General features: G+C 52.2%; 45 protein-coding genes, 2 pseudogenes and 1 other annotated feature. Of the genes and pseudogenes, 3 read left to right on the top strand and 44 right to left on the bottom strand.

Annotation, left to right across the window (positions count from 1 at the left end; translation table 11 throughout):
• The 24 genes and pseudogenes from cbiB to pap all read right to left on the bottom strand — a co-directional run.
• Window positions 1–943: adenosylcobinamide-phosphate synthase CbiB (cbiB, locus tag HMPREF9473_RS15380; protein WP_006781071.1), on the bottom strand; the 943-nt coding region annotated here is incomplete at its 3' end.
• Between the two features lie 28 nt (window positions 944–971).
• Window positions 972–1,370 carry a bifunctional adenosylcobinamide kinase/adenosylcobinamide-phosphate guanylyltransferase gene (locus tag HMPREF9473_RS15385; RefSeq protein ID WP_006781072.1) on the bottom strand — a complete coding sequence of 133 codons (399 nt, stop codon included), beginning with the start codon at window positions 1,368–1,370 and terminating at the stop codon, window positions 972–974.
• A 213-nt stretch (window positions 1,371–1,583) separates the two neighbouring features.
• On the bottom strand, window positions 1,584–2,342 hold the full coding sequence (locus HMPREF9473_RS15390) for an adenosylcobinamide-GDP ribazoletransferase (RefSeq protein WP_006781074.1): 759 nt from the start codon (window positions 2,340–2,342) through the stop codon (window positions 1,584–1,586).
• Window positions 2,339–2,869, bottom strand: a complete 531-nt coding sequence (locus tag HMPREF9473_RS15395) for a bifunctional adenosylcobinamide kinase/adenosylcobinamide-phosphate guanylyltransferase (RefSeq protein ID WP_034858519.1) — start codon at window positions 2,867–2,869, stop codon at window positions 2,339–2,341. The genes HMPREF9473_RS15390 and HMPREF9473_RS15395 overlap by 4 nt, the downstream gene beginning before the upstream one ends.
• 143 nt (window positions 2,870–3,012) lie before the next feature.
• Window positions 3,013–4,199, bottom strand: a pseudogene (locus tag HMPREF9473_RS28760) (nicotinate-nucleotide--dimethylbenzimidazole phosphoribosyltransferase).
• Window positions 4,196–5,815 (bottom strand): cobyrinate/hydrogenobyrinate a,c-diamide synthase, encoded by a 1,620-nt coding sequence (locus HMPREF9473_RS15410; RefSeq protein ID WP_006781080.1) that lies wholly within the window; start codon window positions 5,813–5,815, stop codon window positions 4,196–4,198. Before HMPREF9473_RS15410 ends, HMPREF9473_RS28760 begins: the two are co-directional and overlap by 4 nt.
• A gap of 47 nt (window positions 5,816–5,862) precedes the next feature.
• Complete coding sequence (cbiT, locus tag HMPREF9473_RS15415) at window positions 5,863–6,447, bottom strand: precorrin-6Y C5,15-methyltransferase (decarboxylating) subunit CbiT (protein ID WP_006781081.1); 585 nt, start codon at window positions 6,445–6,447, stop codon at window positions 5,863–5,865.
• The gene (locus tag HMPREF9473_RS15420; protein WP_006781082.1) at window positions 6,444–7,055 is read right to left on the bottom strand and encodes a DUF6434 domain-containing protein; all 612 of its coding nucleotides are present in this window, start codon (window positions 7,053–7,055) and stop codon (window positions 6,444–6,446) included. The genes cbiT and HMPREF9473_RS15420 overlap by 4 nt, the downstream gene beginning before the upstream one ends.
• A complete protein-coding gene (gene cobK / locus HMPREF9473_RS15425) occupies window positions 7,048–8,496 on the bottom strand; it encodes a precorrin-6A reductase (protein WP_006781083.1) in 1,449 nt (482 codons plus the stop codon). The genes HMPREF9473_RS15420 and cobK overlap by 8 nt, the downstream gene beginning before the upstream one ends.
• Entirely contained in the window at window positions 8,489–9,229 is a 741-nt protein-coding gene (gene cobJ / locus HMPREF9473_RS15430) for a precorrin-3B C(17)-methyltransferase (RefSeq protein WP_006781084.1), read from the bottom strand. Before cobJ ends, cobK begins: the two co-directional genes overlap by 8 nt.
• An 11-nt stretch (window positions 9,230–9,240) precedes the next feature.
• A complete protein-coding gene (locus HMPREF9473_RS15435) occupies window positions 9,241–10,464 on the bottom strand; it encodes a cobalt-precorrin 5A hydrolase (RefSeq protein ID WP_006781085.1) in 1,224 nt (407 codons plus the stop codon).
• The gene (gene cobM / locus HMPREF9473_RS15440) at window positions 10,461–11,237 is read right to left on the bottom strand and encodes a precorrin-4 C(11)-methyltransferase (RefSeq protein ID WP_006781086.1); all 777 of its coding nucleotides are present in this window, start codon (window positions 11,235–11,237) and stop codon (window positions 10,461–10,463) included. Before cobM ends, HMPREF9473_RS15435 begins: the two co-directional genes overlap by 4 nt.
• A 115-nt stretch (window positions 11,238–11,352) precedes the next feature.
• Window positions 11,353–12,048, bottom strand: coding sequence for a precorrin-2 C(20)-methyltransferase (gene cobI, locus HMPREF9473_RS15445; protein ID WP_006781087.1), 696 nt, complete (start codon window positions 12,046–12,048; stop codon window positions 11,353–11,355).
• 1 nt (window position 12,049) lies between these two features.
• Window positions 12,050–13,330: a cobalt-precorrin-5B (C(1))-methyltransferase CbiD gene (gene cbiD, locus HMPREF9473_RS15450; protein ID WP_006781088.1), complete on the bottom strand. Its 1,281-nt coding sequence runs from the start codon at window positions 13,328–13,330 to the stop codon at window positions 12,050–12,052.
• 99 nt (window positions 13,331–13,429) lie between these two features.
• Window positions 13,430–13,648 (bottom strand): small, acid-soluble spore protein, alpha/beta type, encoded by a 219-nt coding sequence (locus tag HMPREF9473_RS15455; protein WP_006781089.1) that lies wholly within the window; start codon window positions 13,646–13,648, stop codon window positions 13,430–13,432.
• Between the two features lie 186 nt (window positions 13,649–13,834).
• Window positions 13,835–14,023 (bottom strand): PspC domain-containing protein, encoded by a 189-nt coding sequence (locus HMPREF9473_RS15460; protein ID WP_080568867.1) that lies wholly within the window; start codon window positions 14,021–14,023, stop codon window positions 13,835–13,837.
• A 75-nt stretch (window positions 14,024–14,098) separates the two neighbouring features.
• On the bottom strand, window positions 14,099–15,142 hold the full coding sequence (locus HMPREF9473_RS15465; protein WP_006781091.1) for a DUF4097 family beta strand repeat-containing protein: 1,044 nt from the start codon (window positions 15,140–15,142) through the stop codon (window positions 14,099–14,101).
• Window positions 15,139–15,894 carry an HAAS signaling domain-containing protein gene (locus tag HMPREF9473_RS15470; RefSeq protein ID WP_006781092.1) on the bottom strand — a complete coding sequence of 252 codons (756 nt, stop codon included), beginning with the start codon at window positions 15,892–15,894 and terminating at the stop codon, window positions 15,139–15,141. The genes HMPREF9473_RS15465 and HMPREF9473_RS15470 overlap by 4 nt, the downstream gene beginning before the upstream one ends.
• Window positions 15,891–16,211 (bottom strand): PadR family transcriptional regulator, encoded by a 321-nt coding sequence (locus tag HMPREF9473_RS15475; RefSeq protein ID WP_034859389.1) that lies wholly within the window; start codon window positions 16,209–16,211, stop codon window positions 15,891–15,893. Before HMPREF9473_RS15475 ends, HMPREF9473_RS15470 begins: the two co-directional genes overlap by 4 nt.
• A gap of 405 nt (window positions 16,212–16,616) precedes the next feature.
• The gene (gene rpsA, locus HMPREF9473_RS15480) at window positions 16,617–17,726 is read right to left on the bottom strand and encodes a 30S ribosomal protein S1 (protein WP_006781094.1); all 1,110 of its coding nucleotides are present in this window, start codon (window positions 17,724–17,726) and stop codon (window positions 16,617–16,619) included.
• Complete coding sequence (ispH, locus tag HMPREF9473_RS15485; RefSeq protein ID WP_006781095.1) at window positions 17,707–18,558, bottom strand: 4-hydroxy-3-methylbut-2-enyl diphosphate reductase; 852 nt, start codon at window positions 18,556–18,558, stop codon at window positions 17,707–17,709. Before ispH ends, rpsA begins: the two co-directional genes overlap by 20 nt.
• Window positions 18,559–19,311: a (d)CMP kinase gene (cmk, locus tag HMPREF9473_RS15490; RefSeq protein WP_006781096.1), complete on the bottom strand. Its 753-nt coding sequence runs from the start codon at window positions 19,309–19,311 to the stop codon at window positions 18,559–18,561. It lies immediately after the preceding gene.
• A gap of 71 nt (window positions 19,312–19,382) precedes the next feature.
• Window positions 19,383–20,621, bottom strand: coding sequence for an NAD(P)/FAD-dependent oxidoreductase (locus HMPREF9473_RS15495; RefSeq protein WP_006781097.1), 1,239 nt, complete (start codon window positions 20,619–20,621; stop codon window positions 19,383–19,385).
• A gap of 92 nt (window positions 20,622–20,713) precedes the next feature.
• A complete protein-coding gene (pap, locus tag HMPREF9473_RS15500) occupies window positions 20,714–22,216 on the bottom strand; it encodes a polyphosphate:AMP phosphotransferase (RefSeq protein ID WP_034859393.1) in 1,503 nt (500 codons plus the stop codon).
• Window positions 22,217–22,451: 235 nt separating this feature from the next.
• Here pap and HMPREF9473_RS15505 point away from each other — a divergent pair, with 235 nt between their 5' ends.
• A complete protein-coding gene (locus tag HMPREF9473_RS15505) occupies window positions 22,452–22,628 on the top strand; it encodes a hypothetical protein (RefSeq protein WP_242830811.1) in 177 nt (58 codons plus the stop codon).
• 61 nt (window positions 22,629–22,689) lie between these two features.
• On the opposite strand, the gene HMPREF9473_RS15510 is transcribed toward HMPREF9473_RS15505, so the two are convergent.
• The 5 genes from HMPREF9473_RS15510 to HMPREF9473_RS15530 form a co-directional block, all read right to left on the bottom strand.
• Window positions 22,690–24,009 (bottom strand): aspartate kinase, encoded by a 1,320-nt coding sequence (locus tag HMPREF9473_RS15510; RefSeq protein WP_006781100.1) that lies wholly within the window; start codon window positions 24,007–24,009, stop codon window positions 22,690–22,692.
• 235 nt (window positions 24,010–24,244) lie between these two features.
• Window positions 24,245–24,829: a hypothetical protein gene (locus HMPREF9473_RS15515; protein ID WP_006781101.1), complete on the bottom strand. Its 585-nt coding sequence runs from the start codon at window positions 24,827–24,829 to the stop codon at window positions 24,245–24,247.
• Between the two features lie 135 nt (window positions 24,830–24,964).
• Window positions 24,965–26,323 carry a glycosyl hydrolase family 18 protein gene (locus HMPREF9473_RS15520; RefSeq protein WP_006781102.1) on the bottom strand — a complete coding sequence of 453 codons (1,359 nt, stop codon included), beginning with the start codon at window positions 26,321–26,323 and terminating at the stop codon, window positions 24,965–24,967.
• Window positions 26,324–26,454: 131 nt separating this feature from the next.
• A complete protein-coding gene (locus tag HMPREF9473_RS15525) occupies window positions 26,455–27,117 on the bottom strand; it encodes an SdpI family protein (RefSeq protein WP_006781103.1) in 663 nt (220 codons plus the stop codon).
• Window positions 27,098–27,568, bottom strand: a complete 471-nt coding sequence (locus HMPREF9473_RS15530; RefSeq protein ID WP_006781104.1) for a DUF523 domain-containing protein — start codon at window positions 27,566–27,568, stop codon at window positions 27,098–27,100. The genes HMPREF9473_RS15525 and HMPREF9473_RS15530 overlap by 20 nt, the downstream gene beginning before the upstream one ends.
• 74 nt (window positions 27,569–27,642) lie before the next feature.
• Here HMPREF9473_RS15530 and HMPREF9473_RS15535 point away from each other — a divergent pair, with 74 nt between their 5' ends.
• Complete coding sequence (locus tag HMPREF9473_RS15535; protein WP_006781105.1) at window positions 27,643–28,140, top strand: hypothetical protein; 498 nt, start codon at window positions 27,643–27,645, stop codon at window positions 28,138–28,140.
• A gap of 218 nt (window positions 28,141–28,358) precedes the next feature.
• Here the strand turns inward: HMPREF9473_RS15535 and thrS are convergent, their stop codons facing one another.
• The 10 genes and pseudogenes from thrS to HMPREF9473_RS15585 all read right to left on the bottom strand — a co-directional run bounded on the left by thrS (window position 28,359) and on the right by HMPREF9473_RS15585 (window position 38,181).
• Window positions 28,359–30,311, bottom strand: coding sequence for a threonine--tRNA ligase (thrS, locus tag HMPREF9473_RS15540; protein WP_006781106.1), 1,953 nt, complete (start codon window positions 30,309–30,311; stop codon window positions 28,359–28,361).
• Between the two features lie 64 nt (window positions 30,312–30,375).
• Window positions 30,376–30,593 (bottom strand) — a binding site (T-box leader).
• 37 nt (window positions 30,594–30,630) lie between these two features.
• Entirely contained in the window at window positions 30,631–30,915 is a 285-nt protein-coding gene (locus tag HMPREF9473_RS15545) for a helix-turn-helix domain-containing protein (protein WP_006781107.1), read from the bottom strand.
• Window positions 30,908–31,261 (bottom strand): type II toxin-antitoxin system RelE/ParE family toxin, encoded by a 354-nt coding sequence (locus HMPREF9473_RS15550; RefSeq protein ID WP_006781108.1) that lies wholly within the window; start codon window positions 31,259–31,261, stop codon window positions 30,908–30,910. Before HMPREF9473_RS15550 ends, HMPREF9473_RS15545 begins: the two co-directional genes overlap by 8 nt.
• Before the next feature lie 285 nt (window positions 31,262–31,546).
• Window positions 31,547–32,458: an AEC family transporter gene (locus tag HMPREF9473_RS15555; RefSeq protein ID WP_034859397.1), complete on the bottom strand. Its 912-nt coding sequence runs from the start codon at window positions 32,456–32,458 to the stop codon at window positions 31,547–31,549.
• Window positions 32,459–32,566: 108 nt separating this feature from the next.
• Window positions 32,567–33,637, bottom strand: a complete 1,071-nt coding sequence (locus HMPREF9473_RS15560; protein WP_006781110.1) for a branched-chain amino acid aminotransferase — start codon at window positions 33,635–33,637, stop codon at window positions 32,567–32,569.
• A 122-nt stretch (window positions 33,638–33,759) separates the two neighbouring features.
• Entirely contained in the window at window positions 33,760–35,121 is a 1,362-nt protein-coding gene (locus HMPREF9473_RS15565; RefSeq protein WP_006781111.1) for an MATE family efflux transporter, read from the bottom strand.
• Window positions 35,118–36,502 (bottom strand): annotated as a pseudogene (locus HMPREF9473_RS15570) (MATE family efflux transporter). The gene HMPREF9473_RS15565 and the pseudogene HMPREF9473_RS15570 overlap by 4 nt, the downstream one beginning before the upstream one ends.
• A gap of 134 nt (window positions 36,503–36,636) precedes the next feature.
• Complete coding sequence (locus HMPREF9473_RS15575; RefSeq protein ID WP_006781114.1) at window positions 36,637–36,831, bottom strand: helix-turn-helix domain-containing protein; 195 nt, start codon at window positions 36,829–36,831, stop codon at window positions 36,637–36,639.
• Window positions 36,832–36,865: 34 nt separating this feature from the next.
• Window positions 36,866–37,534: a hypothetical protein gene (locus HMPREF9473_RS15580; RefSeq protein ID WP_006781115.1), complete on the bottom strand. Its 669-nt coding sequence runs from the start codon at window positions 37,532–37,534 to the stop codon at window positions 36,866–36,868.
• Window positions 37,535–37,605: 71 nt separating this feature from the next.
• A complete protein-coding gene (locus tag HMPREF9473_RS15585) occupies window positions 37,606–38,181 on the bottom strand; it encodes a hypothetical protein (protein WP_242830812.1) in 576 nt (191 codons plus the stop codon).
• A 52-nt stretch (window positions 38,182–38,233) separates the two neighbouring features.
• Here HMPREF9473_RS15585 and HMPREF9473_RS28220 point away from each other — a divergent pair, with 52 nt between their 5' ends.
• Window positions 38,234–38,410, top strand: coding sequence for a hypothetical protein (locus HMPREF9473_RS28220; protein ID WP_242830813.1), 177 nt, complete (start codon window positions 38,234–38,236; stop codon window positions 38,408–38,410).
• On the opposite strand, the gene HMPREF9473_RS26315 is transcribed toward HMPREF9473_RS28220, so the two are convergent.
• The 5 genes from HMPREF9473_RS26315 to lepB all read right to left on the bottom strand — a co-directional run.
• On the bottom strand, window positions 38,399–38,995 hold the full coding sequence (locus tag HMPREF9473_RS26315; RefSeq protein ID WP_006781117.1) for a hypothetical protein: 597 nt from the start codon (window positions 38,993–38,995) through the stop codon (window positions 38,399–38,401). The two genes, HMPREF9473_RS28220 and HMPREF9473_RS26315, sit on opposite strands and share 12 nt — an antisense overlap.
• 49 nt (window positions 38,996–39,044) lie before the next feature.
• Window positions 39,045–39,602: a hypothetical protein gene (locus HMPREF9473_RS26320; protein ID WP_006781118.1), complete on the bottom strand. Its 558-nt coding sequence runs from the start codon at window positions 39,600–39,602 to the stop codon at window positions 39,045–39,047.
• Window positions 39,599–40,306, bottom strand: coding sequence for a hypothetical protein (locus HMPREF9473_RS15600; protein ID WP_006781119.1), 708 nt, complete (start codon window positions 40,304–40,306; stop codon window positions 39,599–39,601). The genes HMPREF9473_RS26320 and HMPREF9473_RS15600 overlap by 4 nt, the downstream gene beginning before the upstream one ends.
• A gap of 16 nt (window positions 40,307–40,322) precedes the next feature.
• Window positions 40,323–48,059, bottom strand: a complete 7,737-nt coding sequence (locus tag HMPREF9473_RS15605; RefSeq protein WP_006781120.1) for a hypothetical protein — start codon at window positions 48,057–48,059, stop codon at window positions 40,323–40,325.
• Window position 48,060: 1 nt separating this feature from the next.
• Window positions 48,061–48,767, bottom strand: a 707-nt coding sequence (gene lepB, locus HMPREF9473_RS15610) for a signal peptidase I (RefSeq protein WP_006781121.1), incomplete at its 5' end; no start/stop codon positions are given.

Here is a 48,767-nt window from a genome sequence, read left to right on the forward strand (position 1 = left end):
GTACTGCAAACACCAGAACTGCCAGCACCGATGTCATGTAGAGCAAACGGTTGGCCCGCTGGATGTCATCTGCCTCGATGGGGCGGATATCGTCTCCGATGGTTGGTTTCTCGTATAAAGTGCCAAAGTACCAGGCATTTCCCGCCAGCTGTACCTGGAAGGCGCCGGCGCACACGGCCTCGGTCTGGGCCGAGTTAGGGCTTTTATGGTTACGCCGGTCACGGCGGTATATTCGAATGGCTCCCTTTCCGTCCATACCGGTGAGAAAACTGGCCGCTATCATCAGCAGCGCCGATAAGCGGGACGGAATCAGGTTCAACAAGTCGTCCAGCCTTGCGGCTGTCCGGCCAAAATGCAGATATTTCTCATTTTTATATCCCACCATGGAATCCATGGTGTTGACAGCCTTATAGAGATAAGCCCAAGGACCGCCTCCAAAGGCCATGTAAAAAAGTGGAGCTATCACGCCGTCGGAGGTATTCTCCACCACGGTTTCCACCGCCGCCTTGATAATTCCCGTTTCCGAAAGGACCTCGGTGTCTCTCCCCACAATCATGGAGACGGCCGTTCTGGCGCCCTCCACATCCTGACGTTTCAATGCTTTCCACACCTTCATACTCTCGTCCCGGAGTCCTCTGGCCGCCAGCATCTGATAACACATGATGCACTCCACCGCCAGCCCCAGGATTGGATGAATCCGGCCTGCTGCCCACAGGATGCCATAAGCGCACACTCCGGTTACCGATAAAACGCCAGCCACCAGGCCAATCCCCCCCAATCGTTCTCCCTGTGGAGTCTTAGGAAGTCTGTCCCGGATAGCAGTTTCCAGATGGCTGATCAGCCATCCCATCGCCCTGACCGGATGAGGAAGCCACCGTGGGTCTCCAAAGCATAAATCCAGAAGAAAGCCGATTATCATAGCTGTTATATGTTGTGTAATCATAGTTTGTCCGTCCTGTCTTCTTGTCTCTTTATTTGATTCTGGCGCCAATGCCGCAGATAACCCGATGCACCTGCTCCGCCTCTCCCGCCAGCCGCTGGCCGGCCCGCCCCACCATTTCCCGGTATTCTCTGTCCACCGGGTCCATGGGAACAATTCCGCCGCCCACCTCATCCATGATGATAATGGCATCCGGATTATTCATTATCATATGATCAATCAAGGCCTGCACCTGTTTCTCATCCGCCAGACGCCGGATGTAATGATGAAACCCCAGAATGACCGGGCACGTCTCCACCAGTTCCGGCGAGTCTGTTTTGCCATCTGCGAATCTCAATGGTGGTGCGTCCTCAGTCATGTTGACATATTCCGGCAGACCTTTCAAATATTCCGTTTTCCCTTGACAGAATCCTCCGATTATAAGTATCATATATTATCTCCTGCTATGGTATCGCTTTCCGCATCTGTTTCCAATCACATCTGCTCCAATTTCACTATCATTTCCTGCATTTATTTCTGTCCATATCTTCCCTGCTTTCATTATCGGTTCCCGCATCCATTTCATATCTAATTTCACATTTGTTTACCTGTTTTGATTCTATTATCGGTTCCTGTCTGTCTTCGTCTTATTTTATTCTTATCCTCATATCCGCAGCGACACCGCCAGCGCCGCTATCAAAACCAGCTCGCAAATCTGCAGAAAATATCCCGCCAAATCTCCGGTGATGCCGCCGAATTCTTTGATGGACATCCGGTAGTAATAAGCATAGACGGCCAGCGCCGCCAGCGCGCACAGGATACCGGCTGCCGTACCTGCAATCCACAGAATGAAACACAGGGATGCCGCCATGAAGAGAAACATGGTTACGGCTACCGTTTTCTTCTGGGCATCCTCTGAAAAAGCGGCCGCCAGACCGCTGTTCTTCGCTTTCGGAAACCATACCACCGACAGACCGCTCATGGCTCTGGTCAGCACGTATATGCCGCCCACAGCTGGCAGAAAAGCGGCAGGCAGTTCCACAAAAATCCCAAGGTACAACAGCACATAGACGATGGCTCCAAGAATCGCAAAGGAACCCACATGAGGGTCCTTCAAGATCTCCAGCTTCTTCTCCCTGTCCCCAAATGACGCCCTGGCATCCACCACATCCAGAAAACCATCCATATGGATTCCACCGTTCACCAGAATGGGAAGTGCCACACCTCCCACATAATAGAGCACCCAGAACTCCCATTTCCAGGCCAGAAGGGCGAAAGCGTAGAGGAGAATCCCCTGGGCCGCTCCCACCAGCGGGAAAAAGCACATGGCGTATTTCATCCGTTCTTTTGTCCACTCCACCTGTGGCACCGGTATTTTGGAATACATGGAAAATGCGATTGCCATACTCCCAAGCAGCTTCATGGTGTCTCTCCCCTCTTCTTCACGGTTACGGGTATCCCAAATACCACTTCCGTCACCTCATCCGCCAGCTTCGCCAGTTCCTGATTAATATGGCCCAGAATCTGCTGGTAGCGGCGGGTTTCCTCGTCGTATTCGGTTCCATCCTGGAACACTTCGTTGGTTACTATGATAAGAGTTTTTGCCTGCTTTTGCAAGTGCCGGATACCTGCCATGATGCGCATTTCCGCCTCAAGAGGACTTGCATCTTCCCGGTAATACTCCCCAGCCAGCAGATTGGACATGCATTCCAGCAGAATCACACTTTCTGGCTCCACCGTGACGTGAAATAAATCCTGGTAACATTCGATGGTCTCAAATCCCTTATCCACCCGCATCTGGCGGTGGCGGGCGATTCTGCGCCTGCACTCCTCATCCCATGGCCGCATGGTCGCTATATAATATCTCCTGGCGGCTCCCTGGTCCAGCACTGTCTGCTCCGCGTAAGCCGACTTCCCACTGCCGCTGCCGCCGGTTATCAGTATCATCATCGTTTGTCCTGCTTTCTCAAATCGTTCCTGCTTTCTTATATCGTTCCTGCTTTCTTATATCGTTCCTGCTTTCTTATATCGTTCCTGCCGCCTGTATTGCTAGGCTATGAGACCCATGTTACTGCTATGAACCCTCATTGCTGCTATAAGGGCTGGTAGTCCTCAATCTGTATCTCTTCGAAGGTACTCATCCGATGATAAATATCGACTGCCATGTCCAGCAGCGGTATACTGGCGACGGCCCCAGTTCCCTCACCAAGACACATGTGGGCCGTAATCGGCGGCTGTAAAGACAGATATTCCAAAATCAGATGACCGGCCGGCTCTGAGGAAACATGGGAGGCCAGCATGTAGTCCACGGCCATGGGGCAGATGGATGCGGCCGCCAGGGCTGCGGTTGAGGAAATGAATCCGTCAATGATGACCGGGATGCCGTAGACTGCACCGCCTAAGAAAACACCCGTCAGGCCGGCAATGTCAAAGCCGCCTACTTTGGACAGAATGTCGATGGCATCCGCCTTATAAAGGTGGTACGCACCGGCTGGCTGGCAATTTAAGCTTCGATTCAACGATTTCCATACGGAATCTTTTTCTCCTACTTTTTCTCCTTCTTTTTTTCCTTCTTCTTTCTCTTCCGCCCATTCCGGCCAGTATCGGCTGATGGACTCTTCAATTACCTGTATCTTTTTTTCAGCCCCTCATCGGAGAGTCCCGCCCCTTTTCCTGTCATAACTGCTGGGGGCTGGCCTGTCAGGGCAGAGGCGACGGCACTGCTGGTTGTGGTATTGCCGATTCCCATCTCTCCGGTGGCTATCAATTGATAGCCGTCGGATTTCAACTGTTTTACCATCTCGATTCCGGTTTCTATGGCTTTTAAGCATTCTTCCACCGTCATGGCCGGTTCCTTTCGGAAATTCCTAGTGCCATGGGCGATTTTTCGTCTTGTCAGTGGATATTTATTACCGCAGTTTTCCAGTTCCCCGGATACTCCGATATCCACGGGAAAGACATCCACTCCGGCCCGCTCTGCCATAATACAGACGCAGGAATCCCCCTTGGTGAAATTCTCTGTCACCACAGCGGTAACCTCCTGTCCCGTCTGGGAAATGCCTTCCTCCACCACACCATTGTCGGCGCACATGATGACCAACGCCTTTTTCTCTATGTTTATCTGACTTGTCCTCTGAATCCCGGCAATCTTAACCACCGCCGATTCCAACAGGCCCAGACTGTTTAACGGCTTAGCAATCTGATTCCATCTTGCCTGTGCCTGAGCGCATGCCACTTGATCCAGCCCTCTCACCTGTGTCAGTAACTCTTCTAATTTCATATGTTTACTCCATTCTGAATGCGAAAGCTTATGCTTTTTTCTGTTGCCTGTCCCGTCCTCTCTCCATAACTTCTGCATCCCTCCAGCCATGTTTTTAAAAAATCCGGATTGGATGGATAATACAAATGCGGGAACCCGGCAATCTGGAACTCTTTGCTGTGAACACAGCTCCAGGTTCGAGTGCTCAACGGTTTCTGCGCAATCCAATCCTCCCCACAATCCGTGCTGTCCCAGTAATGGAACTCGTGGCCTTTGATTTCATTTGACAGGCAGTGTTCTTCTGCCTTTGGCGTCAATGAAATGTAGCCGAAACGGGACAGACGTTTCGTCCGGTAACCATTTCCATCGATAACTCCCACCATCGGATAATTGCTTCCGTCCGGGGACTCCAACTCCCTGTGAAGATAGAGAAATCCACCGCACTCCGCCAGATATGGCATGCCTGCCTCAATTGCTGTTTTTATGCTTTCCCTCATCGAGGTATTGGAAGCCAGCTCTGCCGCATGCAGTTCCGGATAGCCGCCTCCAAGAATCATTCCGTCAATATCTGACGGCAGACTGGTGTCAGATATCGGACTGAACATCACCGTCTCCACTCCCATGGATTCCAGCAGGCGGAGATTTTCCTGGTAATAAAAGCAGAACGCGCTGTCTCTGGCAACTCCGATGCGGAGAAGCGGCTGACTGCTCCGGCATTCTCTCTTACGCTCCTCCGAGCGTTTCACCCGTTTTTTCAGCGTTCCTTCGCTCTCCTTTAATTGTCCTCCGCCTATCTCCTCTATGCCATCATCCGCCATCTCAATATCCGGCGCTGACTGGGCAATACTGCAGATTTTATCTATATTTACAGTGTTTTTCATCTGCTCTGCCAGCATATCCAGCTGACTGCGCAGCATATCCAGTTCCTCAGGCTTCACCAGTCCCAGATGGCGGCTTTCCAGTTTCATCTCCGGACATTCCGGAATATAGCCGACTACCGTCACACCCAGTTTTTCAATTTCCGGCTTTAACCGTTCTGCCATGACCGGTGATATCCGGTTTAACAAAACGCCTTTTATCCGGCCGCCTGAAATCTTTTCTGAGATTTCCCCTGAGATTTCTCCCAGTATTTCTTCCTGCCGCCCTTCTGAGAGCTCTCCCGTGTTCTCCCTTTCCTCCGCCTTCCCAGCCGCCGCGGCCAGGTCCTTCTCATACTGCAAAAATCCCTGAACCACCGCCGCCGCAGAAAGACTGCTCCCTTTGCAGTCCACAATCAAAATGACCGGCGTCTCCGTTATTCTGGCGATATCATAGCTGCTGGCCCAGGTACTGGTGCCGGCTACCCCGTCGAAATATCCCATAACGCCCTCAATAACTGCCATATCCTGCCGCCTGCTCCCCAAAACCAGCTGCCTGCGAATCTCATGTTCCCCAAGGAAAAAACTGTCCAGATTCCCTCCATCTACCCCAAGCACATACTTGTGGAACATGGGGTCGATATAATCCGGCCCGCATTTAAACGCCGCCGGGGAAACTCCACAATTCAACAATGCCTGCAAAAGTCCGCATGTTACGGTTGTCTTTCCGCCCCCGCTGGCCGGTGCGGCCAGCATGATTCTGGGAATGTGATAATTCATAATTCTTCCTTTCCAGCCAGATGCTATCCAAGTCATTTCTTTTCTATTTATCCCAAACTGTGACTTCCTCCAAACGAGACAATATAAACCGGATTCTGTCCCTGCATCAGATGGTAATTCCCCACTGTTCTGGCTTTCGCCACCTGCATGGACACAATCTCCGCCTCTATCTCCCGCTTCCCAAGCAATGTCATCGTCTGCGTCAGCGTTTCCAGCGCAATGATATTGATGACAATCCGGATATCCGGGTTCTTCTCCAGCAATACCTCCAACAGCCCCTCCATATTCCCCGAGGAGCCCCCGATAAACGCATGGGTGGGGCGTGGCAATCCGGATAATGCTTCCGGCGCGGTTCCCGTCACAACGCTGATTCCTTCTATTTTAATGATTCCTTCCGTTCCAAATTTTCTGATATTGGCCTCAATCAGTTCCACTGCCTCCAGTTTCTGCTCCACCGCATACACATGTCCGTCCGCCAGCTGGCTGGCAGCCTCGATGGAGACGGAACCGGTTCCGGCCCCAATATCATAGAAAACGGAATCCGGCTGCAGTTCCAATTTTGAGATGGATACCGCACGGACCTCCGCCTTCGTCATTGGCACCTCTCCACGGATAAACCACTCGTCCCTCATTTTCCCACCTCTGTGGCTTCCGTCAGCGCCGACAAATCCGATTTCTCATAACGGTTATGCCCCTGCTGGCTCTTCTTGTATTTCCAGCACCGTATCGCCTGTTCCAGCGACGTCCCTGGATTGTCCGCAAAGAAATCGCGAATGTAGGTATTATATTCAAACTGGGGTTCAATCGTTGTCTTCGTCCTTTTCTTCTCTTCCAGTATCCGGTCATACGCCTCGATTGCCTGGGCGTAAGTCTTTCCCGTATTGCTTTTCAGCCACTTCTGGAATGCCACATTGAACGAAAATCCTTTTCCTATTCGGGATTGAAAAAATGCACGGTGTTTCTCGGAGCAGACAAAATGTTCCTCAATCAGAGTCTCTTCCGTTATCTCCTGCACATCTACCTTCCCTCTGCTGCTCATTTGCCCCCTGCTGCCCGTTTGCGCCTTGGCAATCTCCCCCGTATCCAGAAAATGGGCGATTCTATCCGTCAATTCCATTTTTCCGCCAGATACAGGCAGGCCATTTTCACGGCAGAAATCCGTCAGTTCTTCCTTCAGATAATAAAAGCTTCGAAATGTCTCCCCAGCAAGCCCTTTCTCCAACCGCGGCCGTTCACTCATCTCTATCTTCCTCCTTCTGTTTTCGCAGCAAAACTGCCACAAGACTGCCAAAGGAGCAATCCTGCAGTTCTTCTGCTGTCCCCGTCACAATCTGCTCCTCCGGGTAGGATAACCGCTCTCCCACAGATATGGTTAGCTGTGGGTAACCATTTTCTACCAGTTTCCGGCAGAGCTTCTTCACCGAATCCTCCCCGCCCAATAGCAGAAATACTTTGTCGTGATGCTTCAGCAATTCCAGCACATCCGGTGTGCGCCCGTGGGCGCTCGTCAGATAGACGTCCTCCCAGGATGTCTGCAGCCTGGCACACAGGAAAGATACCGTGGAAATCCCGGGATACACCCGGATATCCCAGCGCTGTCCGGCCTCCGTCATGTTCAAATCCCTTAAAAATGTTTTTGCCCCGCTGTAAAGTCCGGTATCGCCGGAATACACCACAGAAATCATCCGGTATCCGTCATTGGATTCCAGCCATTTGATAACGTCTCTGCTCAAATAGATGGGTTCTTTTCTGATTCCCGGCGCTATCTCCTCCACGCTCTCAATCATCCGCTCCGCTCCCAGCACCACATCACTCTGCCGCAGAATCCGTACCGCCTCCTGCGTCATTTGGCCGGGACCGCCCATGCCGATTCCGATGATATTTAACTGCATTTTCCGCTCCCGCTGCGCTGCGATGCCCCGAAGGAAGTCTATCCCTTCTTCCACCGAAATCCCCTCCGGCTTTTTCGGCCGCCCAATCACAATGGGCGTCACACCGCATTCCAAAGCCGCCTCTATCTTTTCCATAAAACCGCCGGCGTTTCCCGCCTCTTTTGTCACCAGATAGCGGGATTCGGTATCTTGCAGCATGGCCACATTCACCGCTCTGGAAAATGGTCCCTGCATCCCGATGATATGCCTGCCGTGAAATCCGAGTTTCTCGCAGACAGCAATATTCTCACTGCTGGGAAGAACCCGGACGTAGAGGCGGCTGGCATAGTCCGGCAATGACGTGTAGCGTTCCAGTTCTTTACTGCCAGTGGTGACGAATGCATTTCCGTCTACCGTACTAAGGAATTCTACCGCATCTGCCACTGACTCCATCCACAGGATTTCCGGCTGGGCCTGGCCCACAGGTTTCGCAAATTCTGTCTCCGCTCTTGTTATTCTGATATATGTTACGCCGGTACTCTGGCAGGCGGCGCTGATATTCTCTGTCACAACGGCGGCGTAGGGGTGGGTGGCATCCAGAACTGCTTTTGGCATTTCTTTCCGGATGAACGAAACCATCTCCTCTTTCGTCATGGCTTTATGGCTGACCGTCAGCCAGGGGCTTTCCGGCAGCACCTGCTTTCCGTAATCCGACACGACGCAGACAGCGGCAGGAATTTCCTGTTCCGCACAGAATTCGGCCAGCAGCCGACCCTCTGTCGTTCCTCCAAATATGATCACATCAGACATGTTCGTATCCTCTCGGCGTAATCATTTTCCCGCGCTCCGCTCTGGTGGAGGAATTGCCAATATATACCGTGGTGAACATATCCACCTGCAAGTCTCTCAATTCTTCCAGTGTCATGACGCGGGATGACTCCCCGTCTCTTCCTATATTTCTCACAATCCCGCAGACCGTCTCCGGACGCTGGTATTTCAAGACTATATCGCAGGCCCGTCGCAGATAATCCGCCCGTTTCCTGCTGGACGGATTGTAAATGCAGATCACCATGTCCGCCTGAGCCGCACACTCCAGCCGCCGCTCAATAGTCTCCATAGGGGTCAGCAAATCGCTGAGACTGATGACTGCAAAATCATGGCAGATGGGGGCCCCAAGCACCGCCGCGCCGCCGCAGGCCGCCGTCACTCCCGGCACCATCTCTATCTCCACCTCCGGGTACTCCTTCGCTAATTCCAGAATCAATCCCGCCATGCCGTACACGCCGGAATCCCCGCTGCACACCATGGACACCATCCGCCCCTTATCGGCTTCCTGAAGGGCAATCCGGCAGCGTTCCACCTCTTTCATCATCGGTGTCGCCATCATTTCCTTGTCCGGGAAATGCGGACGTATCAAATCTATGTATACCGTGTAGCCTACAATCAGCTGACTGCTCTCCAGCACCCGGACCGCTTTCATCGTCATCTGCTCATACTCACCCGGTCCAATTCCCACTACGTACAATTTTTTATTCTGATTCATGTTATTCTGCCTCATCTCATCCTGATTTTCATACTTCTCAATGCTACCGCTACCGTTACGCCGTCATGGGCCTGCTTCTTTACCAGAAGCGGGGCGGGAGAAGTATAAACCTTCCTTCCCGCGTTACAAAATGTCCCCGTTGCAGCAATCCCTACGTTCTCCTTTACTCCCGCAACGTTCACTTGCTCTGCAGCTTCCTCCGTACCTGCAATGCCATTTCGCTCTGCGCGTTCCTGCCTCATAGCATCCCACACCGCCGCCCGTTCACAGACACTTCCGGTCCCAGTCGTCTCTCTCACAAAATCAGATTCCAAAAACTCCCCAGGCACCTGTTCCAATTCTTCAGCATCGCAAGTGGCAAATGCCAAATCCCACTTCCCGCAAAACGCCAAAATTCCCGGCTCCTCTTTTTTCAAATCCACACTTGCCACACCGGCCACTGCATAGAAATCCAATTGGTATTCCTCAAACACCTGAATAACCACCTTCTCAACCGTCTCCGCCGCGATTCCCTTCCGGCACCCGATTCCAACACTCAACACCTTGGGAACCAGCCGCAGGACTCTGGTATCCTCCGCCAGAAACATGTTCATAAACGACGTATCTTCCACCCGTCGTTTCCAGGTAATCCACACCGCTCTCCGGCACACCTCCTTCTGGGTAAACCCATCCGGCAGCGCCCCCTCCACGGGAACATCGCTGAAAAATCCCACCGGCACACCATCCAGCACATCCGCCGAAATTTTCTTCGCCACTTCCCTGTCACTGATGAAAAGTCCCTGCTCCCTTGCAAACACATCCACCGCAAACCGTCCATTCACATCCGTCGCCGTCGTAATCACCGGCACAGCCCCCAGAATCTCCGCCGCCAGCCCCGCCAGCTCATTGGCGCCGCCCACATGGCCGGACAGCAGCGATATGGCAAACCTCCCCCGCTCGTCCACGACCACCACGGCCGGGTCCGTCATTTTATCCTTCAAAAACGGGGCAATGGCCCGGACCGCAATCCCCGCCGCCCCCACAAATATAATCCCATCCCGGCTCTCAAACTGCTTCCCCGTCCACGCACTTAAAGACTCCGTAAGCGGCGCCAGCCCCGCCTCCTCATGGCAGGGATTCAAAAACCGCTCCAGCACATACCCGCTGCACGTCTCCCCCAATTCCCGGAAACGCTTCACCAACCGCTCATTCACCCGATTCCCCGCCTGTGTAAAACTGATAATGGACAATTTCATCTCTCTGCTCCTTTATCCCCCGTCCCCTGACGGAATTCCGTGGTAAACACAGGGTCGTAGAGTTTGGAGCGCTCGTAGCCGCTCTGGCTGACGGCATTTCCGACGATGATGAGGGCTGTCTTTTTGATGTGCTCTTCTCTGGCACGGTTTGCCAGCGTGTCCACGGTGCAAACAAGCGTCTTCTCGTCGGGCCAGGTGGCTTTGTAGACGATGGCCGCCGGGGTGTCGGGGGAATAGCCGCCGGCTATCAGTTCTTCTGACAGGGCTTCTAACATTCCGGTGCTCAGGAAAATGACCATGGTGGCGCCGTGGGCCGCGAAGGAGCGGATGGATTCCCGCTCAGGCACTGGGGTGCGGCCGGCCATTCTGGTGATGATGACGCTCTGGGATATCTCCGGCAGGGTATATTCCATCTGGAGAGCCGCGGCAGCGCCGCAGAAGGAGCTGACGCCGGGACATACCTCATAGGGAATGTGAAGCTGCTCCAGAATATCCATCTGCTCCCGGATGGCGCCGTAGAGACAGGGGTCTCCGGTGTGAAGGCGCACGGTGGTGAGACCTGACGCCTCGGCTGACTTTATGACTTCCAGAACTTCCTCCAGCGTCATTGTGGCGCTGTTGTATATCTGACAGTGCCCGCCGGCATAGGATAACAGTTCCGGGTTGACCAGTGAGCCGGCGTATATCACGACATCCGCCTGCTCCAGCATGTTTTTACCTCTTACCGTAATCAAATCCACCGCGCCGGAACCGGCGCCCACAAAATATACCATGATTTCCTCCTGTCACTATGAATAAACCCCAGGTTCGGCTATACACCGCCCTGGTAATCTCGAGTCATCTTTCTCTTCCTAATATCTTTCCTTTCGCAGCACTCTTCGCATAATCCTATAAATCTCTCACAATCAACAGCGAAAAATATCCCGCATCCTCCGGTATCTCCTCCACGGTTCTGTACACCCGCTCCCCAGGCATTCCGCAGTTTTCTACCATCGTAACCTGATAATTTCCCTGCGCCAGCAGTTGCTTTACCTGGCTCAGCTTTCGGCCTGCCTTCATGAGTACTTTGACACCTGGCAGTTTTAACCCCTCCTCGATCTGATAGGAGGCGGGCAGAATATGTAACTCCTCGGAGTTTTTCACCAGAGGAATGTTCAGTCTGGCGGCTGCGGCACAGAAGGATGGAACGCCACTCACCATTTGTATCTCAATGCCGACATCTTCCAGCCTTCCTCCCAGATACACGCTAGTGGCGTAGACGGAAGAATCGCCCAATGTCAGCAATGCCACATCCTTTCCCTGCTCCAGCTGCTCCAGCAATCTGCCAGCCGCGGTCTCGTGGCTGCGGGCCAGCAGGTCTTTGTCTTTTGTCATCGGCATATCCAGGCAGAGAAGTTCTTTCTCCTCCAGCTCCGGCACCGCCTGCACTGCTATTTGGTATGCCACGCACTGCGCCCGGTCCACATGGGGGATTGCAGCCACCTGGCATTCTTTTATCATTCTCACCGCCTTCAAAGTCATCAGCTCCGGCTCGCCCGGGCCGACTCCGATGCAGTATAAAATTCCTTTTCTATGTTCTGTCATTTTAATCTTCTAACTCCTCTGTCCTCATTTGCCCTATCAGGGCTTCTGCGCCACTGCTCTTATACAGAACACCGTGGCTGGTGGAAAATGTCACTACCTCCACATCCACCTTCCCGCCGGCCCACTGTGTCAGGTACGACAAGATTCTGCACCCGGCGGCCTCCATCACCTCATCCCGGCAGCCAGCCGCCTGCAGATAATCCAGCGCTTCCTCTGTCGTGTTGCTGGCAAGAATCTGTGCTTCCAGGCATTTGTTTTCAGACTCTGCGTTACCGGCAGCCGCTCCCAAAGAGTCCTTCAAAGATTTCGTACCGGCTTCCACCGTCTCCATACCAGATACCACAATCTCCATACCGACCGTCACAGTCTTCACACCAGACACCACATCTCTCAAACAATCCGCCAAAATTTCCATCCGCCGGTCCCCATATTTGGAATGGGTATTCTCCACCCCACCGGCCACTTTAATCAATTTCCCAATATGCCCGACAAACAGCACCCGGCCGATTCCTTCCTCTGCTGTCATCCTCATGGCCTCCGCCACAAAATTGCTGCATTTCACCGCCTGATTCAACGGCAATTGCAGTTCCTCTCTCAAAAAACTCTCCCCGTAATTGCCTGGCGTCAGGATGATATTTCGCCCTCCTGCCACCGCCTTCATATGTAGTTCCAGCCGGATGGTATCCAGAAGCGCCTGCTCACTCATCGGCTCCACGATTCCGCTGGTTCCCAGCACGGAAATGCCGCCGGCAATGCCAAGCTTCGGGTTAAATGTGCTGGCGGCCAGCTCCACGCCCTGGGGAATCTTTATCCGTATCAGAAGCATTTTCCTGGATTCCATCTGCTCGCAGACCGCTTCCACCGCCTCAAATATCATGCTCCGGGGGACCGGGTTGATGGCGTGCTTCCCGACGGGGCAGGAAAGTCCCGGTTTGGTCACCAGGCCGATGCCCTCCCCGCCGGTGAGATAGAGATGGGGATACTCCTCCGACTGATACCAGACCGCCTCCGGACCGCCGGATATCCGCTCCACGCTTGCGTAAACCCAGGCTCCATTCGTCACGTCCGGGTCATCACCGGCATCCTTTTGTACCCGGAAGCAGGCAGAATCCCTCTCCCGCGACACGCATTCCACCGCCAGCGAAGCCAGGATTCCCTTTGGTGTCAGAATTTCGGCCTGCGGAAGCATTTCCTCTGTCAGCAGACAAACAGCGGCCGCCTTCGCCGCCGCTGCACCACACGTTCCTGTTGTAAATCCGCTTCTAAGTGGTTGTCTTGCCATGTATCTTCCTCTCCAACGCCCTGCCATCTCCCGGCGTCCATAATCTACCAGGAATTATACCCCATCCCAAGCATGGGCGTCAAGCGGTGAACTCCGGATTTACTCCGCCATCCCTTTCATTGCTTCCTGCTTCATCTCCCGTTTCTTCTTCGTCACCAGGCCGCCGATTCGGCCGCTCTCCTTCGCCGTCAGGCTTCTCCAGCCTCCGGCAATCACTTTATCACTCAGCCCCAGTTCCGTGGCAATCTCGTATTTCAACAACTCTTCCGGTTTTAAATTCTTTGGGTCAAATGGCTCCTCATGTTTCTTTTTCGTCATATCACATAGACTCCTTTCCTGATTTCTCTTAGAGTATGCCCGTTTGGGGCAGGCCTATACAACTGTGACGCAAAACAGCAAAAACGGAATCCCAGCACAAAAAGAAGCCCGGGAAGCAGACGATATGCCTGCCATTCCCGGACTTCCCCATATTTTATCCTTATTTTCAATCCTTATTTCCAATCCCTAACGATATTCTTCCCTCGGAATCACAATCGCCGCAATAATATATGCAAGGATTCCAGGGCCAGAGCAGATGAGTATCGCCCACACCAGTCTCACAATGGTCGAATCAATGTCAAAATACTCTCCCATGCCGCCACAAACACCACATAACATCTTATCTTTGTCCGAACGATATAACTTTTTCTTCAAATCCATAATCACACTCTCCTTTTCCGTCGTCATTTCCTGATTATCAACCCATATCCTGCTTTCATTATACCTCAACTACTCCGTAAAAGAAACGGAAAGTGAGCCGGCCATGCAGGACAAATCCATTTTGGCGGTAGCGCCGTTGTTCTTTATCTCACGGGTCTTCAGCGAGGCATAGCTGTCATTGCCAATCGTAACCGCTCCGGCTGACGCACTCACCTCATAGTTATAGTCCTCTTTCTTCCCCTGAAGCCTTAAATCAAAGGTTCCGGCCCGGCAGTCGCCTTCCACTTCCCTGCTGACGCTTCCCTGATAGAGCAATGAACCGGCATTCACTTCGCCGTCCAGTTCCTCCACCGTTCCATTCTCAATCTGCATGGAACCGGCATTCATGGTTGCATCCAGGGATTTGGCGGATATCTCCTCCGCCATCAGGGCGCCGGCATTTACCTTTAAATCCACATCCTCAAACTGATATCCTCTCGGCACCAGAATCTGAATTCTCCGGCCACGTACCTGCTTATGGAACCCGTTGTTTCGCGGCCATCTGGTCTCTATGCACAGCTTATCGCCATCTTTCACAGTTACCCGGTATTTCGATACCGACTCTCCGTCTCCCACTTTCACGCGGATATCTCCAGAACCGACAAGGTCTCCGTTCTCATCATCCGCATCCACAGCAATAATCTGCACTCCTCCGACATCCAAATCCACATCCAGCTTGCGGACTCCCGTATAATCCGTGGACTCTATCACCTGGATGGGCTCGCTCCAGTAGAAATCCATCTCTTTTTGAAAATCCTCCATGGCGTCCGAGACATCCGCCTCTACCTCCTCAGGAATCTGCTCCAGGTCACGCTGCAGGTCCTCATTCCAGTCATCCCAGTCGTCCTCCCAGTCATTCCAGCTATCTTCCCAGTCATCCCAGCTGTCCTCCCAGTCACTTGACCAGTTATTCCAGTATCTCCAGTTGCTCCAGGGCCCCCAGCTGCTTCTATAAGTAATCACCGGTAAATCCCTCAGGCGTACGCCACTGAAGCCGGCCACGGTTGTGAGTCCAATCCCCAGGGCCATACACACGGCAGCTATAATCAGGCAAACCTTCGTAAATTTCTTCATCTCTCCCGCCCCTTTCTGTGAAACAGTCCGTTTAACACGTTCATGATTCCTCTGAACATCCAAGGCAGCAGTCTGCCGTATATCTGAACCGAAAGCACCAGGCACACCAGGGAAATGGCTATCAGTATCAATCCGATTCCAATGGCCAGCAGTCCGCCAAGAGGACTCGTCATCATATGCACGGCTCCGGCCACTCCGGCTGCGATGCCGGCGATAAACAATGCCACCGTCACAATGGCCGCCGCCGCAAGCAGGGCAATCGCGGTCACAATCACGCCTACAAAAATCCCGAACAGTCCGCCGCCAAGCCCAACCCAGATCGGTGACGTCATGACAACCAGTATGCCTATCAGTATCACCTTCAGCACCGTGTTGGAAGAAGAATTCCGCCTTCTGTCATCTTCTCCGCGGCGGTAATCCCTGTCGTCTCTCCCCCTGCTGCCAGTTCCACCGTTCTCACCGGCCTCCGGCAGATCGTACCGTGGCGCTACCTGATAATTGGGGTCCCGGAAACGCTCATCCTCATAGCCACGCTCCGTGAACTCTCCACCATTTTCCAGGTGTCCTGCAATATCCGAGCGGATGATGGCCGCAATTCTCTCCGGGCTTCCAAACTCCTGAATCGCCGCCTCCGCCTCGTCACCGGCTTCCTCCAGATAATCCCTGTAATAATCAAGCGCATCCGCCTTGTCTTCCTCCGGAATATCTTGCAGCAGATATTCCAACTCTTTCATAAACTCTTCCCTATTCATCTGTCTGCCTCCTCAAATATTCTGGATATCTTCTCTGAGTAGCCGGCCCATTCTCCTTTGTAAAGATTGAGCTGAACTCTGCCCTTCTCCGTAATCTTGTAATATCTCCGGTTCCTGCCGTCAATGGCCAGATCGTAAACCTCCAGACATTCTTCCTTCTGAAGTCTTCGCAGCACCGGATACAACGTCGATTCCGAAACCTCGATGGCCCCTCTCACGTCCTGTGTGATCTTGTAACCGTATGTCCCCTCGATATCCTTCGATACAACCGCCAGGACAATGGCATCCAAGAGAGCGGCTCCTGTGTTAAATACCATATTCTCACTCCTGTTCTTCTCAAACTTGCTTTTCTCATATCTGCTTCTCTGAATCTTACCTTTTGCAAACTTACTCTTTTCCTGTTGAACTTCCCTATCCTGCACTTCCACTTGCCGGCATTCCATCATCTGACATTCCTCATATTGACATTTCGCATGCTCACATTTCGCTCAACCACTTTTCTTTTTACAATATTGTTTTCTCCAACATATTATATGTTATATAATATACTCATACTATACAACATATAATATTGTATGTCAACACAATATTATAAATTTTTTAATATTAAATTTATCACATCCATTATTTCGCATACATCCAATTTTTCTCATGCATCAAAAAAGAGCCGCCGGCATCACGCCGACAGCTCTTTGCTGTTATCGAATTCTACTATTTACCGATTATTCCTCAACCGGAGCATCCGAATAATCCACATCAACCACATCCGCCTCCGGAGCTGCTGCTTCCAGCGCCTTCATGCTCAGGCTGATCTTTCTATCCTGCTCGTTGAAGTCTACAATCTTGGCCTCAATCTCCTGGTTTACTTTCAGCACGTCGGATGGTTTCTCCACATGCTCTCTGGAAATCTGGGATACGTGAAGCAGTGCATCTACGCCTGGCTCCAGCTCAACGAATGCGCCGAAATCAGTCATACGTGCTACTCTGCCCACTACCACGTTGCCCACTGCGTACTTGGTAGCAGCGTCAGCCCATGGATTGGCCTCCGGGAACTTTAAGCTCAGGGCAATCTTCTCGCCGCTGATATCTTTGATTAAAGCCTTGATGGTCTCACCGGACTTAAATACCTTCTTCGGATTCTCCACTCTGCCCCAGGACATCTCGGAGATATGAAGCAGACCGTCCGCTCCACCCAGGTCGATGAATGCACCGAAGTCTGTGACATTCTTAATCACGCCTTCCACAACATCGCCAACATGGATTCTCTCAAATAATTCTTTCTGCATCTCGGCTCTCTTGGCCGCCATCAGCTGCTTGCGGTCGCCAATCACTCTTCTTCTGCGTGGGTTGAATTCCGTAATCACAAACTGAATCTCCTGTCCCGCATACTTGGAGAGGTCTTTCTCATAGGAGTCGGATACCAGACTTGCCGGAATAAAGATTCTGGCCTCGTCAATCACAACACTCAAGCCGCCGTCAAGCACCTGAGCCACCTTGGCTGTCAGCACTTCCTGGTTGTTGAATGCTTCCTCTAATCTCTTGTTGCCTCTGTCGGCAGCCAGTCTCTTGTAGGATAAAGCTACCTGACCCTCGCCGTCATTCACTTTCACTACTTTGGCTTCCATCTCGTCGCCAACCTGTACAAGAGTTCTCAAATCCACGCCGTTCTCGTTGGTGTACTCACTGCGTGGGATAATTCCGTCTGATTTGTAACCTATATTCAAGACGATTTCATCTTCTTTCACATCGATGACCTTACCAGTGACAATCTCTCCTGTACGTATTGTTTTTAATGATTCCTCTAACATTTGTTCAAAACTTAACTCTGACATTAGTATGAACCTCCTCAATAATATAATTGGGGGTTGATGCCCCTGCTGTAATACCTACGCTGCGCACAGAATTTACACTTTCAGGATTTAAATCGCCCAGTGTCTGGATGTAGTACGTGTTCTTACATTCCTTATGGCATATCTCGTAGAGCTTCTGGGTGTTGGAACTGTTCTTGCCGCCAATCACAATCATGGCGTCCACCTGTGAAGCAATACGCCCAGCTTCCACTTGTCTTTCCTGTGTTGCATTGCAAATCGTATTTAAAACAAGTATATCATAACCCTTTTTAGAAAATTTTTCAACTAAATCTTGAAATTTATTGTAATTAAATGTCGTTTGTGACACGATGCACAGCTTATCGTCCTTCGAAACAGGCAGTTCATTCAGCTGTTCCTCCGTTTTCACCACCAAAGTCCTGTCATCTCCCCAGCCTTTAATTCCCTGCACTTCCGGGTGATTCTCGTCCCCGATGATGATGACACGGCGGCCCTCCCGGTTCTGTTTTTCCACGATTCTGTGTATCTTTTTTACGAAAGGACAGGTGGCATCCACCACATGAATCCCCCTGCTCTCCAGCAGCTCGTAAATATGTTTCCCAACGCCGTGGGAGCGGATGACAACCGTGCCCTCCTGAAGGTTTGACAATTCCTCTTCCGTATGGAGTACCGACACCCCTTTTTCTTCCAAATCCCTGACCACTTCCTCGTTGTGGATGATGGGACCGAAGGTGTAGATGGGCTTCACTCCCGCGTCAATCTGCTCATAGACCTGCTCCACCGCCCGCTTGACGCCAAAGCAGAAACCGGCGGTCTTTGCTACTATCACTTCCATTCATTCACCACACTTTTCCGCCGACCGCAGGGAGGGGGACTTACCACTCTTTTCCGCCGACTCATGGGACGGGGAACTTCCAAGACCACGCTCCGCGGCCACAGAAATGATGGCGTCCACCACCTCGTCAATGTCCATGTCCGACGTATCCACCAGAACCGCGTCCTCCGCTTGTTTGAGGGGCGCAATCTCCCGGTGCATATCACGATAGTCCCTTTCTATTATATCTTGCTCAATTTCTTCCAAATTACACATCTGGCCTTTTTCCTGCAATTCTTTGTACCGCCTCATGGCTCTGACCCGGCTGCTGGCCGTCAGATAAATCTTCGTGTCCGCCTGTGGAAGCACGCAGGTGCCGATATCCCGGCCATCCATAATAACGTTGGAGCTTCTGGCCAGACTCCGCTGCAGCTCCAGCAGCTTTTCCCGGACCGCCCCGTAAGCGGATGACGCCGACGCCATATTCCCCACCTCCTCGGTGCGGATTAAGCCGGAGACATTTTCCCCGTTTAGGATAACCTGCTGCGCTCCGTCCTCATAGCGGATGGAAATGTCGATATCCCGCAGCGCGTCTCCGATAGCCGCCTCGTCCTCCTTGGCGATGCCATGGCGGATGAAATATAATGCCATGGCCCGGTACATGGCCCCGGTATCCACATAGATAAAGCCCAGCTTTGCAGCCGCTTTTTTGGCAATCGTGCTCTTTCCGGCCCCTGCGGGGCCATCAATGGCAATGTTATAACTGGTTGACATACAAAATCCTCTTTCCCTTTTTATTTCTGCCACGCCCGGCCCCTTGATGGCGGCCTGCTGGCATTATGCGCTTACACATATTCAATATGCGCCCCCGCCGCATACCCTGTGGACCACGCAATCTGTAAATTAAACCCGCCGGTCACGGCGTCCAAATCCAGCACCTCCCCGGCAAAATAAAGTCCTGCCACCCGCTTCGACTCCATGGTGGAGGGATTGACCTCCTTCACCGACACGCCGCCCTGGGTGATGATGGCCTCCTTGTAATCCCGAAGCCCGGTAATGGTCAGCCGGAAATTCTTCGTGGCCTCCACAATCCTCTGCCGCTCTTCCCTGGTAATCTCATTGACCTTTTTCTCCGGGGAAATGCCGCTGCGCTCCACCATCACCGGCAGCAGCTTGGCCGGATAGACATGGACCAGCGCATTCTTGAACTGCTTGTTGGACACCTCCTCGAACTCCCGCAGCAATCTGGCGTCCAGCTGCTCTCTCGTCAGCGCCGGCTTCAAATCGATGGACAATGTCAGCGTCCTCTCTCGAAGCGCCTTCGCCACATAACTGCTGGCGCTGAGTAACACAGGCCCGCTGACTCCGAAATGGGTGAACAGCATCTCACCGAATTCCCGGTAAAGCTCCTTCTCCCCGTCCAGAATCACCGCCTCGATATTCTTGAGCGCCAGCCCCTGAAGACTCTTCACCACCGGCTCCTTTACCTCAAAGGGAACCAGGGCCGGGGATAACTCCGTCACCTGGTGGCCCGCCTTTTTCGCAAACCGGTAGCCGTCCCCGGTGGAGCCGGTAGCCTGGTAGGACAGTCCGCCGGTCGCCACAATCACCGCGTCCCCGCGCACCTTCTCCCGGTTCTTCTCCAGCATAAGGCCCACGCACCGGCCGCCTTCCAGCAGTAAATCCTGCACCGGCTGGCGGTAATGCACCGTCACGCCCAGCTCCTCCAGCCTTTTGGTCAACGCTTTTATCACATCCGAGGACTTGTCCGACACCGGAAATACCCGCATTCCCCGCTCGGTCTTAAGCGGGCATCCGCATTCCTCCAGCAAGTCCATCACGTCCCGGTTGTTAAACCCGTACAGACTGCTGTACAGGAATTTGGGGTTGGTGACGATATTCTGAAACAGGGTGTCCATATCGCAGGCGTTGGTCACATTGCACCGCCCTTTTCCCGTGATATAGACCTTCTTACCCAGTTTCTCATTTTTCTCATAAATGTGGACCTCATGACCCACACTGGCGGCCGACGCAGCCGCCATCATGCCTGCCGCGCCGCCGCCAATAATCAGTACTTTACTCATATATGATCGAAAAAGCCCCTTTTTCCAAAGATTCTGTTACTAAGATACACGAAAATCCTTCAAAACACAAGGAAATCCATCTTACATTCCCATTAATTTTTTCGTGTGGCCTCCTTGATTTTCGCCTCCAGGGCGTCCACAACGGTCTCTAAAATCTTCACTCTGGCGTAGTATTTGCTGTTGCCTTCCACCACAATCCAGGGTGCGTAGGTGGTGGAGGTGCGCACCAGCATCTCGTTGACCGCCTCCTCGTACTCGTCCCATTTCTCCCGGTTGCGCCAGTCCTCGTCCGTGATTTTCCACTGCTTGGCCGGATTCTCCATCCGCTCCTTAAACCGCCGCTCCTGTTCGTCCTTGTCGATGTGCAGCCAGAATTTCAAAATCACCGTCCCGAAGTTGGCCATGTGGGATTCCATCTCATTGATCTCCTGGTAGGCCCGCTTCCACTCCGCCTCGGTGCAGAAGCCCTCAATCCGCTCCACCATCACCCGCCCGTACCAGGTGCGGTCGAAAATGGCGATGTGGCCGGCCTTGGGCACATTGTTCCAGAACCGCCACAGGTAATGATGGACCTTCTCCACATCGTTGGGGGAAGCGGTGGGATTCACCCGGTAGCCTCTGGGGTCCAGATGGCTGGTGAGACGTCTGATCGCCCCTCCCTTTCCACCGGCGTCCCAGCCCTCAAAGCACAGAACCACCGGAATCCGCAGACGGAACAGTTCCCCGTGAAGGTGCTCCAGCTTCTTCTGAAGTTCGTCAATCCGCTTCTTGTAAGTATCCTTATCCATGTCCTTGGTCAAATCCACGCCGGACAGCACTCCGTTGGAGAACCGGTCTGATGGGATGGGAGTCTCCGCCTCCTGCGGCGCGGCCTCCTTCATGCGCTTCTTCTCCAGCTCATAGGCCAGTCTCGATGACACGGCCGACAGAATCTTCATGGCTGCGTAATCCTTGTCCATGGCCTCGATGATGGTCCATGGCGCGTACTCCGTGTCGGTGTTCTCCAGCATTTCCTCGTTAATCTTTAAATACCGCTCGTACTCCTTGTTCCGTTTCCAGTCCCGCTTCGTCACCCGCCAGGCGGTCTCCCTGGAATCCTCCAGCTTCTTGAACCGCTTCTTCTGTTCCTCCTTGGAAATGTGTAAGAACAGCTTGATAATCACGGTCCCGTCGTCGCTCAGCTGTTTTTCAAAGGACAGGATATCCTGGAAGGCGTCTGTGAGCTCCGTATCCGCCGTCTCGCCGTCGAAACGGTCCACCTGTACCCGTCGGTACCAGCTGCGGTCAAAAATGGCAATACGGCCCTTCTCCGGCGTTTTCGTCCAGTATCTCCACAGGAAGGGACGCATCCGCTCCTCCTCGTTGGACTCGTTACTGGCGTACACGTAGAACCCTCTGGGGTCCAGCGACTGAATCAGACGGTTAATCTGAATGCCCTTTCCGGCAGCGCCCATGCCCTCAAACACGATAATGACGGGAATTCCCGCCGCCTTGCAGTCCCTCTGGAGCTGGCCCAGCCGCTCGCCTTCCTCCTCCATCACCCGCTTGTAAGTCTCCTTGTCCACACTTTTTGACAAATCAATTTTTTCCAGCATAATCTCAATAACCTCCTTTTTCTTAGAATCCCCCTGTTTCCACATTTTTAGCCATCTCTTCCAGGTTCCACGTCTATTCCAAGTCTTATAATTGAATTATAATCCATTTCCAGCCATTCCGATACTGTTTTCTGCTTTTCAATCACATTTCTCTGTGGTATGATGGAGTCAGGAACAAATTGTATGCAACATACAGAGAGGTGATACTATGTGCGCAAAAATAAAAGAATTTTTCATGAGAGACTGGAGTCCGGCTGAGAAAGTGATGATTATCCTGTGCTGCATTTCCATCGGCGTTATCAAGGGATTTCTGCTGGCTCCCATCAAGGGCGGCATTCACTGTGGCAACGACAACGGCGACCGGTATTTCCTGGACAGTGAAGACTATGCCTTCGACAATGATGACAAATAATGATGATCAAGTGAAAATGCTCCCGGTACCACTGCGTACCTGGAGCATTTTTTATATCTTCCTATAATTCTGCCGTGATAAAAATATCGTAAATCGCCTTGATGGCCTGCTCAAAATCGGAGTTCTTCACGCCGATGATGATGTTCAGCTCGCTGGAGCCCTGGTCAATCATTTTCACATTGATGCGGGCATGAGCAAGGGCGGAGAAAATGCGTCCCGCTGTTCCTCTCGTGGCCTTCATACCGCGTCCCACCACGGCAATCAACGCCAAATCGGATTCCAGTTCCACAAAGTCCGGCTCCACCAGACGATGGATGCCGGCAATCACGGACTGCTCATACTCCTCAAACTCCGACTGATGGACGAAGACCGTCATCGTGTCAATCCCGGATGGAATATGCTCGAAGGAAATGCCGTACTTTTCAAAGACCTCCAGCACCTTCCGGCCAAATCCCACCTCGGCGTTCATCATAGCCTTCTCAATGTTGATGGAGCAGAACCCCTTCTTGCCGGCGATTCCGGTAATCGTGTACCGCGGCTTGCGGCAGGTACTCTCCACAATCAGGGTTCCCTTGTCTTCCGGCTTGTTGGTGTTGCGGATGTTGATGGGAATGCCTTCCTTTCGCACCGGGAAAATGGCGTCCTCATGGAGCACGCTGGCGCCCATGTAGGCCAGCTCCCGAAGCTCCCTGTATGTAATGGTCTCAATCACTTCCGGGTTCTTGATAATCCTTGGGTCCGCTACCAGAAATCCTGACACGTCGGTCCAGTTCTCGTACATATCCGCATGGATGGCCTTGGCCACCAGGGAGCCGGTCACATCGGAGCCGCCTCTGGAAAATGTCTTCACCGTGCCATCCGCCGTGGCCCCGTAAAATCCGGGAATCACCGCGCGCTCCACCGATTCCAGTCTCTCGCCCAGCTCCCGGTTGGTGGTCTCCGCATCAAAGCTGCCATCCTCATGAAAGAACACCACATCCGCCGCATCCACAAACTCGAAGCCTAAGTATTCCGCCATCACCAGGCCGTTTAAATATTCCCCACGGGAGGCCGCGTAGTCTCTTCCGGCTTTGTTGACAAAGTTCTCTTCTATCGTTTCAAACTCATGAGTCAGGTTCAAATTCAGTTCCAGTCCGTCGATAATCTCCTCGTAACGGCTCTTAATCTTCTCCAGAATCTTCTTGTAAGCGCCGCCTGTGGAAGCCGCTTCATAGCACTGATAGAGCATGTCCGTTACTTTCTCATCCTTGTCGTTGCGCTTGCCAGGAGCGGATGGGATGACATATCGTCTGCTTTTGTCGGAGCGGATGATATCCCCAACCTTCTTAAACTGTTTTGCGCTGGCAAGTGAACTGCCGCCGAATTTCACAACTTTTTTCATGGTCTCTCTCCTCATATCTCTTTCCCTATTTTAAACAGCAGACCGTTCTGTTGAAAATGCACCCGGCAGGCCGTTTACCGAAGATAATACCTCACTTTTTTTGTTCTGTGTCAAGCAGTTTTTACGTCCCATGGAGTACATTTGTCCGCGTAGTAAATACAGATGTGTTATCCATGTGTTTGTCAGGTTTCCGTATCACTCTCACATGGCTCCTGCGTTTGCTGCTGCATTTCCTTTACAGGTTGTCCATCTCGTCCTGAATCCGCTCTTCACAGGAGCGCATGGCGAGGATGGTCTTCTCCATCAGCTCCTCCAGGGTCCAGCCCAGCTTCTCCGCCCCGTCCACAATCACATCGCGGGAGCATCCGGCTGCAAAGCGTTTGTCCTTGAATTTCTTCTTCAGGCTGGACACCTCCATGTCCATCACGCTCTTGGACGGGCGCATTCTGGCCGCCGCGCCAATGAGACCGGTCAGTTCGTCGGAGGCGAACAGCACCTTCTCCATCTCATGCACCGGCTCCACGTCGGAGCAGATGCCGTAGCCGTGGCAGCAGACAGCGTGAATCAGCTCGTCGCTGGCTCCCGCCGGTTTCAAAAGCTCCGGCGCCTTGGCACAGTGCTCCTCCGGATACAGCTCGAAATCAATATCATGAAGCAGACCGGCGATTCCCCAGAAGTCCTCGTCATCACCATAGCCAAGTTCCTTCGCATACCACCGCATGGTGCCCTCGACGGTCAATGCGTGAAGGATGTGAAACGGCTCCTTGTTATACTCTCTTAACAGGTCAAGGGCCTGCTCTCTGGTTACATTAGCGTTCATTGTATCTTACCTCCCTGAGTTTAATATAGTGAGTCCGCCTGCCGGATACATGTCCCGGCAAGTATAAATCCCCGGCCGCTCCTCATTGCCGGGCCGGGGGTCTTATCCATTATTATAGCAGTCAGGTGAAAAAACTCAACTGTCATTTCGCCTTTTTTCCACCTCAAACGTATCCGCCAGCAGCAGCCAGTTAGCCCGGAACAGCTGCATGATCTGCCAGTAGCCGGCGCCGCGAAGGTTGAATTCTTTGATAATGTTAAAGGCCGCCTGATAGCTTCTGACGTCCTCAAACCAGACCTCGTGCTGGACACCGAACTGCCAGTAGCGGAAATAGGGGGACTGGGCGGTCTCGTCGAACTGGATTTCCGCTCCGTGTAGGATGGCCAGCTGGACGGCCTCCACGTTGCCGATGGTTCTGGCTCTTGTGATGCCGCTCTGGAAGGGGAGGGGCCAGTCGTAGGCGTAGTTGGGGATTCCCAAGCTGATTTTTTCTCTTGGGATTCTGGTGACGGCATACTCAACCACCTGGCGCACCAAATTGGCGGGGGCGATGGCCATGGGCGGGCCGTAGGCGTACCCCCATTCGTAGGTCATCAAAAGCACGGAGTTGGCTGCCGCGCCCAGCAGGGCATAGTCCATGCCCTCGTAGAGCACGCCCTCCTGCTCATCGGAGGTTTTGGGGGCCAGGGCCACGGAGACCTGAATACCGAATAAGTTCATCATCTGGGTAATGTTTCCGACGAAGCGGGCGTAGCCCAGCCGGTCCTGGGCCATGATGTACTCAAAGTCAAGATTCAGCGCGCCGTAACCTTTCTCCAGCATTGTCATCAAAAGCTGGCGGGTCAGGTTCTGCTGGGCGGATAAATCGGTGACCAGAATGTGAATCAGGTTGTTATTGAAATGTCCGTCCTCCCCCAGCGGGGTTAAGGTGAGGGTTGCCACGGCGCCTGCATTTCTGGCGGCTTCTATCATCCAGCCTTCTTCCAGCGGCGGCGGAACCAGATTTCCCTCCGGGGTGAAGCCGTAGGAGAAGATGGAGAGTTCCGACAGGTAGGGCAGCGTCTGCTCCAGGACCCATCGGGAGATGAATGGGTAGGCGTAGCCGTTGACATGAATTGTGGGGCGGGTGTCTGGCTGAAGGGTGCCCCTGTTGGGTTCCGCAGGGGCTTCGCCCTCTTCTGTGGCGGCCTCACCAATCCCTTCGTGTGCACCGGCCTCCTTTGTAGAATCCACACTGATTCCCTCGGGTGCAACAACACCTTCTGTGACGCCCTCTCCAATTCCTGTTGATGGTCCCCCCGCATCCTCCACAGCCGCCTCGCCAATCCCCTCCGGCGTACCGGCTCCCTCCGAAGATAACAATAAAGCCTGCCCAACGGCAAGCCTGTACGGAGGTATTAACTGATTGTTATAAATAATGGTGTCCACCAGGACATTCTGCCGCTCTGCAATGGTATCCACGGTGTCCCCTGTCTGTACAACATAAATCTGCATAGGAAAATCCTGCTCTTTTTTCTCTAATATATGAGCATCTGGCGGCCGGACATTCCTGTTCCTAAAAATATCCGGCGGATTTTTTATCTATCCGCCGGATATCGCCTGTCTTTATGCCGGTTCTGTCTGCCTTACTTCTCTACTCCTCCGCCAAGTCTCACAAACCAGATATAGCTCATGACACAGGGAACGATAACGGCCACGGCAATCGGGGCCAGCAGCAAAACCATCTTCCACCTGTTGCTGGGTAGAAATGCTCCCAGAAATCCAATCAGTCCTGCCGCAAACATCAGACGGCCGCCGAGACGGTGGGTTTTGTTCCACACCACTTCATTGGTCAAGGTCCATGGCGTCTTAAACCCGCAGAAAAAGTTCTGCTGGAACTTCGGCATTACCCAGCCCGTCACCATAAACAGCATTCCGCACATAGCCGCCACAATCGTCGACACGTCCACACTTCCCGGCCGGAAACTCTCCAGAAGAATAATCCCTGTCGCCACTACCATCACCAGCTGTGTGGCTATCTGAAAATACAGATAGGGCGCGCGGAATTTTTTGTAATTCTCCTTTTTCGGGTCTATAAACGGCAGACCATAGAATACCAATCCCAGGATAACCGCCAGCCCCGCTATCATCCAGATAGTCGATTTATCGCCGTAAGTCACCCTGCCATCGACACCCCAGTTGGTAGGAATTCTGTCCGGCAGGCCGGAATAGCACACTGCCGCCATAATCAAAGGCAGGAGGGACAAGGCCCATACTGCCAGCTGCATTTTATTTTTCTTCCAATTCATCGCTGTTACCTCCTTTATCATTCCCAAATACCTGGGAAATCCGGCTCTCACCGATAACCTTGATTCCATGCTCTGTCAATAACGCGGCGGTGACGCCGTCGCCGGGAACCAGGGTGCCGGTAAATGTCCCGTCATAGATATGTCCTTTGCCGCAGGACGGGCTTCTCTCCTTTAGTATGGCATATTCGCAGTGATAGAGTCTGGCCAGTTTCAGGGCCTGTTCCGCTCCTTTTTCGTAGTATGCGGTGACGTCTTCATTTTCCCGGTTTACCACCTGGGTTCCACGGCGCTCGGAGGGAAGGCGTGGCGTCATCATGCCGCCGGCCTGCTCGGGGCAGACGGGTATCAGGGTGTGGCGCTCCATCAGTTTCACTACATCCGGGTTACTTTTTTCCTGTCCGTCATAGCGGCAGAAGACGCCAAGCAGGCAGGCGCTTACAAGAATATTCATGGAAACACGCTCCTTTTGTCCTTTTTCTACATAGAGTATATCATAAAGATTAAATTTAAGGAGGATTTTTTAAGATGAGTCAATTTTCACCGGTAGAGGGAGTGGTCACCTCTGTGGCTCCCATGCAGACTACCGCCAACGACACTTCCGCCTGTACCCTGATGCTTACGGTTCTCGGCTCCAACGGCGAGACCTTCAACGTGGTGCTGGCTTCCAATACCTTCGTGTTAGACCAGGAACCGATTCAGAGGGGGGATATTATCACCGCCTTCTATGATACTATGGCTCCCATGCCGCTGATTTATCCGCCTCAGTACCGGGCCGTCGCCCTGGTGAAGACCCGGGTGGGCCAGAGCGCCATGCTGGACTTCTTCGACCGGAATCTATTAAACAGCGACGGAACCCTGCGGCTGAACCGCTCCGGCTCCACGGATATCCGGCTTCAGAATGGGCAGAGATTTTTGGGAACGCTGGGGAACCAGCTGCTGCTTGTGGTGTACAGCGCCACCACCAGAAGCATCCCGGCCCAGACAACACCGTCACAGATTGTGGTGTTCTGCTCGGTTGAGTAAGGACGTGAGGCCATAGGCTGGCTTCCTGATTCCTATAAGTGCTGATTGCTGCTGATTACTGCCAGGTATTGTCTGTCAGACTGTCCGGCAAAAAGATGAGCCGCCGCCACAGCGTTTCCATTTTCGCTGCGGCGACGGCTCTTTTTCATTTCATTCCTAATGCTTTGGACTGTCATTCCGTTATCGGCCTTGCTGCGCGGCTTCCAACTGCATTTCCACTAATCGGTTACTACAACCTTCTTAATCTCCTTCGTCCGAATCTCCTTGCAGATATCATCGATAAACTGCTCTAACGGCTTCTGGCCTTCGTCTCCGTTGAACCGGCTTCTCACGGACACCACGCCGTCCTCCTCTTCCTTCTGCCCCACAACCAGCATATAAGGAATCTTCTGAAGTCTGGCCTCCCGAATCTTATAGCCAATCTTCTCCGAGCGCTCATCCACCGTGGTCAGGATGCCGTTGTTCTTAAGCTCTTTCTCCACCTTCTCGGCATACTCATGATACTTCTCCGAAATCGGCAGCACCCGCACCTGCTCCGGGCACAGCCAGGTTGGGAACGCGCCCTCGTACTTCTCAATCATCCAGGCCAGCGTTCTCTCATAGCATCCCATAGACGTTCTGTGAATGATATAAGGACGTTTCTTCGTCCCATCCTTATCCACATAGGACATGTCAAACCGCTCCGCCAGGAACATATCCAACTGAATGGTAATCATCGTATCTTCTTTTCCGTAAATATTCTTCGCCTGGATATCCAGCTTCGGTCCGTAGAACGCGGCCTCGCCCTCTTCCTCGGTGTACTGGATGCCGATATGGTCCAGCATTCTCCGCATCATATCCTGAACCTCGTCCCACATCTCGGCCGTTCCCAGATAATGCTCCGCATTGTTCGGATCCCACTTGGACATCCGGTACGTCACATCGCCCTCCAGGCCAAGCGTGGTCAGACAGTATTTCGCCAAATCCACACAGCCTCTAAACTCCTCCTCCAGCTGGTCCGGTCTCACCACCAGATGGCCCTCGGAAATCGTAAACTGCCGCACGCGGGTCAGTCCGTGCATCTCGCCGGAATCCTCATTGCGAAACAGCGTGGAGGTCTCCCCGTATCTGCATGGCAGATCGCGGTAGGATTTCTGGCTCTGCTTGTATACATAATACTGGAATGGGCAGGTCATGGGACGGAGCGCAAAGACCTCGTCGTCCTTCTCCTCATCCCCCAGCACAAACATTCCCTCTTTGTAATGCTCCCAGTGGTCGGAAATCACATACAAATCCTTCTTCGCCATCAGTGGAGTCTTGGTGCGCATGTAGCCCCGTTTCTCCTCCTCGTCCTCAATCCATCTCTGCATGGTCTGGATAATCTTGGCGCCCTTGGGCATCAGCAGCGGCAGTCCCTGTCCAATCACGTCCACGGTGGCAAACAGCTCCAGCTCCCGTCCCAGACGGTTATGGTCCCGCTTCTTGATGCTCTCCAGATACTCCAGATACTCGTTTAACTCATCCTTTTTCGTAAATGCCGTTCCATAGATACGGGACAGCATGGCATTCTTCTCACTGCCTCTCCAGTAAGCTCCTGAGGAGGAAATCAGCTTGAACGCCTTAATCGGTTTCGTGCTCATTAGATGCGGCCCCGCGCACAGATCCACGAAATCTCCCTGTCTGTAAAAGGATATCTCCGCGTCCTCCGGCAAATCCTGAATCAGCTCCACCTTGTACGGCTCGCCCTTCTCCTCCATAAACTGGATGGCCTCTTCTCTCGGCAGGGTAAAGCGCTCGATTTTCGCGCCCTCCTTGATGATTTTCTTCATCTCCGCCTCAATCTTGTCTAAGTCCTCCCTGGAAAATGACGGCGCGTCGAAGTCATAATAAAATCCGGTGTCAATGGACGGCCCAATCGCCAGCTTCGCCTCCGGATACAGGCGCTTCACCGCCTCCGCCAGCACATGGCTGGTAGTGTGGCGGTAAGCCGCCAGACCTGCCTTGTCATTGGCCGTGAGAATGCTCAGCTCACAGTCCCTGTCCACAACCGTGCGCAAATCCACCACCTGTCCATCAATCTCCCCGGCGCATGCCATTCTGGCAAGACCTTCGCTGATGTCTGCGGCAATCTCAATCACCGACATAGCGCCGGCGTATTCCTTCACACTTCCATCTTTTAACGTAATTTTCATGTTCATTTCTCCTTTTCTATTATTTAGAGACAAAAAAAATACCCTCCTTGCATCATGACATGCAAGAAGGGACGACTATACAACATCGCGGTTCCACCCTGATTGCCTGAACGGATCATCACCCATTCAAACCACTTCATTCTGATGATAACGGAATCACCGTGTCCGATTAAGGACCCGCTCGGAGCTGGTCTTCACTTATCCTTCCCGTAAGATGCTCTCACCACCCGCACCTCTCTCTGAACCTTCCGCATAAGCTACTGGTCTCGTCAACGCATTTGTCTATCTCTGTAAAATTATAGCACCGGTATTTGGTTTGTCAAGAACTCTTTTTACGAAACTCAATACAGAGTTTCATTCCCAGTGCGTCCGCGATTTTCTGCAAAGTCGAAATCCTGGGGCTGCACGCGCCGCTCTCAATCCGGCTGATATTCGACTGCCGAATCCCCGTCCGCCTGGCAAGCTCCTCCTGGGTCACGTTCTGAGAACACCGGGCCGCGATTTCCGCCCGTATGGCCTCGTACTCCTCCTGATTCTCCTCGTGAATCTTTTTAAACTCCGGGTCCTTCAACTGTTCTTCCAAATATTGGTCCAAATCAAACATGGTAAGCCCTCCTTTTCAAATAATCACGTTTATACTGAATAGCCCTTCTCTTCTCGCCCCCAGGCAGCTTCATGGTCTTCTTGATAAAGCCATTTGTAACCACCACGTTTTTGTCCGCATAAAAGAAATAGAATAACCTTATAATATCCGATGAAAATTTTACCCGCAGTTCAAAAATACCTTCTCCAAGATACTTAGAATATGGCTCTCTCAAGGTATTCCCATATTCATAAAGCAATTTCAAAGAATACATCGCCTTATCTCTCAATTTCTTTGGCAATGAATCTAAAAACTCCTTCACCGGAATCCTGCCATCCGCAGTTTCATAATACTCCACCTCAAACATATCCTTCCTCCCTATAATATTCCTTTTTTGATATAAAGTCAATAAAACACCCTAAAACAATTGCTGATATATTTGCAGAACCTGCAAAGATAACATAGATTTACCGGAGAAAGAATTTCTCCTATAAGAAATCTGCTTCTATTATACCTATTCCCCCATTAGCCTGTCAACAAAAATATACGACAAAAGGCGCCAAAAAGGGCGGCCCCATCTCCCCAAGGCCGCCCTATCCACTATCCAATATCCCTTTACTCCATCATTTTCCCAAAACACAAAATTACACCATCACAACAACACAATCAACGCCACCGTAATCGCCACAATACTGCACAAGATCGACAGCGAATTCACCGCGCTCGCCAGCTCCACATCCCCCTTCAGCTCCCCGGTAAACGCCGGAGACACGGAGGAGACCGGGCCGAATACTACGATGGCAAGCGTCTGTCTCAATTCCTGGCTGAACGGGCTCAGGAAATAGAACCCCAGCGCAAACAACAGCGCCGTCCCATAGCGGACCACCAATATCCTGACAATCTTCGCCGTTTTCTCCTTATCCGCATGAATCTCAAACCCAATCCCAATCATCAGCAGCGCCAGAAACGCGTTGGCCCCGCCGGCCGTATCGGCGAAAATCAACAGCACCTGGGGCAGCTTCAGTCCCAGAATTGCCAGCGCCGTCATCACAATATAGGCATCAAAAGGCACGGAAGAAAACAGATTCTTCAACATTTTCTTAATGGAAACCTTCTCATCCCCGCCCAGCACCATGCTGGCCACACTCTTGGTCACCCCGGTGCACATCACCGCATTCCCCGCGTCAAACAGACTGGTGGCCGCAAATCCCACCGGCCCCAGAAAGCTCTGCACAAACGGCATCGTAAAATTGCCAATATTATACCCCGAAAGATTCAACATATCAAACGCCTTGGCTTCCCGGCTGTTTCTCACATTCATCAGGTACCCCAGCGCCACCATCACAATATTACAGACAAGACCAATCACACAGAACACCAGCAGCGACATATCCATGGAAATCCTGCTGAAATTCGAAACAATCGCCGCCGGCAGCGTAATCCGCACCACAATCTTCGATATCAGATAGAAATCATTGGCATGAAAAAATCCTATCTTCTTCAATCCATAACCCATAGCGATAATGCAGACAAATGCCATCGCCTTCGCCAGTACTGCTGCCATACTCCCTCTCTCCCACATCCCATCCGGGCACCCCGCAGGCGCTCCCGAAAAACAGGGGGCATATTCTTTCATAAGCCCCCTGCATCATTTAAATGTTAAATTATTTTCCTACTTCACTTCCACGCTCCAGCCAGCAGGACCTTCGATTCTGCCTAACTGAATCCCGGTGATGGTATCATAGATGCGCTGTGTCACCTCACCAATCTTGCCGCCGCCAATCTCCATCTTCTCTTCCTCGTAGCGAAGCTCGCCAACCGGAGATACCACCGCAGCCGTACCGGTACCAAAGCACTCCTCCATCTCCCCGGACTCCGCAGCCGCAACCACTTCATCCACGGAAATCTGTCTCTCCTCCACCGGAATTCCCCACTCCTTGCAGAGCGCAATCACGGAATCCCTGGTCACGCCCGGCAGAATACTTCCGTTCAGCTTCGGTGTCACCACCGTGCCATTGATCTTGAAGAAAATGTTCATGGCGCCCACTTCCTCAATATACTTCCGATGAACGCCGTCCAGCCACAGCACCTGGGAATATCCCTCCTCATGCGCCTTCACCTGGGAAGCCATGGACGCCACATAGTTGCCGCCCGTCTTCGCCTCGCCGATACCGCCCTTCACCGCGCGGACATACTCATCCTCAATCCAGATTTTCACCGGATTAATGCCGCTCTCATAGTAAGCCCCCACCGGAGACAGAATAATCATAAATTTATACCGATTCGACGGCCGTACCCCCAGATACGGGTCCGTGGCAATCACAAAGGGTCTGATATAGAGGGAAGTCCCCTCCTTCGTAGGAATCCAGTCCTCATCCACCTTCACCACCGTCTTGATGGCTTCCATAAACAAGTCCTCCGGAATTCTCGGAATACACAGCCTGTCGTTGCTCCTGTTCGCTCTCTCAATATTCTTGTCCGGACGGAATAACAGAACCCTTCCATCCTCCGCTTTATATGCCTTCAGCCCCTCAAACATCTCCTGGCCATAATGAAATACCATGGCCGACGGGTCCAGTTCCAGCATGTGGTATGGCACGACTCTCGGGTCCAGCCATCCCTTTCCCTCTTCATAATCCACCTCAAACATATGGTCCGTAAAGATGGTTCCAAATACCAACGGGTTATCCTTTCCCGGCTTTTCCTTCGGGCAGGTGGTTCTCTCAATTCTGATTGTCTGCATCGCTACTCTTCCTTTCCCCTATGGCGTTGTGGTAAGACCACTCCTGATGCTCGGCGGTATGCAACGTCATCAAATTTATTAACCATTATCAAACAAATTTCCCCATCTGTCAATAGTCAGTTTCACAAAATCTGCTCCAGCCTTTTCTGTTTTTTCAGCCATCCGCCGCTGAAGAATCTCCAGCCGAAAATGCAGGCGCGCACCACCCAATCAAGAATCATGGCTGTCCAGACGCCAACCAATCCCATTCCAAAATATCTCCCCAGCACATAGCTCATCACAATCCGGCAAAATCCCATGGAACATAACGTCACCAGCATCACGAATTTCACATCGTCAGCCGCCCGCAGGGCATTGGGCAGGGCAAATGACGGCGCCCAGATCACCACACAGCTGATGCCGTGAATCAAACTGACAAGGTAAGCCAGTCTGGTGGTCTCCGCCGACATCCCGTAAAAACCGATAATCTGTGGCAGACACAGCGTCATCGGCAGACAGATCGCCAGATGCGCCAGCATGGCGGTACCGCACAGCTTCAGGGCATACTTCCTGGCCTCCTCGTACCGTCTGGCGCCCACCGCCTGTCCCACCACTGTCACCATGGCAAGACTGATGGCGCTGCCCGGAATCACCTGGAACGAGGCAATCGTCCCCGCCACCGCGTTGGCCGCAATGGACACCGTGCCAAAGCTGGACACCAGCCCGGCCACCAGAAGCTTTCCTCCCTGAAACAGACCGTTCTCCACCGCCACCGGAACACCGATATGTAAAATCTCCCCGATAAGCCTCCGGTTATACCCCAGCCGCAGCCGTGCGTCAATATGCAGCTGCAGCCTTGGATTTCTCACAATCATCACCATGATCACAGAGGCCACCACACGTGACGTCAGCGTGGAAATGGCCGCGCCCTCCACCTTCATATGAAATCCAAAAATCAGGACCGCATTTCCCACAATATTGATGGCGTTCATCAATGCAGACACCTTCATGGATATCTGCGAATTCCCCATGGAACGGCAGATGGCCGCACACCCGTTATACACCGCCAGAAACGGGAAGGACAGAGCCGTCAGATAAAAATAGGTTCTGGCATAATCCATCACCTGGACCTCAATATTTCCGTAAATGCCGGTGAGAATCTGCCGGTTAAACACCAAGGCCAGGGCCGCTATCACGGAGGACAACAAAAGCCCCACCAGAATCAGCTGGTTGGACGCCAGACAGGCCGTTTTCTCGTCCTTCCGCCCAAGATACTGGGACGCCACCACCGCGCCTCCGGTCGCCAGGGCTGAGAACACATTAATCAGCAGAATATTCAGCGTATCCACAATGGAAATGCCGGACACCGCCGCCTCCCCCACGCTGGCCACCATCACCGTATCCGCCATACCCACGGTAACCGCCAGAAACTGCTCCACAATCAGCGGCAGAATCAGTCTCCTGATAGCCGCCCTGGAAAATAAAGGTATCCTGTCTCCACTCATGCCTTTCTGCCCCTCTTCCTGCCGTTAAGTTCCGGCCACACCGTAATCAGCATGGTCACATAGCAGGCCACGCCGCCAATCAGATTGGAGATTGGCTCCGCCATGAAAATGCCCGTCGTCCCCAGCCCAAACCACCTTGGCAGAATGAGAATCAACGGCAGCACAATGATGACCTTCCGGAAAATGGAGAAGAACACCGCATTCTTCGATTTCCCCAATGCCACAAACACCGACTGCCCGGCAAACTGCAGCGACATAAAGAAAAATCCAAAATAATACACCTGCATGGCCGGTACCCCTGCCGCCACAATCTCGCTGTCGTTATTAAAAATCCGGATAAAAAACTCCGGGTATGCATGGACGAAGCCCCACATCACAGTTGTATACAAAATACAGACCACTGACATGAAGATAACCGATTTCTTCACCCGCTCGTACTCCCTGGCCCCGTAGTTATATCCCATCACCGGCTGCGCCCCGTTGGTAACGCCGTTGACCGGCATGGATATCACCTCCCGGACCGAGTTGATAATCGTCATGACACCCACATACAAATCCCCGCCAAACTGCTGGAGATTGGCATTATACATCACCTGCACAATGCTGTTGGTGATGGACATGGTAAATCCCGACATTCCAAGCGCCACAATCTGTTTGACCCGCGCCGCCTCCAGCCCAAAGCAGGAGCGTTTCAGCCGCAGAATCGACTGCTGGCCCGTCAAGAATTTCACAATCCAGAGAGCCGACAGAAACTGGGAGATAATCGTCGCGAGCGCTGCCCCCCGCACTCCCATATGAAGTCCGAATATAAAAATTGGGTCCAGAATAATATTGGCCACCGCCCCAGAAGGACCGTCAGCATTCCCGTCTTTCCAAAGCCCTGGGAGTTGATAAAGCTGTTCATGCCAAGGCCCACCATCACAAACACATTTCCCAGCAGATAGATGGTGATATACTGGTTGGCAAAGGGAAACGTACTGTCACTGGCTCCAAACAGATAGAGAATGGGACGCTTGAAAGCCAGCCCAATCACGGTCAGCACCGCCCCCGTGGCCAGCATCAGCACAAAGGAATTGCCCATAATCCGCTCCGCCTCTTCCTCATTTCCCCGCCCTCTCTCAATCGAGCACAGCGGCGCCCCGCCCATACCGAAGAGATTGGCAAATGCAATCACGATCGAAATGATGGGCAGACAGAGTCCCAGACCGGTCAGTGATAATGTGGCGTGTTCCGGAATTCTTCCTATATAGATGCGGTCCACAATGTTATAGAGCACATTAATCAACTGGGCCAGCGTCATCGGCAAAGCCAGGTTCATAATATTTTTAATGATGCTTCCCCTGGAAAAATCATTTTTCCGTTCCTCTTCCCTGATTTCCATTCCTGTTTTCTCCAAATTTTGTCATATTGTATTATTCTATCTCTACTTCAGGAATTTTACAAGAATTTTACGGAACACTGTGAAAAAATACTGAGCCAGCACTGTTGATTTCGCAGTGCTGGCTCAGTTTCTCACTATCCTTGAATTCCAAGAGTTTCGGCGATGCGCTCTTTGGTTCTCTCACACTGGTTGCGGCCGTAAATGATGTCGCTGACGGTGGAGTTGGCGATGCCAAGACGTTTCGCCAGCTCCTGCTGGGGGATGTCCTGCTCTACCATTGCGATTTTCATCTTCTTGCCGAATGGGGTGCATGGGATTCTGGTTGCCATATGGGTTACCTCCTTGTGGTTTGATTTTTAAGTCTTATGAACTCTGCAGTGCGATGGTGAAGGTCGGGATGACCTGGAAGCTGTCTCCGTTTTTCCAGCCGGCTCCGGTGGCTCCGTACAGGGTCATGTTTAATGTGCCTTCCGGCGCCAGGGTATTGTCTCCCGCGGTGGATGCTACCTGATAGGGGGAGTCGGTGGTGACGGTTGTTGTCGTCATCCATTTTCTGGTGTTATCCGCGGCGGCGGATGGGTACTTGATGCTGTCCCCGCTTTTGCCAATCGCAAACATCACATTTTTTCCCGTAAGGTCATTCAGTGTATTGACAAGAGTCGGCGTGTCTTCCGTTGCGCCAGTCTTTGTTTTTACGCCTGTGATGCTGACTACCAGCGGGACCTTGGATGTGTTGGTTATGGTGTAATTGCTGGCCTGGGCTATGATCTGGTTGTTGCTGGTTGTGACTGCTGCGTCGGCCGCCACGGTTACGTTGGGGTCGATGTCGAAGCTGGCCGCTATCGGCACCTTCACCTGGATGTTGGTAATCTTGATGGTTCCTGTTAAGACGGACTTTGCCTCACCATCGGTTACGCCTCCATAGTTTCCTTCTACCAAATCTTTGTCATTGGCTGCAAAAGATGCCATGCTTCCCGTCACTGCCAATCCGATGGCCAATGCCACCGCTGCTGCTCTTTTTCCTCTTTTCATTGTGTGAATCCTCCTACTCCTTTTTCTTTTTAATGCTTTGCTGCTTTATATCAACCAGCCGGCGGTTCCTGTTATCTGGCTGCGCTGATTTTTAATGTGGGGCGGACGGTGAACTGGTATTGTCCGTAGAAATCTGGGGCCACTTTTCCGTACAGTTTCAGGTGTACGGTCTCCTCCGCCGGGATTTCCGTGATGTAAATGCTGCCGGTTCTTCCTGGAAGAAATGCCTGCCGTTCGAATTCCTGGGCAGTGCTGTATGTCTGGCCGGAGACGCCCAGTACCAGGATGGCTGTTCCCATGGGGCCTACCTTGGATATCTGGTCTACCAGCTGGAAGGACTGCTTCTCCTGGTCGGAGAATTTATCCTCGAAATGCAGGTCGCCTTTTGTCACCTCTGCTACTTGGGAGACTTCTACCTGGATGGGAACTTTGGAACGGTTCATGACTGGCAGGTCCATGTCCTCAAACTGGCCGCCGGGATTGTCCAGGCTGAATTCCCTTAATGTGTCCACAGTGAACTCCAGGCCGCCGGCCGGAAGGGCGATGGATAACAGTTCCACATTGATGTTGCCGGTCAGGACAGAGTCCTGCGCCGCGCTGGAATCCTGGATGGGGAAGGTGACATCGCCCATCTCTGCCTCCGCCAAAACTGGACCGGTCTGTGCGGTGCAGAGGACAAACGCAAGGAGAATAGCCCGGATGATAGAGATTATGGAGTTTCCGGATATCCTGAAGCTTCCGACGATTCTGGAGTTTCTGGAACTTCTGGAGCTTCCAGAGCTTCCGGCGATTCCGGTCATGTCTGACCTACTGGATATTCTATGGTTCTGTTTCCTATTCTTGTTCATAAGCGTTTCCCTCCTTTCATTCCTGTAAGACCAGTTTGATTTTGACGGCGGCCTGTCCCATCAGGGTCTCGGTCTCCTCCTGGTATGCCAGGAATACGGCAGTACAGTCGTATTCCCCGGCGGGAAGAGGTGTGAGTAATGGGCCGGACTCCAGATAGTTTCCCGGGCGGATGGCTCCTGTCTCAAATATCTTCTCCCCGGTGTCGTCGCAGGTGATTTCCACGCGGATCAGTTTTCCCTGGTTGGAGGGATTTTCTATCATCCAGTTGATGGAGCGGTCCGCTCCGGTGGTTTTCCCGAAGGGAGTTACATTCATGGACATGGCAAGCATGCCCTCCTCCACTACGCTGTCCAGCTCTTTCTGGCGCTGTTCCCTCGTCTTTCCGGGGATGTCCCCGGATACCACGTTGGCCTCATAAGTCAGTCCCTGCTGGGATACCGGGGCGGCCCTCTGACGGCTTAAATAAACGCCTGCGGCGGCTCCTGCCATACAGCAGACGGCCAGAAGGAGAAAGGCCAGCACTTTGATATTTGGTTTTCTGTTTCTGCCGCCGGGGGCTACTCTGCGGCTGCCCCGGCTCTCTCTGATTTGTGTTTCTTCCGCCATCTCCATTTCCTTTCACCTCCCTGCTTTCTGCCCAGTGCCCGGAGGGCATCCGGGCTTACTCTAGGACATACAGTTTAATCTCTGCCCCGGCTCTTCCGATGTAGACGTTGTCCTCAATTCGGTAGGCGTCAAAATAGGCCGTGCAGGGGTATTCTCCTTTGGGGAGCGCCACATCCAAAGGAACATCATCGATGTACTGCTCCGGGTCCAGGTAGCCGGACTGGTAGATGACTTCTTCCGTGTCATTTCTCTGGATGGTGATCGTGAACCGCTTTCCATTGCCCAGTGGGTTCTCTATCAGAAGGTTGGCTGTGGAGGTCCCGTTTTTCATGAACGGAGTGGCGTTAATGGAGAAGGCCAGCATGCCCTCCTCCACCACCTGGTTTAACTCCTCCTGGCGTTTCTCTGGGTCCTGGTTCAGGGTTCCTGTTTTCACATTGCCTTCGGCGACCAGGGAAACGGGTTCTGCAACGGCCTGGGTTGGCTGGGTGCGGGTGGATACCATGTATCCGGCTGCCACCAGCACCGCCAGGCAGAACAGGACTGACAGGCCGATGACCAGCAGATTTATATGGGTTACGCTTGTCCGTTTGTGGCTGGTTCTGTGGCTCATCCTGTCTCTCCTTCCTGTTTTTCTATGATCCGCAATGTGATATCAATAGACATCTCACCGGCTGGTATCTTCTCCTCAAACAATTCAATTCTGACTGTGACCGGGTATTCCCCCGCTGGCAGACTCTTTTTCAGCCGTATGCTTTCCACGTAATATCCCGGGTCCACGCGGGTGGTGCCGCCTATTAGTCTGCCGGTTTCTTTCAGATACAGACTGATTCTGGAACTGTAATGGTTCTCCTCCGGGTTCTCATATTCAATGTTGCAGTCCCGGCTGCCTGTCTCTATGGTGGGCAGCTGGTTGAGCATCACCCGGAAGCTTCCGGCTTCCACCGGTTTTACTTCCCCTGGTTCTCCTGATGCCAGGGTTCCTTTTTTGGCATGTTTCTCCGGGCGGATATCCAACTGGGCCTGAATGAGTGTGGGGAACCCATAACAGGACACAACGGCGGCTGATCCGACTGCCAGGAACAGCAGCACGGCTGTCATGGATATCCACCGGTTTCTGCGGTGGCGGTGTTTGGAGCGGCTGGTCTTCGCTCCGGCCGGGCCGGAAATTTGCCCAACTCCAATCTGCCCGTTCTCCGGTTGTTTTTCCCTCCGGCTCTCCTGCCGTTTTCCCTTTTGTCTTTCTTTCCAGTCCGCCTGCCGGCCTTCCTGTAAATTTTCCCGCTGGCTTTCCTGATTTCTCTTCTGTTCTTTCATCTATCCTGCCACCCGTCTACTGTCCTGCCACGGCTCCGGCCGTCGCGCTGTAATCATCCGCCATGACGCCGAACTGGTAACTGATGGTGTATCCAAAGTTTGGATGCTCGCTGTCATAGTACGGGTCTGCCTTGTATTTCACCAGATAGCGGTACGGCAGGGTGCCTCCGGCGGCTTTCAGCTGGTATTTCACCCAGGGATTCGTATCTGGCGTGTCCGGGTTATAATACAGGTTCCCGCTGATGACTCCGCTTCCTGTCTTCGGATTCGTGATTCCTAGTTTGACTCCGGCATTGTATATCTGACCGCTTCCATAACCCGCATCTCTCGCAATCGGCTTCAATGCCTGGTAGCCGGTTCTGTCCGTCTTGCTGATCGGCACCGCTTTGAGTATCTTTCCCTCCATGGGATAATACTGGCTGTTTTTGATGGTGGTGTCCGCACTGTATGCAGTCTTCTCGGTTCCATCCGGCATCAGTTCATCTTCCATTGCCACACTAACCGGTAAATCCACTACCAGACTTTTACTGGTTACTCCCGCTATGGCAATACAGATTTCATAACGGTCGTTACCCGAAGCCCCTTCCAGAAGAAGATTCCGCTGGGTGCCCCTGGTATAAGCGGCTGCTATATTTAATGCCACTTTATCCACGGTTCCCAGTGATGTGACCGGATTATTCAGCGAGGCTGTCGATACCACCGGTTGCAAATCCACAGTCCCGGCCTTGACAGCCACATTTTTGTTGGCGTTTGTATAACCATAGCTGCTATATCCACTGTCTGTACCTTTGATACTGCCTTCCGCAACAAGCTGGAATTCGCTGTCCGACGCAGGTACAACCCCTGGTGTAAAGTTCTCATCGGTCAGACCAATGGCCCGCAGTTTCATATTCAGGATTCTTAAGTATCCCGGCAAGGTTACTTCCTTCCCATCAGCTCCCATCGTATCCGGTTCAAAGGTTACTTTTACTGTTTTCGGCGCCTGGAAGGTTGGATAGCCTTTCGTCTTTTCAGTGTCCAGACTGGTGTACCAGACTCTGTCTGTTCCGGTTTTCAGGGTTCCATTGTAGGTGTTAAGGGAATTAACCACCCCATTGGCCTTCATCTCCGTTGTAGTCAGTTCTTTTACACCGCTTCCTGTTTGTTTTTCACAATTTGCATTATTACTGTTTCCCGTAACATCCGCATAACAATTATCAATTTTTCCGGCGCTTAGGTAAGCAAAGGCTGTAGTATCACCTGCGTTATAACAGTTTGAAAGAACGGACGTATTAGAACCTTGTATATCATCGCCCACAAAAGCCGCTATATATTCTCCTCCACCGACAATACTTCCCAGGTTATAACAGCTGGTAATCTCCACCAGATTATTATTGTTGGAAAGGATAGCCCCCATAAACAGAGCGCTAAATTTACCGTTACAGATTACTTTGGAATTAGCTCCAATTCCCAGTTCCATGATTTTGGCCGGGTATCGTGCCACCCCTACCAGTCCAAGATAACTGTCACCATTTAGGTACATCCCATCAATTTCCGTTTTACCCCCATGGAGGGTCCCTTGATAGGGATATGAATAATTGCCAATAGGAGACCATTTTAGTGCGTTCTCTATGTTGGCCAAATTTTTCTCACCGGTATACCCGGTATATGTTTCTCCAAAAAGGTTGATATCCTTTGCCAGTTTTATGTTCTGGTTACTGGAAGAAATATGTTCTATATTGACCTTCCTGGCAAACCAGGCCAGCTGTTCGGCTGTTTGGATTTGATACGGGTTGGTATTGCCATCTCCGGCTGGCTGTTCCATATCTTTGAGGAGACCATATTCCAGCGCTTCCCCTATCTGCTCCCAGCTTTCCGCGGATGACAGGCCTGTGGTGTTTAAGACCGGATAGGGGCTCGTCTTATCGTAAGTCCAGGAGAGGCCTGTTGTCTGTTTTAAACTGCCTCCATTCAGCCGCCATGCGGCTCCCCAGGTTCCAAGAACTTCTGGCTTTACCACCAGACTGTTCCCATTGGTTCCATAATTATAATTTTCATCTATCAGGCAGTCCTTGATATCATCGGCACTGCCTGAATAATCGTCGATAATAGAGCTCGCACTACTGCCAATGGACGACACCACCGACACCGTTCCGGCATTCCAGCATCCGGTTACGGTTATTGTCCCGGAAACCGCAGACCCTATGATTCCGCCAGCATAACAGTCACCTTCCACCTTCCCCCTGTTCATGCAGTTTCGAATGACTACTCGATGAGCATTACCGCTTGGTACGTTGCCGATGATACCGCCCAGCGTCATTCCGTCTGGTACGCTGATATTTCCTTCGTTATAACATCCATCCAGAATCAGGCTCGACTCACCATTTGCCAAGCCGACACAGCCTCCAGAAAACAGGCCTGATCCACCTAAACTTCCTTCTTTATTTCCGCACTCGGTTATCACAACGTTGGTTCCCCGCACGTATCCGGCAATTCCTCCGCCACCCCCAGCACTTCCCGCCTCTATCCAGCTGTTGGAAATACCGGTTTTCTTGATAACGGCGTTGTCGCCCAGCGTGCCGAACAGCCCCTGGTTTCCCTCGGATCTGTCTTTTGCCAACATAGCAGTAATGGTATGATAGTTTCCGTTGAAAGTTCCTGTATACCGTTTTCCATCCGCATCACTGCCTATCGGTACCCACCGCAGAGCCTTGTCGATACCTGCCGACGAATCGTTTGGGTCATAGGCATTTTCTCCGTTGTAAAAGGAACCGTATAAGTTGATATCGTTTCTCAGTTCTCCGCATAAGTTGCTGCGGTCTGCAACATTGTTTACCTGATAGGCAAACCAGGCTAAATCCTCCGCGGTTTTTATCAGGTAAGGGTTTCCCGCTGTTCCCGGTGTTATGGAACTGGATGGGTAACGGCTGGAGGGGGCCGGGGCTGCTTGTCCCACGTCCTCCCAGCTGGTATAGACGGCCGGTGCCGTGCTGAAGGATGGGTATCCGTTGTTTCTATCGTCGCTCCGTATCCAGGAACCACCTCCGTTATTTAACAGGCTGAGAAATGCATCGCTTTTCATCTCAGCGGTGGTTTTGGAACCGACATTCGACAGCATGGGATTCCCCTGGCTTACCGCATTTAGGGATAAAACACTGCTGGTCTGTTTATCCCAATAGCTATCTTCGATATCTCCCTTGCTGTCGCCAACAGAGATATTTCCGGCAAGCGCTCCCACGGTTCCGGAACTCGTATTGAGCGCACCAGCTGCATAACTGTTCCTTATCACATTTACGATACTGCTATTAAGGGTACCCATGGCCTGTCCAACAAAGGCTCCTGTGTGACTGCTGTGCCCGGAGACAGACGCGCGGCTGTAACACATAAATATGACCAGTGATGCGGACTGCTCCATAGTGTTGTTCACAATCCCGACCATTGCCGCGGTTCCTGAATTCCCGCCAGCGGCCGGCGCAGTGGTTGTTACCGAACAGCTGGTATCCAGTCCCACCATATATAGCATTGTTCCGCTTCCCACATAACCAAACAGCCCGCCGACACCGGCCTGCTCCACTCTCATGTTGGCAATCACACTGGGTCCCGCAAAGCCTCCCTGATAGACATTGTCAGCCGTACCTATGGGCGTCCATCGGATCGGGGCATCGGCGGTTCCGCCATACTTGCGGCCCATTAAATCTATGTTTGTAGTGAGACTTGCTGATGCCATTGTCTTGGTACCGGCGTTCACATCATAGGCGAACAGGGCCAGTTTTTCAGCGGTGTCAATCACATAGGCACCGTCTGTGTTTGTTGATGCCTCAGTTGCCGTGACGAAACCATCCTTAACTCCCTGAGCTACCGCACTCCAGCTGGGTGCCGGGTCCAGGGTTCCAAAGCCTGGGTATTCTCCTTCTGTGAATTTCCAGCCGCCTTCCATGTTCTGCCCATTCATTTTATAGGCAAACGCCCATGATTGAATCTGGGTCGTTGTGAGTTTCACCGCACCTCCGTTGCCATCTCCATTTCTGGGGTCTCTGGTAATATCTGCATAACAGTTCGAATAATTTATTAGGTTTCCACTTGAAAACCTTTGAGTAGAACCTGCATTATAACAGTTTTTAACCGTTCCCCAATTACTTCCGTCAACATCATCACCTATAAATGCACTCGTGTAATTAGCAATGGCTTCCACCGTTCCCAGGTTATAGCAATCTGTTATCGTTATTGGGTTGCTAACATTTGAATTTACAAATCCTACAAACATAGCACAGCCCCATGGCCATGATGTGCCCTTAATCGCACTATTTATTCCCACTCCAAGCCTGCTGATGACAGCCCCTTGCGCTCTTCCCACCAATCCGGTGCCATTAGCTGTTATCATATACAGTCCATCTATTTCATGCCAGTTTCCATCAATCGTTCCTTTAAATGGCCTGGAGTCCGTTCCTATACAACTCCACATCAAAGCGCTTTCAATATTTTCCAGGTTCTGCTCCCCGGTGTAGAGTGTATATTTGCTGCCATACATATTCAGGTTTCTCATAAGTTTTACTTTGATTGTCTGATTACCCAAATCGTTCACCTGATAAGCAACCCAGCCGAACTGCTCTTCATTTTCTATCTCATAAAAACCATCACTGTTTACAACTGGCTTGCTGACCCCGGTAATCGTTCCTCCGGCTTCCACATCTGCGCCAACTTCTCCCCAGTTATTAAATGCCGCTTCCCTCGGCTCCACAGCCATGAGAGCAAAACTTCTGCTGACTCCGCCTACGGATGCTTTCAGTTTGACATTTCCGGTTGATTCGGCTTTGTTTTCCTCACTAGGCTGACTGGAGGGGGCAGCGGAAGTTGGTTCTCCGGATTCCGGCATTGCGGTCTCTTCTTCCGTTCGATTCTCCTCCGGACTCTCTGATATTTCTGATTCCTCCTCTGAACGCTCTGACGCTGTTGGTTCCTCCTCCGGATTCTCTGACACCTCCGATTCAGGAAGTGTCTCCAGTGCGCTTCCCACCTCCGGGACTTCATGGCGGATGGAAGCTGCGGACTCTCTCACTGTCACCTGGCTGTTGGCATCGATTGTGACACCGCCCTCGGCCTCCCACTCAATTTCCTGACCATCCACTTCGGACGGAAGGATAATGTCGCCGTCCTTGAAAATGTCGACGAGGGTGGTTCCTTCCGGCAGTTTCAATGCGATAACAGAGGCACGGGAGCTGGAAGAAATTAACTCATTTTCGCTTGATGCAAAGAATTCCAGCTGCGGATATGCGCCTTCCGTCAGATACCAGTTACCGGGAATCTGAGTCTCGAACCCAGACATTTCTGAAGTGTTCAGACCTTTCAGAGAGAATGGGTGAGCGAATTCCTGCGGATTTTTCGGCACGGATTGCTGAGCATTTTCCTGTGTGTCCTGTTCCGTAACTGACTGTGTATTTGGGGTTGTGTCCTGTTGTACATCCTGGCTGAACGCTTGAAGTTTCTCATTCTGCTGCACTTCATTTTCTTCCACACTGTCCTCTGTTTCCACCCACTCTCCTGGGCCAATCTGCTTCATGCCTGTGTGGTCCTCTTCCGGAGGGATTGTATCTGTTGTTCTGTCGGTATCCAATACTCCGGCTATCTCCGTATCGTTAGCTGGTTCACCAATTCTATCTATTGGGGGTTCCTGATTGTCATTCCCCTCATTGATTATCCCGTTGTCCACGCAGGCCATCTGGCTGTCATAGACACAGCCATCAAGGATTCCTCCCCCTGCCGCGGTAAAGGCTTCGCAGGTGTCGGCATTTCCACTGATAATCATTGTGGAGTAACAGTTTTGGATAAAACCTTCGTGGAGGGCCGCAAATCCTCCGACAGTTCCGGCTGTCTCCATACTTCCGGCCACATAGCTGTTTTCAATTTGTCCGGAGGTTCCAATGATTCCGGCCATTCCACCTGTATAACTGTCTGTGTCATCGGAATCTGAGCTGATGACCACCAAAGTGAAGCTGTCGGAAATCTGAGTATCTCCTGCCACTTCCGCCACGAGGCCGCCGGCTGTGATTCTCTCAGCTACTACCAGAATATAGATATCGCCCTCCGGGCCATTTATGTATTCTTCGGGGTCATCTATGGATTCTTCCGGTTTATCTGGAATCTGTGTGTCTTCCCTATCTGATGGAATCTCTTCTCCCTGGTCTTGTCCTGGGATGTCTCCGGTTGTTTCATCAGGGTTGTCCTCCTCTGCATCCGATGGACTTGCCATCTCCAGGACATCCGTGTCTATTACGGTTGATACTTTTAATTTCAGGTTCTGCCTGGTCAATGGAATGTATCCTGCTGTCTCCGATAACGCATTTACATCCGTACTGTCTGCCACTTTTCTGCCAGATGCATCGGTTCCTGGATTACCTGTTCCTGCTCCGGATGTTCCTGTGCTGGATGTAGATGTTCCTGTGCTGGATGTTAATGTTCCTGTGCCGGATGTTGATGTTCCTGTGCCGGATGTTGATGTTCCTATACCGGATGTTGATGTTCCTATACCGGACTTCAATGTTCCCGTGCCAGATGTTGGTGTTTCCGTTCCGGATGTTCCCGCCTCCGTTCCGCCAGCCCCCGCTCCCGGCGTTGACTGTCCAGTTTCGGATGTTCCCGGAGCTGGTCTGTCTGCATCAGGTGTTCCCATTTCTGGTTCCGATGGCTGGGCTTCTGATGGTCTTGTTCCGGAAGTTTCGGATTCTGAAGCGGAATCTGAACTTGAACTGTCTGTGCCGGACGTTTCCACGGATGGCTCTGATGGCTTCATTTCCGGTGTTCCGGATTCGGTGGTACCTGTGTCCGAGCCTCCGGGTCTTGAGGAATCCGCCGCTGTTGATTCCTGTGGAATGGTTCCCTCCTGGTTTTCCTCTCCTTCTGATGTGGAATCCAGGGACTCCGCATCTGTTGTTTCCACTCCCGGGCCTCCGTTGTTTCCTGGTTCTCTGTTGTCTCCGGGTTCTCCGCTATTTCCTAGTTCTCCGCTGTTTCCTGGTACTCCGCTATTTCCTAGTTCTCCGCTGTTTCCTAGTTCTCCGCTGTTTCCTGGTTCTCCGCTGTTTCCTGGTCCCTGGGTTGATGTCTCCATCCCCTCCGGAGCCTCCCCTGAAACTCCGGTACTTTCCTCTTTTCCTGCCTCTGCATCCGTCGTTTCCAGAACTCCCGGCCCTTTCAGTTCTTCCGCATCTGCCGGGCTGGCTTTTCCTATTTGATACTCGGCCTCTGTCGGGCTTGCCGTATGGATTGCTCCCTCCATCCCACAGTTTCGAATAGAGGAGTCAACCGCATAGGCCGCCAGTGCTCCATATCCGTCCACATACCGTTCTCCGTCATAATACGTAAACGGATGCACAATCTCCGCCCCACTCAAAAACAGATGCTCCACTTCCGCGTGTTCCATCACTCCAAACAGCGGTCTCCCAAGGCCGCTTATCACATGGCCATTTCCATCAAAACTTCCGGTAAACGGCTCTATATTCGTCCCAATGGAATATTCCAGCCAGCTTAAGTCCAAATCCTCCTCCAGCTGATATCTTCCATTCAGGTTATATTCCTCGCTTTCCGTATCCAGCAGGTACTGGGCAAACTCCTCCTCTGTGTGAAGCAGCACCAACTCCCGGCTCTTGGCTCTGGCCGTCCCGATGTTGTGAATCGCATACCCTGCCATCACCACCAAAACAATACAGGCAATGCCAGCTGCCAGATATTTCAGGTATTCCTTCTTTCCTGTTTTCGTATGTAATATAAAACGGCTCATGTTATCCTCTATTCCCCCTGATAATTAAAATTACTCTTCCCAGTATTTCTTCGGATGGTACCGTTCCAATGCTGCTGTCACGGCTATCAATTGAGACGCTGCGGTTATCCCCTAGTACCAGATACTGCCCGTTCATCACTGTCTGTGTCATTCCAGGCGGCTCCTCTGCTTTCTCGTTCTTATCTCCGGCAGCTGCATCTGACAGCGTCACATAATCTTCCTGAATCTCCTGCCCGTTAACTACCACACGGCTTCCCGATGAATTGAGTTCCACCCGGTCTCCCGGCAGGCCCGCTATCCTCTTTACCATGCTCTCTCCATTTTTTTCAAAGACGATAACCTCATTCCTCTGATACTTTTCACCTATCCGGCTATATACAATCCAGTCCCCGTGATTCAAATACGGATACATGGAATTTCCTGACACCCTGTCCACTCCAATCAAACAGCCAAACACAACCGCAATACAGACAATCACCGCCGCCACGCCAAACGCCATTCTCACATTTCTGCGCCTTCGTCTCACAAAATAGCGTCGGATTTCCACCCGAATCTGGCTGCGCAGCTGCTTCCCCAGCCTGGCAAGGGAATCCGCATCCTGCGCCGCCTCCACGGATTTCACAATATCCCACAGGTAACAGATGATCTGGTTCTCATCGAATCCTCCAAAATGAACGTTCCGAAAATGAGAGATTTTCTTTTCTTTTT

The organism is Hungatella hathewayi WAL-18680, from assembly GCF_000235505.1.
Classification (GTDB): Bacteria; Bacillota; Clostridia; order Lachnospirales; family Lachnospiraceae; genus Hungatella_A; species Hungatella_A hathewayi_A.

Bases quoted from the DNA above. Each gene is read 5' to 3' on its own strand.
- HMPREF9473_RS28220 (WP_242830813.1), top strand. From the start codon at position 38,234: ATGATAGAGATTATGGAGTTTCCGGATATCCTGAAGCTTCCGACGATT.
- cobJ (WP_006781084.1), bottom strand. From the start codon at position 9,229: ATGAATCAGAATAAAAAATTGTACGTAGTGGGAATTGGACCGGGTGAG.
- HMPREF9473_RS15395 (WP_034858519.1), bottom strand. From the start codon at position 2,869: ATGATGATACTGATAACCGGCGGCAGCGGCAGTGGGAAGTCGGCTTAC.
- HMPREF9473_RS26320 (WP_006781118.1), bottom strand. From the start codon at position 39,602: ATGAGCCACAGAACCAGCCACAAACGGACAAGCGTAACCCATATAAAT.
- HMPREF9473_RS15530 (WP_006781104.1), bottom strand. From the start codon at position 27,568: ATGAATATTCTTGTAAGCGCCTGCCTGCTTGGCGTCTTCTGCCGCTAT.
- HMPREF9473_RS15575 (WP_006781114.1), bottom strand. From the start codon at position 36,831: ATGGCAACCAGAATCCCATGCACCCCATTCGGCAAGAAGATGAAAATC.
- HMPREF9473_RS15505 (WP_242830811.1), top strand. From the start codon at position 22,452: ATGAGAGACTGGAGTCCGGCTGAGAAAGTGATGATTATCCTGTGCTGC.
- HMPREF9473_RS15525 (WP_006781103.1), bottom strand. From the start codon at position 27,117: ATGAATTGGAAGAAAAATAAAATGCAGCTGGCAGTATGGGCCTTGTCC.
- HMPREF9473_RS15535 (WP_006781105.1), top strand. From the start codon at position 27,643: ATGAGTCAATTTTCACCGGTAGAGGGAGTGGTCACCTCTGTGGCTCCC.
- HMPREF9473_RS15420 (WP_006781082.1), bottom strand. From the start codon at position 7,055: ATGAGTGAACGGCCGCGGTTGGAGAAAGGGCTTGCTGGGGAGACATTT.
- HMPREF9473_RS15495 (WP_006781097.1), bottom strand. From the start codon at position 20,621: ATGAGTAAAGTACTGATTATTGGCGGCGGCGCGGCAGGCATGATGGCG.
- thrS (WP_006781106.1), bottom strand. From the start codon at position 30,311: ATGAAAATTACGTTAAAAGATGGAAGTGTGAAGGAATACGCCGGCGCT.
- HMPREF9473_RS15475 (WP_034859389.1), bottom strand. From the start codon at position 16,211: ATGGTATTTAACACAGGAGCCGCTCTCTTGGATGCCATTGTCCTGGCG.
- ispH (WP_006781095.1), bottom strand. From the start codon at position 18,558: ATGGAAGTGATAGTAGCAAAGACCGCCGGTTTCTGCTTTGGCGTCAAG.
- HMPREF9473_RS26315 (WP_006781117.1), bottom strand. From the start codon at position 38,995: ATGGAGATGGCGGAAGAAACACAAATCAGAGAGAGCCGGGGCAGCCGC.
- HMPREF9473_RS15385 (WP_006781072.1), bottom strand. From the start codon at position 1,370: ATGATACTTATAATCGGAGGATTCTGTCAAGGGAAAACGGAATATTTG.
- HMPREF9473_RS15390 (WP_006781074.1), bottom strand. From the start codon at position 2,342: ATGAAGCTGCTTGGGAGTATGGCAATCGCATTTTCCATGTATTCCAAA.
- cobI (WP_006781087.1), bottom strand. From the start codon at position 12,048: ATGACAGAACATAGAAAAGGAATTTTATACTGCATCGGAGTCGGCCCG.
- cmk (WP_006781096.1), bottom strand. From the start codon at position 19,311: ATGTCAACCAGTTATAACATTGCCATTGATGGCCCCGCAGGGGCCGGA.
- HMPREF9473_RS15515 (WP_006781101.1), bottom strand. From the start codon at position 24,829: ATGAACGCTAATGTAACCAGAGAGCAGGCCCTTGACCTGTTAAGAGAG.
- HMPREF9473_RS15555 (WP_034859397.1), bottom strand. From the start codon at position 32,458: ATGGCAGCAGTACTGGCGAAGGCGATGGCATTTGTCTGCATTATCGCT.
- rpsA (WP_006781094.1), bottom strand. From the start codon at position 17,726: ATGTCAGAGTTAAGTTTTGAACAAATGTTAGAGGAATCATTAAAAACA.
- HMPREF9473_RS15470 (WP_006781092.1), bottom strand. From the start codon at position 15,894: ATGAATAGGGAAGAGTTTATGAAAGAGTTGGAATATCTGCTGCAAGAT.
- HMPREF9473_RS15520 (WP_006781102.1), bottom strand. From the start codon at position 26,323: ATGCAGATTTATGTTGTACAGACAGGGGACACCGTGGATACCATTGCA.
- HMPREF9473_RS15605 (WP_006781120.1), bottom strand. From the start codon at position 48,059: ATGAGCCGTTTTATATTACATACGAAAACAGGAAAGAAGGAATACCTG.
- cbiT (WP_006781081.1), bottom strand. From the start codon at position 6,447: ATGAGGGACGAGTGGTTTATCCGTGGAGAGGTGCCAATGACGAAGGCG.
- HMPREF9473_RS15410 (WP_006781080.1), bottom strand. From the start codon at position 5,815: ATGAATTATCACATTCCCAGAATCATGCTGGCCGCACCGGCCAGCGGG.
- HMPREF9473_RS15510 (WP_006781100.1), bottom strand. From the start codon at position 24,009: ATGAAAAAAGTTGTGAAATTCGGCGGCAGTTCACTTGCCAGCGCAAAA.
- HMPREF9473_RS15545 (WP_006781107.1), bottom strand. From the start codon at position 30,915: ATGTTTGATTTGGACCAATATTTGGAAGAACAGTTGAAGGACCCGGAG.
- cbiD (WP_006781088.1), bottom strand. From the start codon at position 13,330: ATGGCAAGACAACCACTTAGAAGCGGATTTACAACAGGAACGTGTGGT.
- cobM (WP_006781086.1), bottom strand. From the start codon at position 11,237: ATGGTATATTTTGTGGGCGCCGGTTCCGGCGCGGTGGATTTGATTACG.
- HMPREF9473_RS15560 (WP_006781110.1), bottom strand. From the start codon at position 33,637: ATGCAGACAATCAGAATTGAGAGAACCACCTGCCCGAAGGAAAAGCCG.
- HMPREF9473_RS15580 (WP_006781115.1), bottom strand. From the start codon at position 37,534: ATGAAAAGAGGAAAAAGAGCAGCAGCGGTGGCATTGGCCATCGGATTG.
- HMPREF9473_RS15455 (WP_006781089.1), bottom strand. From the start codon at position 13,648: ATGACGAAAAAGAAACATGAGGAGCCATTTGACCCAAAGAATTTAAAA.
- HMPREF9473_RS15465 (WP_006781091.1), bottom strand. From the start codon at position 15,142: ATGAAGAAATTTACGAAGGTTTGCCTGATTATAGCTGCCGTGTGTATG.
- pap (WP_034859393.1), bottom strand. From the start codon at position 22,216: ATGCTGGAAAAAATTGATTTGTCAAAAAGTGTGGACAAGGAGACTTAC.
- HMPREF9473_RS15550 (WP_006781108.1), bottom strand. From the start codon at position 31,261: ATGTTTGAGGTGGAGTATTATGAAACTGCGGATGGCAGGATTCCGGTG.
- HMPREF9473_RS15435 (WP_006781085.1), bottom strand. From the start codon at position 10,464: ATGAAATTGTCCATTATCAGTTTTACACAGGCGGGGAATCGGGTGAAT.
- cobK (WP_006781083.1), bottom strand. From the start codon at position 8,496: ATGTCTGATGTGATCATATTTGGAGGAACGACAGAGGGTCGGCTGCTG.
- HMPREF9473_RS15600 (WP_006781119.1), bottom strand. From the start codon at position 40,306: ATGAAAGAACAGAAGAGAAATCAGGAAAGCCAGCGGGAAAATTTACAG.
- HMPREF9473_RS15565 (WP_006781111.1), bottom strand. From the start codon at position 35,121: ATGAGTGGAGACAGGATACCTTTATTTTCCAGGGCGGCTATCAGGAGA.